The organism is Agrobacterium sp. DSM 25558 (assembly GCF_900100825.1).
In the GTDB taxonomy this organism is placed as follows: domain Bacteria; phylum Pseudomonadota; class Alphaproteobacteria; order Rhizobiales; family Rhizobiaceae; genus Agrobacterium.
Window position 1 is genome coordinate 1 of sequence record NZ_FMUD01000014.1, and the last position, 57,671, is coordinate 57,671.

53 protein-coding genes, 1 tRNA gene, 3 pseudogenes and 1 riboswitch (1 of these 58 running past the window's edge) are annotated in these 57,671 nt (G+C 54.6%); of the genes and pseudogenes, 28 read left to right on the plus strand and 29 right to left on the minus strand.

Translation table 11 applies throughout. The features are described from left to right. From DSM25558_RS13270 to DSM25558_RS13280, 3 genes are all read left to right on the plus strand, one after another. Positions 1-3,328, plus strand: a 3,328-nt coding sequence (locus tag DSM25558_RS13270) for a peptidoglycan-binding protein (protein WP_077105246.1), incomplete at its 5' end; no start/stop codon positions are given. Between the two features lie 215 nt (positions 3,329-3,543). Next, positions 3,544-4,470 (plus strand): sulfite exporter TauE/SafE family protein, encoded by a 927-nt coding sequence (locus DSM25558_RS13275; RefSeq protein WP_077105247.1) that lies wholly within the window; start codon positions 3,544-3,546, stop codon positions 4,468-4,470. Next, positions 4,467-5,288, plus strand: coding sequence for a TIGR02186 family protein (locus DSM25558_RS13280; RefSeq protein WP_077105248.1), 822 nt, complete (start codon positions 4,467-4,469; stop codon positions 5,286-5,288). Before DSM25558_RS13275 ends, DSM25558_RS13280 begins: the two co-directional genes overlap by 4 nt. 1,952 nt (positions 5,289-7,240) lie before the next feature. Here DSM25558_RS13280 and pdeM read toward each other — a convergent pair. The 5 genes from pdeM to DSM25558_RS13305 all read right to left on the minus strand — a co-directional run bounded on the left by pdeM (position 7,241) and on the right by DSM25558_RS13305 (position 13,180). Continuing rightward, on the minus strand, positions 7,241-7,969 hold the full coding sequence (gene pdeM / locus DSM25558_RS13285) for a ligase-associated DNA damage response endonuclease PdeM (RefSeq protein WP_077105355.1): 729 nt from the start codon (positions 7,967-7,969) through the stop codon (positions 7,241-7,243). 38 nt (positions 7,970-8,007) lie between these two features. Next, a complete protein-coding gene (locus DSM25558_RS13290; RefSeq protein ID WP_077105249.1) occupies positions 8,008-10,506 on the minus strand; it encodes a ligase-associated DNA damage response DEXH box helicase in 2,499 nt (832 codons plus the stop codon). A gap of 217 nt (positions 10,507-10,723) precedes the next feature. Beyond that, positions 10,724-11,299, minus strand: coding sequence for a YitT family protein (locus DSM25558_RS13295; RefSeq protein WP_077105250.1), 576 nt, complete (start codon positions 11,297-11,299; stop codon positions 10,724-10,726). A 124-nt stretch (positions 11,300-11,423) separates the two neighbouring features. After that, on the minus strand, positions 11,424-12,035 hold the full coding sequence (locus tag DSM25558_RS13300; RefSeq protein ID WP_077105251.1) for a YitT family protein: 612 nt from the start codon (positions 12,033-12,035) through the stop codon (positions 11,424-11,426). Positions 12,036-12,235: 200 nt separating this feature from the next. Further along, positions 12,236-13,180, minus strand: coding sequence for a methyltransferase domain-containing protein (locus tag DSM25558_RS13305; protein ID WP_077105252.1), 945 nt, complete (start codon positions 13,178-13,180; stop codon positions 12,236-12,238). Between the two features lie 157 nt (positions 13,181-13,337). On the opposite strand from DSM25558_RS13305, the gene DSM25558_RS13310 reads away from it, so the two are divergent. Both DSM25558_RS13310 and DSM25558_RS13315 read left to right on the plus strand, forming a co-directional pair. Beyond that, the gene (locus DSM25558_RS13310; RefSeq protein ID WP_077105253.1) at positions 13,338-13,604 is read left to right on the plus strand and encodes a DUF6460 domain-containing protein; all 267 of its coding nucleotides are present in this window, start codon (positions 13,338-13,340) and stop codon (positions 13,602-13,604) included. 1 nt (position 13,605) lies between these two features. After that, positions 13,606-14,103 (plus strand): CAP domain-containing protein, encoded by a 498-nt coding sequence (locus tag DSM25558_RS13315; protein WP_077105254.1) that lies wholly within the window; start codon positions 13,606-13,608, stop codon positions 14,101-14,103. A gap of 355 nt (positions 14,104-14,458) precedes the next feature. On the opposite strand, the gene DSM25558_RS13320 is transcribed toward DSM25558_RS13315, so the two are convergent. Together DSM25558_RS13320 and DSM25558_RS13325 are read right to left on the minus strand one after the other, a co-directional pair. Then, on the minus strand, positions 14,459-15,547 hold the full coding sequence (locus tag DSM25558_RS13320; protein WP_077105255.1) for a quinone-dependent dihydroorotate dehydrogenase: 1,089 nt from the start codon (positions 15,545-15,547) through the stop codon (positions 14,459-14,461). Continuing rightward, complete coding sequence (locus tag DSM25558_RS13325; RefSeq protein WP_077105256.1) at positions 15,547-15,915, minus strand: DUF952 domain-containing protein; 369 nt, start codon at positions 15,913-15,915, stop codon at positions 15,547-15,549. Before DSM25558_RS13325 ends, DSM25558_RS13320 begins: the two co-directional genes overlap by 1 nt. A 223-nt stretch (positions 15,916-16,138) precedes the next feature. Between DSM25558_RS13325 and DSM25558_RS13330 the strand changes: the two genes are divergently transcribed. Together DSM25558_RS13330 and DSM25558_RS13335 are read left to right on the plus strand one after the other, a co-directional pair. Then, entirely contained in the window at positions 16,139-16,789 is a 651-nt protein-coding gene (locus DSM25558_RS13330; protein WP_077105257.1) for a response regulator, read from the plus strand. A gap of 110 nt (positions 16,790-16,899) precedes the next feature. Next, entirely contained in the window at positions 16,900-17,565 is a 666-nt protein-coding gene (locus tag DSM25558_RS13335; RefSeq protein WP_077105258.1) for a S24 family peptidase, read from the plus strand. A 5-nt stretch (positions 17,566-17,570) separates the two neighbouring features. On the opposite strand, the gene DSM25558_RS13340 is transcribed toward DSM25558_RS13335, so the two are convergent. Next, entirely contained in the window at positions 17,571-18,332 is a 762-nt protein-coding gene (locus DSM25558_RS13340; protein ID WP_077105356.1) for a transporter substrate-binding domain-containing protein, read from the minus strand. Positions 18,333-18,508: 176 nt separating this feature from the next. On the opposite strand from DSM25558_RS13340, the gene DSM25558_RS13345 reads away from it, so the two are divergent. Then, positions 18,509-20,455, plus strand: a complete 1,947-nt coding sequence (locus tag DSM25558_RS13345; RefSeq protein WP_077105259.1) for a glycosyltransferase family 2 protein — start codon at positions 18,509-18,511, stop codon at positions 20,453-20,455. A 52-nt stretch (positions 20,456-20,507) separates the two neighbouring features. Here the strand turns inward: DSM25558_RS13345 and DSM25558_RS13350 are convergent, their stop codons facing one another. Both DSM25558_RS13350 and DSM25558_RS13355 read right to left on the minus strand, forming a co-directional pair. Continuing rightward, a complete protein-coding gene (locus DSM25558_RS13350) occupies positions 20,508-20,828 on the minus strand; it encodes a BA14K family protein (protein WP_077105260.1) in 321 nt (106 codons plus the stop codon). A 213-nt stretch (positions 20,829-21,041) separates the two neighbouring features. Continuing rightward, positions 21,042-23,297 carry an autotransporter domain-containing protein gene (locus tag DSM25558_RS13355; protein ID WP_077105261.1) on the minus strand — a complete coding sequence of 752 codons (2,256 nt, stop codon included), beginning with the start codon at positions 23,295-23,297 and terminating at the stop codon, positions 21,042-21,044. A gap of 263 nt (positions 23,298-23,560) precedes the next feature. On the opposite strand from DSM25558_RS13355, the gene DSM25558_RS13360 reads away from it, so the two are divergent. Continuing rightward, on the plus strand, positions 23,561-24,550 hold the full coding sequence (locus DSM25558_RS13360) for a helix-turn-helix domain-containing protein (protein ID WP_077105262.1): 990 nt from the start codon (positions 23,561-23,563) through the stop codon (positions 24,548-24,550). A 35-nt stretch (positions 24,551-24,585) separates the two neighbouring features. Here DSM25558_RS13360 and DSM25558_RS13365 read toward each other — a convergent pair whose 3' ends face one another. Then, on the minus strand, positions 24,586-25,758 hold the full coding sequence (locus tag DSM25558_RS13365) for an MFS transporter (RefSeq protein WP_143240102.1): 1,173 nt from the start codon (positions 25,756-25,758) through the stop codon (positions 24,586-24,588). Positions 25,759-26,254: 496 nt separating this feature from the next. Between DSM25558_RS13365 and DSM25558_RS13375 the strand changes: the two genes are divergently transcribed. From DSM25558_RS13375 to DSM25558_RS13390, 3 genes are all read left to right on the plus strand, one after another. Continuing rightward, the gene (locus DSM25558_RS13375) at positions 26,255-27,244 is read left to right on the plus strand and encodes a hypothetical protein (protein ID WP_077105265.1); all 990 of its coding nucleotides are present in this window, start codon (positions 26,255-26,257) and stop codon (positions 27,242-27,244) included. Positions 27,245-27,790: 546 nt separating this feature from the next. Further along, the gene (locus DSM25558_RS13385; protein ID WP_143240103.1) at positions 27,791-28,654 is read left to right on the plus strand and encodes a hypothetical protein; all 864 of its coding nucleotides are present in this window, start codon (positions 27,791-27,793) and stop codon (positions 28,652-28,654) included. A 97-nt stretch (positions 28,655-28,751) separates the two neighbouring features. Then, positions 28,752-29,714, plus strand: a complete 963-nt coding sequence (locus tag DSM25558_RS13390; protein ID WP_077105268.1) for a hypothetical protein — start codon at positions 28,752-28,754, stop codon at positions 29,712-29,714. 450 nt (positions 29,715-30,164) lie between these two features. Here the strand turns inward: DSM25558_RS13390 and DSM25558_RS28990 are convergent, their stop codons facing one another. Beyond that, positions 30,165-30,497, minus strand: a complete 333-nt coding sequence (locus DSM25558_RS28990) for a hypothetical protein (protein WP_200800754.1) — start codon at positions 30,495-30,497, stop codon at positions 30,165-30,167. A gap of 373 nt (positions 30,498-30,870) precedes the next feature. Between DSM25558_RS28990 and DSM25558_RS13405 the strand changes: the two genes are divergently transcribed. Then, positions 30,871-31,368, plus strand: a complete 498-nt coding sequence (locus DSM25558_RS13405) for a hypothetical protein (RefSeq protein WP_077105270.1) — start codon at positions 30,871-30,873, stop codon at positions 31,366-31,368. 59 nt (positions 31,369-31,427) lie between these two features. Here DSM25558_RS13405 and DSM25558_RS13410 read toward each other — a convergent pair. The 3 genes and pseudogenes from DSM25558_RS13410 to DSM25558_RS13415 form a co-directional block, all read right to left on the minus strand. Further along, positions 31,428-31,669, minus strand: a pseudogene (locus DSM25558_RS13410) (IS3 family transposase); the annotation flags it as partial. Positions 31,670-31,835: 166 nt separating this feature from the next. After that, positions 31,836-32,003 carry a hypothetical protein gene (locus DSM25558_RS28835; protein WP_159442493.1) on the minus strand — a complete coding sequence of 56 codons (168 nt, stop codon included), beginning with the start codon at positions 32,001-32,003 and terminating at the stop codon, positions 31,836-31,838. Positions 32,004-32,060: 57 nt separating this feature from the next. Next, on the minus strand, positions 32,061-32,534 hold the full coding sequence (locus DSM25558_RS13415; RefSeq protein WP_143240104.1) for a hypothetical protein: 474 nt from the start codon (positions 32,532-32,534) through the stop codon (positions 32,061-32,063). A 366-nt stretch (positions 32,535-32,900) separates the two neighbouring features. Here DSM25558_RS13415 and DSM25558_RS29785 point away from each other — a divergent pair. The 3 genes and pseudogenes from DSM25558_RS29785 to DSM25558_RS13425 all read left to right on the plus strand — a co-directional run. Then, positions 32,901-33,085, plus strand: a pseudogene (locus DSM25558_RS29785) (site-specific integrase); the annotation flags it as partial. A gap of 128 nt (positions 33,086-33,213) precedes the next feature. Continuing rightward, the gene (locus DSM25558_RS13420) at positions 33,214-33,798 is read left to right on the plus strand and encodes a hypothetical protein (RefSeq protein WP_077105272.1); all 585 of its coding nucleotides are present in this window, start codon (positions 33,214-33,216) and stop codon (positions 33,796-33,798) included. A 6-nt stretch (positions 33,799-33,804) separates the two neighbouring features. Then, positions 33,805-34,170 (plus strand): DUF3768 domain-containing protein, encoded by a 366-nt coding sequence (locus tag DSM25558_RS13425; RefSeq protein WP_077105357.1) that lies wholly within the window; start codon positions 33,805-33,807, stop codon positions 34,168-34,170. A gap of 34 nt (positions 34,171-34,204) precedes the next feature. Here the strand turns inward: DSM25558_RS13425 and DSM25558_RS13430 are convergent, their stop codons facing one another. Beyond that, positions 34,205-34,468: a helix-turn-helix domain-containing protein gene (locus DSM25558_RS13430; RefSeq protein ID WP_077105273.1), complete on the minus strand. Its 264-nt coding sequence runs from the start codon at positions 34,466-34,468 to the stop codon at positions 34,205-34,207. A 103-nt stretch (positions 34,469-34,571) separates the two neighbouring features. On the opposite strand from DSM25558_RS13430, the gene DSM25558_RS13435 reads away from it, so the two are divergent. Genes DSM25558_RS13435 through DSM25558_RS13445 form a run of 3 tightly spaced genes read left to right on the plus strand, consistent with a single transcriptional unit; the run spans position 34,572 to position 36,958 of the window. Beyond that, a complete protein-coding gene (locus DSM25558_RS13435) occupies positions 34,572-34,922 on the plus strand; it encodes a hypothetical protein (RefSeq protein ID WP_077105274.1) in 351 nt (116 codons plus the stop codon). 50 nt (positions 34,923-34,972) lie between these two features. Then, positions 34,973-35,494, plus strand: a complete 522-nt coding sequence (locus DSM25558_RS13440; protein WP_077105275.1) for a DUF805 domain-containing protein — start codon at positions 34,973-34,975, stop codon at positions 35,492-35,494. 39 nt (positions 35,495-35,533) lie between these two features. Next, the gene (locus DSM25558_RS13445) at positions 35,534-36,958 is read left to right on the plus strand and encodes a hypothetical protein (RefSeq protein WP_159442494.1); all 1,425 of its coding nucleotides are present in this window, start codon (positions 35,534-35,536) and stop codon (positions 36,956-36,958) included. A gap of 6 nt (positions 36,959-36,964) precedes the next feature. Here DSM25558_RS13445 and DSM25558_RS13450 read toward each other — a convergent pair whose 3' ends face one another. After that, positions 36,965-37,912, minus strand: coding sequence for a hypothetical protein (locus tag DSM25558_RS13450; protein ID WP_244554190.1), 948 nt, complete (start codon positions 37,910-37,912; stop codon positions 36,965-36,967). Positions 37,913-38,110: 198 nt separating this feature from the next. Here DSM25558_RS13450 and tssI point away from each other — a divergent pair, with 198 nt between their 5' ends. The 7 genes from tssI to DSM25558_RS13485 all read left to right on the plus strand — a co-directional run bounded on the left by tssI (position 38,111) and on the right by DSM25558_RS13485 (position 44,521). Further along, positions 38,111-40,558 carry a type VI secretion system tip protein TssI/VgrG gene (gene tssI / locus DSM25558_RS13455; protein ID WP_077105277.1) on the plus strand — a complete coding sequence of 816 codons (2,448 nt, stop codon included), beginning with the start codon at positions 38,111-38,113 and terminating at the stop codon, positions 40,556-40,558. Between the two features lie 2 nt (positions 40,559-40,560). Further along, positions 40,561-41,508: a DUF4123 domain-containing protein gene (locus tag DSM25558_RS13460; protein WP_143240105.1), complete on the plus strand. Its 948-nt coding sequence runs from the start codon at positions 40,561-40,563 to the stop codon at positions 41,506-41,508. Next, positions 41,508-42,032: a PIN domain-containing protein gene (locus tag DSM25558_RS13465; RefSeq protein WP_077105279.1), complete on the plus strand. Its 525-nt coding sequence runs from the start codon at positions 41,508-41,510 to the stop codon at positions 42,030-42,032. Before DSM25558_RS13460 ends, DSM25558_RS13465 begins: the two co-directional genes overlap by 1 nt. A gap of 7 nt (positions 42,033-42,039) precedes the next feature. Further along, positions 42,040-42,672 carry an ankyrin repeat domain-containing protein gene (locus DSM25558_RS13470; protein ID WP_077105280.1) on the plus strand — a complete coding sequence of 211 codons (633 nt, stop codon included), beginning with the start codon at positions 42,040-42,042 and terminating at the stop codon, positions 42,670-42,672. Between the two features lie 108 nt (positions 42,673-42,780). Continuing rightward, entirely contained in the window at positions 42,781-43,344 is a 564-nt protein-coding gene (locus DSM25558_RS13475; protein WP_077105281.1) for a GNAT family N-acetyltransferase, read from the plus strand. Between the two features lie 132 nt (positions 43,345-43,476). Beyond that, positions 43,477-43,779, plus strand: coding sequence for a PAAR domain-containing protein (locus tag DSM25558_RS13480; protein WP_077105282.1), 303 nt, complete (start codon positions 43,477-43,479; stop codon positions 43,777-43,779). Positions 43,780-43,948: 169 nt separating this feature from the next. Further along, positions 43,949-44,521, plus strand: coding sequence for a recombinase family protein (locus DSM25558_RS13485; RefSeq protein ID WP_077105283.1), 573 nt, complete (start codon positions 43,949-43,951; stop codon positions 44,519-44,521). Between the two features lie 509 nt (positions 44,522-45,030). Here DSM25558_RS13485 and DSM25558_RS13490 read toward each other — a convergent pair. From DSM25558_RS13490 to DSM25558_RS13545, 12 genes and pseudogenes are all read right to left on the minus strand, one after another. After that, positions 45,031-45,672 (minus strand): methyltransferase domain-containing protein, encoded by a 642-nt coding sequence (locus tag DSM25558_RS13490; RefSeq protein WP_077105284.1) that lies wholly within the window; start codon positions 45,670-45,672, stop codon positions 45,031-45,033. A 48-nt stretch (positions 45,673-45,720) separates the two neighbouring features. Further along, the gene (locus tag DSM25558_RS13495; protein WP_077105285.1) at positions 45,721-46,776 is read right to left on the minus strand and encodes a glycosyltransferase family 2 protein; all 1,056 of its coding nucleotides are present in this window, start codon (positions 46,774-46,776) and stop codon (positions 45,721-45,723) included. A gap of 12 nt (positions 46,777-46,788) precedes the next feature. Then, complete coding sequence (locus tag DSM25558_RS13500) at positions 46,789-47,562, minus strand: FkbM family methyltransferase (protein ID WP_083716449.1); 774 nt, start codon at positions 47,560-47,562, stop codon at positions 46,789-46,791. 175 nt (positions 47,563-47,737) lie between these two features. Continuing rightward, positions 47,738-48,955, minus strand: coding sequence for a glycosyltransferase family 4 protein (locus DSM25558_RS13505; RefSeq protein ID WP_244554193.1), 1,218 nt, complete (start codon positions 48,953-48,955; stop codon positions 47,738-47,740). Between the two features lie 5 nt (positions 48,956-48,960). Continuing rightward, positions 48,961-49,734, minus strand: coding sequence for a class I SAM-dependent DNA methyltransferase (locus tag DSM25558_RS13510; protein WP_077105288.1), 774 nt, complete (start codon positions 49,732-49,734; stop codon positions 48,961-48,963). Further along, positions 49,731-50,921, minus strand: a complete 1,191-nt coding sequence (locus tag DSM25558_RS13515) for a DegT/DnrJ/EryC1/StrS family aminotransferase (RefSeq protein WP_244554191.1) — start codon at positions 50,919-50,921, stop codon at positions 49,731-49,733. The genes DSM25558_RS13510 and DSM25558_RS13515 overlap by 4 nt, the downstream gene beginning before the upstream one ends. Further along, positions 50,848-51,312, minus strand: a complete 465-nt coding sequence (locus tag DSM25558_RS13520) for a cupin domain-containing protein (RefSeq protein ID WP_077105290.1) — start codon at positions 51,310-51,312, stop codon at positions 50,848-50,850. The genes DSM25558_RS13515 and DSM25558_RS13520 overlap by 74 nt, the downstream gene beginning before the upstream one ends. A gap of 171 nt (positions 51,313-51,483) precedes the next feature. Next, positions 51,484-52,701 (minus strand): glycosyltransferase family protein, encoded by a 1,218-nt coding sequence (locus tag DSM25558_RS13525; protein ID WP_077105291.1) that lies wholly within the window; start codon positions 52,699-52,701, stop codon positions 51,484-51,486. A gap of 107 nt (positions 52,702-52,808) precedes the next feature. Continuing rightward, a pseudogene (locus tag DSM25558_RS29335) lies at positions 52,809-53,243 on the minus strand (hypothetical protein); the annotation flags it as partial. Next, a complete protein-coding gene (locus DSM25558_RS13535; protein ID WP_077105292.1) occupies positions 53,242-54,432 on the minus strand; it encodes a tyrosine-type recombinase/integrase in 1,191 nt (396 codons plus the stop codon). The gene DSM25558_RS13535 and the pseudogene DSM25558_RS29335, both read right to left, overlap by 2 nt. Positions 54,433-54,595: 163 nt before the next feature. Continuing rightward, positions 54,596-54,669 (minus strand) — tRNA-Gly (locus DSM25558_RS13540). A 53-nt stretch (positions 54,670-54,722) separates the two neighbouring features. Continuing rightward, positions 54,723-55,820 carry a 2'-deoxycytidine 5'-triphosphate deaminase gene (locus DSM25558_RS13545; protein WP_077105293.1) on the minus strand — a complete coding sequence of 366 codons (1,098 nt, stop codon included), beginning with the start codon at positions 55,818-55,820 and terminating at the stop codon, positions 54,723-54,725. 75 nt (positions 55,821-55,895) lie between these two features. Further along, positions 55,896-55,974: riboswitch (SAM riboswitch) on the plus strand. Positions 55,975-56,019: 45 nt separating this feature from the next. Between DSM25558_RS13545 and DSM25558_RS13550 the strand changes: the two genes are divergently transcribed. Beyond that, positions 56,020-57,204 (plus strand): O-succinylhomoserine sulfhydrylase, encoded by a 1,185-nt coding sequence (locus DSM25558_RS13550; RefSeq protein ID WP_077105294.1) that lies wholly within the window; start codon positions 56,020-56,022, stop codon positions 57,202-57,204. Between the two features lie 208 nt (positions 57,205-57,412). Further along, positions 57,413-57,671 carry the 5' portion of a Co2+/Mg2+ efflux protein ApaG gene (gene apaG / locus DSM25558_RS13555; RefSeq protein WP_077105295.1) on the plus strand. The gene runs 134 nt beyond the window's last position, so only the first 259 of its 393 coding nucleotides appear in the window; the start codon lies at positions 57,413-57,415; its stop codon lies off the right edge, out of view.

A 57,671-nucleotide genomic window follows, 5' to 3' on the forward strand; every position in this document is an offset into this window, starting at 1 on the left:
CCCCGCCCCACAGCCAGCCCAGAGCGATGCGGCCTTGCGCGAAGTGGCAGAAGCACTCGTCAGCCTGCGACAGGAACTGAAGCATGAGATTTCCGAAGGTGTTGCCCGCGAAATGCAGGGCGTGCGCTCGGAACTGCGCAACATCCGCTCCTTTGCCGAAGATCAGGATTTTGCCGAGGATATTCGCGAGGACGTCGCACGTCTGGCCGCCAGCATAGAGCGCATGGGTGGATCACCCTCACCCGATGCTGAAGCGCTGCGCATCGAGTTCGAAGAATTGCGCAACCTCATGGACCAGGTTGCCCGCGAAGACAGCATGCACCGTATGGAGCAGCGCTTCGACACCATGGACAGCACCCTGCGCGGTTTCGACACGGCCCCGCTTCAGGAAGAAATCGTTGCCCTGGCCTACCGGCTGGACGACATAAAGAGCCAGCTTGGTTCGATGGGCGGAAGTGCGAACGCCGTGCGTGCGCTCGAAGAAAAGCTTCTGACTATTGCCAGCGCGGTCGAGCATCTGGGCAGGCACATGCAGCCCAACGACCAGGCTTACAGCGAGCATTTCTCTGGCCTCGACCAGCGTCTGGACGAAATCAGCCGCGCCATCGCTGCTGCCGGAAACCGCCCCGCATCCTTCGATCCAGCGCTGGGCGAACGGTTGGAAAACCGTCTGAACACGCTCTCTGCGCAAATCGACACATTGAAGGACGACGCCTCGGAAAAGCCAACGGATGCGCTGGGTGCGCGTCTCGATGCGCTGACGAGCCGTATCGAAGAGCTTTCTGCCGAGCGTGGCGTGTCGCAACTCGGTGAGCGGCTCGATCAGCTTTCCCTGTTACTGGAGCGCTCACAGCGCCCATCCAACCAGCCGGAGCTGACATCCTTCCTGACGGATATCTCTCGCAAGATCGATGGTCTTGGCGAGGGTGCCGTCAACGACAAGCTGGCCGAACGGCTGGAAAAAATCGCACGTCGGATCGAAGAGATCGAAACCAAGCCTGCCAAGGCTTTGTCCTACGACACTGCCTTCAAGCGTCTGGAAGACCGGTTGAGCGACATCGCCGCGAAACTGGATGAAACGAAAGCGCCTGTCGCTGCGGAAACCGCTGGCATGTCGCCCGAACTCGACCAGCGCATGGCCGCCATCGAAGAATATATGGCGTCCAGCGACGAATACATCATCGAAGCTGCACGTCAGGCGGCGGAAGCCGTGCTTGAAGCGCATGCGCGCAACAATCTGGCGCAGACCGCAAACAGCGCCGACATGGCGATCTTGACAGAGCTGGCCAATGATCTGCGCAAGCTGGAAGGTTTGAGCCGCAACACCGAAGAGCGTACGCACCGCACGTTTGAAGCACTGCATGAAACGCTGGTGCAGATTGCCGGACGCCTCGACAATCTCGACAGCCGCAACGGTTCGCGTGCTGTCGCGACCCCGGATGCCGACCGTGAATGGGCGGAGTATGATGGCGGGGCGCGGATGCCTGCCGCGACTTTTCCCGCAGAAGGTCTGATTTCCAAGGATGAGCGCAGCGCTTTCGAAAGCGACGCTGCCCGTCAACTCGACACCGATACGCTGGTGCCGCCACAAGCCGAAAGGCCTGCGGCACAAGAAAAGCGTGGCCTTTTGTCGGGTCTGACCCGTCGTTTCAAGTCCAGCGCAGCAAAGACCGAAGACGCGCCAAAGACTGAGGTTTCCGGACGCACGCAGGTCGATCCCGCGCCAGCGCTCGACCCTGTGGATGTGTTGCAGGCCGATATCGAAACCGAACTGCTGGAGCCGGGCTCCGGTGCGCCAGACATCAAGAAAATTCTGGAACGCGTGCGCGCCAGCCAGACAGCCGCCGCCCGGGCTGGCACAGGCGAGAGCGACAACCGCGCCGACTTCATTGCCGCAGCGCGCCGCGCCGCACAGGCTGCCGCACAGGAAAGCGTACCGGAGAGAAGCTCTGCATCGCGCCCACAGCGCAGCAAGGCCACTGTCGAAAAGGAAGGCTCCGCCCTTTCCCGCTACCGTCGCCCGCTTCTTTTGGGCATTGGTGCCATTCTTCTGGCGATGATGGCGATGCCCGCCATCAAATCCTTCGTGGGTGGAGAGACGACACCTCCAGCCGCCGCAATCGAGCCGAAAAGCGTGGAGCCCATGTCGGCACCGCCTGCCGCACCCGCAGAACCGGTCACCGCCAGCGCAGCACCAGCCGTGACCATTCCGTCCGAAAGCCCGATCGACCAGGGCGCGAAGGCAGCCGGTGAACGGATGCAGGCGGATGCGGACAAGAGTGAGCATCTGATCGATACGAGACCGATCGGCGGCGCGCGGCTTCCGCAGGAGACACCGACCATCGTTGCCCCGACTGCATCGCGCAGTTCAGGTGTCGTGGAGCGCTTGCAGCCTGTCGCAGCCACGCCTGAAGTTCAACTGCCGGAGTTCAAACAGGCCGATTTGCGGGTCGCCGAGCCCGAGACCATTGCCGTTCCGGCAGGCATCACCCCGCCATCCCTGGCCGACGCTGCCGCCAAGGGCGACCGGCAGGCACTGTTTGAAATCGGCGCACGCTATACCGATGGTCGCGGCGTCGTTGCCGATCGCGCTGAAGCTGCCAAGTGGTACAAGCTGGCCGCCGACCGGGGCTTGGCCCCTGCACAATACCGTCTTGGCAACATGTATGAGAAGGCGAACGGCGTAGAGCGCAATCTGCCGGAAGCCAAGCGCTACTATCAGCTGGCTGCCGATCAGGGCAATGCCGGTGCCATGCACAATCTGGCCGTTCTCCTGGCCTCCGACGCCGCTGGCGCACCGGATTTCAAGGCTGCGGGTGACTGGTTCATCAAGGCCTCCAATCTCGGCGTTCGCGACAGCCAGTTCAACCTTGCTATCCTCTACGCCCGTGGCAGCGGTGTGCCGCAGAGCCTGGAAGAATCCTACAAGTGGTTCGCGATTGCCGCCCGTGATGGCGATGCGGATGCAGGCCAGAAGCGTGACGACGTGGCCAAGGCCATGCGGCCGGAGCAACTGGCCAGCGCCAAGGCCGCTGTGGAAGCCTGGCAGGTTACGCCGCTGAACGACGAAGCAAACTCCATCAACACACCAGCGGAATGGGCTGGCGTTGAGGAAGAGATCAAAACCTCGTCCGTGGACATGCAGAAGGCGATCCGCAACATTCAGGCCATTCTCAACAACAATGGCTTCAAGGCGGGTGAACCGGACGGCAAGCTTGGTCGCACCACCGTGACTGCCATCAAGAACTTCCAGAAGTCCATTGGACAGGCTCCGGATGGCCGTATCACCGACGAACTGGTCACTGCGTTGCTGGCTCGCAACAAGTAATTCGGCTCTTTGTCGATCTTTTCAAATTATCAACGTATTTGCCGTTGAATAATTGACAGTCATGCCCACCAAGGGCATGACCGGTAAAGGTCGCAAGGTTTCCTGCCTTCGCCATTCAGACAGATACCACCCCTTCGTGGCAAAGCCCGCCTGACGGCGGTTTTTGCCGTTTTGGACGCAACCACGTCCGAGGTCCGCATGTCCGAGGTCCTATTGTGACTGTCTATCTGCCCATTGCAGAACTATCGGTGAATATTTTCATCATTCTCGGCATGGGCGCGGCTGTGGGTTTTCTGTCCGGCATGTTCGGCGTCGGCGGCGGATTTCTCATCACGCCGCTGTTGATCTTCTACAACATTCCCCCCGTCGTTGCCGTGGCAACCGGTGCAAACCAGGTGGTTGCCTCTTCCGTTTCCGGCTCCATCACCCACTTCCGGCGTGGTACGCTGGATGTGAAACTGGGCGGTATTCTGCTGATCGGCGGCTTATGCGGGGCCACACTGGGCGTATGGCTGTTCACGCTTCTGCGCAGCATCGGCCAGTTGGACCTGATCATTTCGCTGCTCTACGTCATTCTGCTGTCCACCGTCGGCGCGCTGATGCTGAAGGAAAGCATTTCGGCCATTCGCCGTTCCGCCCGCAATGAAACGGTAACGTTACGCCGTCCCGGCCACCACAATTGGGTGCATCGCCTGCCGCTGAAAATGCGCTTCAAAAAATCGAAGCTCTATCTTAGCGTCATTCCCATCATAGCGCTGGGTTTCGGCGTGGGCGTTCTGACATCCATCATGGGTGTAGGCGGCGGCTTCATCATGGTGCCAGCCATGATCTATCTGCTGCGCGTTCCCACAAATGTCGTCGTCGGCACCTCGCTGTTCCAGATCATTTTCGTCACCGCCTATACGACCATCGTGCAGGCCGCGACCAACTTTTCCGTCGACATCGTGCTCGCCTTCATCCTGATGCTGGCGGGTGTGGTGGGCGCGCAATATGGTGTGCGCGTGGGCCAGAAACTGCGCGGCGAACAGTTGCGTGCGCTGCTGGCGCTGCTTGTTCTGGCCGTTGGCGTGCGCCTGGCGATCACGCTGGTGATCAAGCCGGACGACCTGTTTTCCGTTGCCGTGGGAGGGCTGGGCTATTGATCCGCGCCGCCCTTCTTGCCGCCGCCCTTTGCGCCTTCTCGGGCATGGCCTTCGCGCAGACACCGCCGCTGGCGATCTCGCCGGATGCATCGGGCCAGCCGCGCCCCTTGCAGGAAAACATCGAGATCGGCGCATCGACCACGGAAATCTCCATCGCGTCCGATTTTCGCGGTGCCGACTTCACCATGTTCGGGGCGCTGAACAATGCCGACCAGTTGCTGCTGGCCATCGGCCAATACGACATCGTGGTGACGCTGGAAGGCCCGAACGACTATTCCACCGTGCGCAAGAAAAGCCGGGTGGCAGGCATCTGGATCAACACCAGCGCCATCACCTTCGCGCCGCTGCCGGAATCCTATTCCATGGCCAGCACCCGCAATATCGACAATATCGCAACGCCGGGAACGCTGAAGGCCATGGGCCTCGGCGTGGAACATCTGCCGCTGCGCAGCGCCGTGTTTTCCGGCGTGCCTGACAATGTCTACGACTTCCAGGATGCCTATCGCCGCCTGAAACTGTCCAGCGGTATTTATCGCAACGACACGACCGGCGTGCGGCTGGAACGCACCGGCCTGTTCTGGGCCACCCTACGCCTTCCCGCCAACGTCCCAAACGGTGTGCACACCGCCCGCGCCTATCTCTTCAAGAGCGGTATGCCGGTGGCGCAGAAGGAACTGCGATTGCGCGTGGTGAAGACCGGCATGGAGCAGGCGATTACCGATGCCGCGCACCAGACGCCGGTGGTCTATGGCATGCTGTGCGTGCTGCTGGCTGTGGTGACGGGCTGGGGCGCGAGTATTTTGTTTCGGCGGGATTAGGGCCTTACCGGGGTGGGTTGAAGCGTTCTGCCGGAGCAGATTTTCGTCAGGCTTAGCAGGGATTGTCTCGACCGTATTTTTGGGTATGCCGTTCGATATTCGCCGGCGCTGGAGCAAGCTCGCCCCCCTCTGCCTGCCGGCATCTCCCCCACAGGTGGGGAGATTGGCTGGGGTGATGTCTTGGCCATCTTGGGCGGTGCTGATGGGCAATAAGTGGCTCTTCGACCTGTCTTTCCCGCAGCGTTATGATTGGACGGAGAGCGTGCGCCTCGCTAATCTCCCCACCTGTGGGGGAGATGCCGGCAGGCAGAGGGGGGCAAGCGGCATACTCTGCCCTCTCAATGGGTGCGGGCAACCACATCCTCCGTCCTCATGCTGAGGTGCGTTGGCCGAAGGACAAAGCCTCGAAGCATCCGCCGCGCACTCTGCCCCAAATCCGCAACCCCCGTCCTTCGAGGCCCCTATGGGGCACCTCAGGATGAGGGTTGCTGCCGTTGCAGCCGGTAGCTATTGCTGCATGAGGTCAAACAATTGCCATCACTAATCCCATTGCTATCAAAACCCCGGCCACCGCTTACGCAAGCTTCGCCGTTCACGCGGCAGTACCTGCCCGTGGCTTGCTTTATTCTCTAGTCCCATAACCATTCGCGGCCATGGATATTCGGACGGGGCGCTGCAAGCTGCCTCGTTGGGTAGTATAATAATGGCACCTCACAGCGCCCCGTTCAGCTCTTTTGGCCAAACAGCAATCCACTTGCCACGGCTGGCAGAGCCCGGACGGCGAAGGGGAAACCTTGCCGGAAAACCGATCGGACATAGTCAAGGTCCGACCCTTCCCATCCGGGTGGCGAACTCCATTGCTGGATACTCGCCCTGCCAGTTCGGCTGCACCTGCCTTCGATTTGCTCCCGCGCCGATAATCTAGGGGCGGGAGGATCGATCCGTTTTTCGCAAGGGCCGCCGCAACACGAATGGCTGCGGCAAACACTCACGATCCGTCCGCGCTGTTTCGCCACAGTGCGGGGCAGATGCAGCGTGTTCCTGTGTACCGCCTGACTTTCGCTTCAATCCCCATGGTCGCGTTCGACCAGAGGACGATGAGCTGTCGGTACACCCGGCGACCAAGCTCCTGGCGGATGCATCGCAGTGGCCAAGACGGTTCGGTCTCGACACGACGATGCCGCCAGGTCGGGCATCGGGAGAATGACGCCGGTCGGTCCGAAACCGGTGTCACGCTCCTCCCGTTGCCGCCGGGGAGATTGCTGCTTAACCCCGGGATCGAAAGGTTTGCGTCACCCTCTCAACCCCAGCGCCGGTCCCGCCTCGCCGCAACGCCTTGCGGTGTATCCGAGGGCGGAACGGGGAGATTGTGCGGGTGATTCGCGCGCCGTGGAGAAAAGTGCGGGGGATTTTTGCGGGTTTTTGTGATTTTTTGGGTAAGGTGTTGATTTGGTTTGGAATTATTTAGTAGAGAGGTTAGTGGGTGGGGCTCACCCCCCTCTGCCCTGCCGGGCATCTCCCCCTCAGGTGGGGAGATTGGCTGGGGGCGGGCTTGCCGGTCATCTTGAGCGTTGTGGCTGTAGAGACGGCAATTTTTAGTGATCTTTCCTTCTCCTGAAGGTCACGATTGGGCAGTGAGCGTGCCTTTTACCGATCTCCCCCCTTGAGGGGGAGATGCCCGGCAGGGCAGAGGGGGGTGAGCGGCATATTCCGCCCTCTCATGGGTGCGGGCAACCACACCCTCCGCCCTCATGCATCATCCTGAGCCTGTCGAAGGAGAGGTGGCGCGCAGCGCCGTCGAAGCATCCAGCCACACACTCTGCCTCAAGCCCGCAACCCTCGTCCTTCGAGGCCCCTGCGGGGCGCCTCTCCTTCGACAGGCTCAGGATGATGGATGAGGGTTGCTGCCGTTGCGGTCGCATCGAACGAGCATCCGAGCATCCGAAAAAATTTTACCCCAGCAAATTCCCGAACCGCACAGAATAAATCCGGTCCCGGCCCAGCAGATGCGCAACCAGTGCCGAATGGTCGAACAGGCCGTGCATCGCCTTGTGGCGCAAATCAAGACCACCGCTGAGCACGCCGAAGGCTGGCATCAACATGCGCGTTCCATCTGTCGCGAAACAGGGGCGGCGGACAGATTTGTCGCGGCGGCGGACGGTGGCGGCGGGGTGGAGATGGCCGGCGATTTCGCCTGGCGATGAACCAGCTTTCGGCTCATGGCGGAAAACGAGGTTGCCGTAGAACATTTCATCGCTGGAAGAGCCCGGCAAGTCCACCGTGCCATCGGGATCGTGGTTGCCGTTGATCCAGATCCATTCGCGTCCTCTCGCCATTTCCTTGATGAGATCGCGCAAGGGCAGCGGCAGGTGCTGCGAGCCGATGCGATCGTGGAAATTATCGCCGAGGCTGACGACGATCTTCGGGTCGTAGCGGGTGATCAGAGAGGACAGGATTTTGAGGGTTGCGATGGTGTCGTAGGGTGGCAGCATGCGACCGCGGCGGGCGAATGCGGCACCCTTTTCCAGGTGCAAATCCGAGACGACCAGCAGGGAGAGATCGGGCAAGTACAGCCCGCCCAGCGGATCGCACCAGCCGGCGACGCCGTTGATGGCGGTTTCCGAGCCAAGGCATTCGAAGCCGGTGGCAAATTTGTCGCTCAGGGCAAGTCGGCTCAGCACGTTTCGGTTTTGTCCTTCATATCCTCTAGGCGGATGCATCATGACATCGCATCCGCAATCAGCTCATCGGCGGCTTCGGCCAGCACGTCATCCATGGCCTGACCCGGAACCGTCTCGCGCCCGATTTCCATCATGACCGGAACGGCCAGCGGCGAAACATGCTCTAGAGCACAATGGGTGGTGTGGCCCTTGATTCGCCTTAGCATATCGCCAAGACGGCCAATGTCCAAAAGTCCGGCTGCGGCATCGCGACGCGTGGCTTCCAAGAGGATGTGATCGGGCTCATGGCTGCGAAGAACATCATAAATAAGATCGGCAGACACCGTGACCTGCCGCCCGGTTTTTTCCTTGCCGGGATGGCGGCGTTCGATGAGGCCGGAAATGATCGCGCAATTGCGGAAGGTGCGCTTGAGCATGAAGGATTCGTCCAGCCATGCCTCAAGATCATCGCCCAGCATATCCTCGTCCAGCAGGTCGGGCAGCGACAGGCGGTCTGATTGCAGGCGCATGCCGATATCTTCCAGCGCCCAGATGGCCAGCGAATAATCGGTGGCGACGAAGCCCATGGGCTTGGCCCCTGCCCGCTCCAGCCGCCGGGTCAACAGCATGCCGAGGGTCTGGTGCGCCAGCCGCCCCTCGAAGGGATACATGACCATGAAGAAGCGCTTGCGGAAGGGGAAGGTCTCGACCAGCAGCTCATCCCGTTTGGGGATGATGGATTTCTCCTTCTGGATGGCGAGCCAGTCGCGCACCTGATCCGGCAAAGCGTGCCAGCGGGCGGGATCGGCCAGCATGGAGCGCACCTGGTCTGCCAAATAGGTGGAGAGCGGAAACCTCCCGCCCGCATAGGACGGGATTTTCGGGTCCATGGAAAAGGCCTGGCTGACGAGGCATTCACTTTCGCGGATGCCTTCGAAGCGCAGTACTTTGCCGGCGAAGAGGAAGGTATCGCCCTGTACCAATTGCTCGAGGAAATATTCCTCGACCTTGCCGAGCGTCATGCCGCCGCGGCCGATGGTGCCCTTGGCGTTGCGCTTGACCATACGGACATTGAGCTCCGCCGCCTCGACGATGGTGCCGAGATTGAGGCGGTATTGCATGGCGACCTGCGGGTTGGAGACGCGCCATAGACCATCCTTCGTCTGGCGGATGCGGGCGTAACGTTCATAGGTGCGCAGGGCATAACCGCCAGTGGCGGTGAAATCGACGATGCGATCAAAGGTTTCGCGCGGCAGGTCGGCGTAGGGCGAGGCGGTGGTGACTTCGCAGTAGAGGTCATCGGCGTCAAAGGGTTCGGCGCAGGCCATGCCGAGCACATGCTGGGCGAGCACATCCAGCGCGCCCTCGGCAATGGGTGGCGTATCCTGCGCGCCGATGTAGTTGGCATCGAGTGCCGCGCGGCATTCCATGACCTCGAAGCGATTGGCGGGCACGAGAATGGCTTTGGAGGGCTCGTCCATGCGGTGATTGGCGCGGCCGATGCGCTGGGCAAGGCGGCTGGCACCCTTGGGCGCGCCGACATGCACGACGAGATCGACATCGCCCCAGTCGATACCGAGATCAAGCGTGGAGGTGGCGACGACCGCGCGCAACTTGTTATCCGCCATCGCCGCTTCCACCTTGCGGCGCTGGCCTGCATCCAGCGAGCCGTGATGCAGCGCAATCGGCAGATTGTCGTCGTTGATGGTCCACAGTTCCTGAAAGATGCGCTCCGCCTGCGAGCGGGTGTTGACGAAGATCAGCGTCGTCTTGTGGGCCTTCAAGGCCGGATAGAGATCTTGCATGGCGTAACGCGCCGAGTGGCCGGACCAGGGAATGCGCTCTTCCGTGCCGAGAATGGCGATGTCGGGCTTTGCGCCGCCATCGACGGTGATGAGGCCGGCGGTGGGTTCACCTTCCGCCTGCGGGCTGAGATAGCGTTGCAAATCCATCGGGTCGGCGACCGTGGCCGAGAGGCCGATGGTGCGCATGGCGGGGGCGTGTTTGCGAATGCGGGCAATGGCCAGCGACAGCAGATGGCCACGCTTGGAGGTGACGAGCGAATGCAGCTCGTCCAGCACCACATATTTCAGGTCCTTGAAGAAGCGTTCGGCTTCCTTGTTGGCGAGCAGCAGGGAGACCTGTTCCGGGGTCGTCAGCAGGATGTCCGGGGGTTTAAGCTTCTGGCGCTGGCGCTTGGACTGCGGCGTATCGCCGGTGCGGGTTTCGACCGAAATGGGCAGGCCCATTTCCGACACCGGCTTCATCAGGTTGCGCTCGATATCGACAGCCAGCGCCTTGAGCGGCGAAATATAAAGCGTGTGAACGCCCACGAAGGCCGAGCCTGGCGGAACCTTGCCGCGTTCTGCCAGATCGGTGAGCGAGGCCATGAAGCCGCCCAGCGTCTTGCCGGCACCGGTGGGTGCAATCAGCAGCATGTTTTCGCCGGACCGCGCGCGGGCGGATAATTCCAGTTGGTGGGCGCGCGGGCTCCAGCCTTTTTCGCCGAACCATTTCTGGAAGGATAAAGGCAAGGTGCCGACGTTTGCGCCGGACATGGGGGGCTCTGTGTGTTTCACAGCTCTAAAGTAGTGAAAATCTTTCGAAAAAGAAGGGCTTCATCCTTGTATATGCGCCTTCGTTTTCCCGTCATTCCGGCCTTGAGCCGGAATCCAGCGCGATCAAGTCCTTGATCGCAAAAGAGTCTATTCGTCTTGCAGACGCAAGACGGCTGGATCCCGCATCAAGTGCGGGATGACGGGACATTGAGACTTCTTACATCGCGATATAACGGTCGTTTCGGTGATTGACGGCGATGACGAGGTTCATGACGAGGGCACCAAGGATGGAGCAGAGAATGATGAAGGGCGTGGCGACGAAGAAGGCGCAGATGAGGACCGTACAATCGAACGCCAGTTGCGCAAGGCCTGCGCGGATGCCGAAACGGTCTTGCAAATAAAGCGCCAGAATGCCGAAGCCGCCAAGGCTTGCGCGGTGGCGAAACAGCGCCAGCATGCCAGCGGCGACCGTCAGCCCGCCGAAAAGGGCGGCAATGATGGGGTTGACGTTTTGCAGCACGATGAGGTGCGGCAGATATTCCGACAGGACCGATGTCAGTGCGACGGCGCAGAAGGTCTTGACCGTGAAGGCCAGGCCGAGGCGGCGCAGGGCGATGTAGTAAAATGGCAGGTTGGCGAGGAAGAACAGAAGGCCGAAGCTGAGACCAGTCGCGTAATGCAGCAGAAACGCGACGCCGACGACACCGCCGGTCAGCAGGCCACCGCCAGACAGAAGTACGACGCCGAGCGAGACGAGCATGCTGCCCGCGATAACAGCCTGTGCATCTTCCACGAGCGAATGCTTATCTGATGTCGATGCCTAAAACCTGATGCGCTTGCGCTCTGCTATGTCGCTCATGATCGTCCCCACGTTGCGTTTTCACTCTTTGCGCCGCGATGGACAATAATTCAAGCGTTCAGCGCACGACGATGTAGCGATCCGAGCGGTGGTTGATGGCAAGGAACAGGTTGAGCACGAAGGCGCCGACGATGGAATACAGCACCGTTTCGGGGTTGATGACGGCGAAGGCGGCGATCATGACGCAGCTATCGAAAGCAAGCTGGATGAGACCGGCGCGGATGCCGAAACGATCCTGAATATAGATGGCGAGAATGCCGATGCCACCAAGGCTGGCACGGTGGCGATAGAGCGCCAGAAGGCCGTAGCCCAAGAGAAGACCGCCGAGCAGTGCCGCCCAGAGCGGATTGATACTTTCCACCACCATCCAGCGGCTTTCCAGTTCCGTCAGCACCGAAACGAAGCCGATGGCGATGAAGGTTTTGAACGAAAAGGCAAGGCCGAGACGACGGAAGGACAGGTAATAGAAGGGCAGATTGACGAGGAAGAACAGCAGGCCGAAGCTGATGCCGAAGGCGTAATGCAGGAGAAAGGCGACGCCCGCCGTGCCGCCGGTGAGCAGGCCGACCTTGGTAAGAAGGTAGAAGCCGAGTGCTGATACGATGCTGCCGGTGACGATGCCCTGAATGTCTTCCAAGGGCGCGTGCTTGGCCGGATCGACACTCCACATGCCATAAACGCTTCTCGTGAATGCCATGCGCGCTACCCCGAAATGGAACTGTCAATGCTGTGTGAAAGTGCATCGTCGCATCACACATCCGCCAGGATGGATCGCTCGATTGGGATGATTTTGCACTGCAACAGGCCGGGTTTCAATATCGATATGTAAGCAAGGCTGACCTATCGATAAAAAGGCAATAAACGAAAAGATCAGCCCGGTTTTCTGGCAAGAAACAGAATGCCAGCGAGGGGTTTTCCGGCATCCTTGCGAATGGTGGTTTTGCGTATTTCCAGCGTTTGCAGGCCGGATACGTCCAACAGGGCGCGGACATAGGCTTCCGAATGGGCGTAACGCAGGGATGGCAGGAGGATAAAGCCTTCCTCGTTCCCTGCATCCTCCACCGAAAAGGCGAAGGTTCCGCCCGGTGCCAGCAGCGCCAGGACCAGCGGCATGACGGTTTCCAGACTGCCGAGATACATCATGACATCTGCGGCTGCAACCAGATCGGCACGGTGGTGGGCAAGGTCATCGGCAAAGAGGCCGGATGTTTCTGCGGCCAGCGAAAGATCGGCTTGGGCCAGATGGTGGTAGATGGCCTTCTCTTCCGCCTTGGCCAGCATGTTGGTGGAAATGTCGAAGCCTTCGAGGCGCTGCGTCCAATCGCGGATTTCGAGACCGAGCAGGCCGGTTCCGCAGCCGATATCGACAGTACAGGTGAATTGGCCGCTGGCCGGTCTTGCTGTTTCGATCAGCGCTGCCAGCTTTTGCGGGACGCTGTATTCCAGCTTTTCGACCAGCGAGGTTTCGAAACGGTCGGCGTAATCATCGAACAGGCCTTCGATATAGGCGCTTGGCGGTTGCTCCGGTGTTGCGGCGGCGCCCAGCACCGCGAGTTTGAGAGGGGCTGCGAAAATTCCTTCGGGGTCTAGACGATCAACCGTCTCGTAGGCGCTGATGGCCTTTTCCTTATCCCCCGCCTTATCGCAATAATCTCCCAGCTGTACCCAGCCTGCGGCCCATGATGGTGTGAGCTCCAGCGCCTGCTCCATCAGTTCGGCAGCGGCGGCATGATCTGCGCTTTCCGCCAGCATACGGGCGTAATCGGCGCGCCGGTCTGCGATGGCATCGCCGGACGAAAACTGGTGTGGGGCCATGCACGCTTTCCTGAAAGAGGTGGGCTGTCTTTCATCAGGCCATAAAAAAACTCAAGTCCTATTTCATGGCAGCGGCAAATATGGCGCGTAGAATGTGCCGACGCTTGCATAGAGGCACCATGCTTTCTATGTCTTGGCTGAATTAGGAGATTTGCTGATGGCCGGTGAGGTCGATAAGGTGCTGGGTGATAGTGTCGCGCGGACAATCGTCAAATTGCTTGTCGTGTCCCTGATCGTGGGTTTCGTCATGGCGGTCTTCGGCCTGACGCCGTGGAACATCATCTATGGCTTCAGAGATTTCGTGCTCGATATCTGGCACAGCGGTTTCCGCGCTCTTGGCAGCATTGGCGATTATCTGCTGGCGGGTGCTGTCATCGTCATCCCCGTCTTTATTATCCTCCGCCTGTTGAGCTTCCGCCGCTGATATGACCCAAGATTCCCTGATGACACTTTCACGGCGCGGCTTCGTGCTGGTTTCCGCCAGTGCTGCACTGTCCGCCTGCGTCTCAAGACCCACGAACAAGGGTATTGCAGCCGGCACGCGCGATGAAACGGCGTCGGCGCTTCCCATGGTCAACGAGCTTCGTCGTTCCAAGGGGCTACCGACGCTGTCCGCAAATAGCGCTGCACAACAGGCTGCCGCTTTTCAGGCCAACCGCATGGTGAAGGCGCAGAAGATGGCGCATCTCATTGGCCTGACGGACAGTTTCCTAATCCGCATGAAGGACGGCGACGTGCCGTTGCCTGCGGCTGAAAACGTGGCGGCCGGGCAGGATACGGTCGAGCGCGTGGTGAAGGCGTGGATTGGCTCTCCGCACCATCTGGAGAATATGCTGGGCAATTATGGCGGACTGGGTGTCGCGGTTGCTTATGATGCGGCGGCGAAGAATAGGCCTTATTGGGCGATGGTGCTGTGTCGGTGATGGGGTTGGGTTAGAGGCCTTTCGACCTGTAATTCTCCGTCACCCCGCACTTGAAGGCATGGCTTTGCGGCTTGGTTTCTTCTCCCCGGTGGGGAGAAGGTGGCCTGAAAGGCCGGATGAGGGGGCTAGTTCTCCTGATACATTGACCCTTGCCCCTTCATCCCGCTGCCGCGACCTTCTCCCCGGTGGGGAGAAGGCGGAAAAACTCGACCGTTACACGCTTTCTCAAACGTTTCCGTCGTCATGCTCGGGCTTGTCCCAGGCATCTGCTACGTTGCGATTTTGGAGACGTGATTAGATCCTAGGGACAAGCCCTAGGATGACGGAGGAAAGGTGGGAGACTTGAATTAACCGCTTAAATCGTCCGCTCGGCCCAGCGATCCACCGTGCTATCGCGCAACTCCCTGACATTCCCAACCCGCTCACGCTCCACCAATGTGGAAAGCCCGCGCACGATGCGGCCCGGCAGCGCTGGACCTTCATAGACCATGCAGGAATAGAGCTGCACGAGATCGGCACCGGCGCGGATTTTTTCCAGTGCGGTTTCGGCCGATGACACACCGCCGACACCGATGATGGGCAAAGCCGGGCCGACGCGTTTGCGCATTTTGGCGAGAACGGTGGTGGAGAGATCGAAGAGCGGTTTGCCGGACAGGCCACCGGTTTCGTGATTGTTCGGGCCGGGGCGAAGTCCATCGCGGGACAGCGTGGTGTTGGAGACGATGAGACCATCGAGATTATGGGCCAGCACTTCGGCGGCGATATCGTCCAGTCCCTCCTCCGTCAGATCAGGCGCGATCTTCAGGAAGACTGGAATGGGGCGGTTCAGCTTCTGTGCTTCGGCATCGCGCTTTTCCAGCACGGCTTTCAACAGGGCGGACAGGCTATCGCGCGCCTGCAAATCACGCAGGCCCGGCGTGTTGGGCGAGGAGATGTTGGCGGTAAAATAAGAGGCGACGGAGGCGAAGGTTTCGATGCCCTTCACATAGTCTGAAATGCGGTCTTCGCTATCCTTGTTCGCACCGATATTGACGCCGACGAGGCCGCGCAGGCCAGCGGCAATGAGGCGCGCGAGGGCTGCAGCATGGCCTTCATTGTTGAAACCGAGGCGGTTGATGACGGCGTCGTTTTCAACAAGGCGGAAGATGCGGGGCTTTGGATTGCCCGATTGCGGGAGCGGCGTGACCGTGCCGATTTCGGTGAAGCCGAAGCCCATCTTCAGCAGCGGACCGGGTACTTCCGCATTCTTGTCGTAACCCGCTGCCATGCCGAGCGGATTGGGGAAAACGAGGCCAGCGACGGTCTGTTGCAGGCGCGGATCATGCGGCACCATGCAGGTGGGGATGAAGCCGGAGCGTAGCGCGGCGATCGACATGCCGTGGGCCACTTCCGGGTCCATCAAGAACAGGCCGCGCCGACCGATCGAGGAAAAAATTCCGCTCATCATGCAATCTCCGGAAACTGGTGGGCACCATCATCATCAAGCGTCAGCGGCGTTTCCCACAGCACCGCGCTTAGGGATAACGGCGCGTAGAGATGCGGAAACTGATCACCGCCGCGCGAGGTTTCGAACACCAGCTTTTCACCCAGCGCGCCACCATCGACGGCGACCAGTAGAAGATCGCTCTGACCGGCAAAATGCTTCTGCGCAGTTTCCTTGACTTGGGCTGCGGTGGAAAAATGGATGTAACCATCCTGGAGGTCGATGGCCGCGCCTTTGAAAACGCCTGCTTCCTTGGCGTCCCGCCACAGGTCAGTCGGCACAATCTTATAAATAACGGGATTGTTGATGATCGGGGGCGTTTCACTCATACGGCGTCTCCTTCACTGCGGGCGGTTTGCCGCAAATGCCGGCGCTTGTCCATCGCTTCACGCAGATTTTTGCGCCTTGACGACGCCTCGGGGACCTCCATCGCAATCTAAAGCTTGTATTGCAGCGATATTCACGCAATCCTTGGCATGGCGGTGCTTGACGGGAGATGAAACTCCGCCAAAAATAAGGCGCACATGAAATGCTCTTGGGAGGGGGCGCGGCATGTCACAACTCACGATCATCATTGCAGACGACCATCCTTTGTTCCGTGGCGCATTGCGTCAGGCGGTGACGGGGCTAGAGGGCGACAACAGCATTATCGAAGCGGGAGATTTCGAGGCCGCGAAAGCCGCCGCCGAGAACCAGCCGGATGCCGACCTGATGCTGCTCGACCTTGCCATGCCGGGTGTCAGCGGTTTTTCCGGGCTGATGTCACTGAGGGCAGAGTTTGCCAGCTTGCCCATCGTCATCGTTTCGGCCAGTGATGACCCCGCCACCATGCGCCGTGCCATCGAACTCGGTGCCTCGGGCTTCATCTCCAAATCCTCCGGTATCGAGGATATGCGCGCGGGCATTCGTGCCGTGCTGGAGGGTGATGTCTGGATACCGGCGTCCTGTCAGTCCGGGCAGGATCATGACCCTGATATGGCCGACCTGATCAACCGGTTGCGCACGTTGACCCCGCAACAAAACCGCGTCCTCGGTATGCTGGGCGAAGGCTTGCTCAATAAGCAGATCGCCTATGAGTTGAGCGTATCGGAAGCCACCATCAAAGCGCATGTCTCGGCGATATTGTTGAAACTGAAAGTGGATAGCCGGACGCAGGCGGTCATTCAGCTTTCCAAGATCAATATGTCAACGCTGGTCGCATAGATACAAGGATTTTATTCCTTTTAATACTTTACTCTTTGGGCATATTTGGCTAGGTTTCTCACGATACTGAAGAGCCGCGTGACGACGCCGCTCCACCCGGACCGTTCATCATGCTGTCACACGATAATATCTGGAGTGCGATCGATACGCTTGCCGACCGGAACCAGCTTTCGCCTTCCGGTCTGGCGCGCAAAGCGGGACTTGACCCGACCTCGTTCAACAAATCCAAGCGGCTGGGGCCGGATGGCCGCCAGCGCTGGCCTTCGACAGAATCCATTTCCAAGGTGCTGGAGGCGACAGGGGCAACAATCGACCAGTTTTTTGGTTATGCCATGGGCCATGCCAACAAAAATGCCATGCCGGATGGCAACTTCCCGCCACAGACGGGTGCCATTCCTCTGATCGGCTTTGCTCAGGCGGGCTCGGGCGGCTTTTTCGATGATGGTGGTTTTCCTGCGGGTCAGGGCTGGGATGTGGTGGACTTTCCCGCCTCGCCCGCCAACAAGGCCGGTGCCTATGCGCTGGAAGTTCAAGGCGACAGCATGATGCCGCTTTACCGTGATGGCGATGTGCTGATCGTGGAGCCTGGCGCACAGGTGCGGCGGGGCGACCGTGTGGTCGTGAAAAGTCGGGATGGCGAGGTCATGGCGAAGGTTCTGGCACGCCAGACCTCCAAGACCATCGAGCTTTTCTCGCTCAACCCTGAGCATCCCAACCGCAGCTTCGATCTGGCAGACGTGGAATGGGTGGCCCGCATCATCTGGGCAAGCCAATAACCACGCTAAAACAACCCGTAAGGGAAATAGCGACGGTAGATTTCCTCCAACCTGCCATTACGCGACAGAGCGGCAAGCGCCTGATCGAAGGCGGGGACCAGTTTGTCTTCCGGATCAACAGTCATGATGGACAGGCCTTCGCCCAAAAAACGGTCCGACATATAGGGCCCATCGAACATGGCGCAACAGCCATCGGACGCGGTTCCCGAGACCCAGAAGGGCAATCGCAAGCCATCAGCGAAGACGGCATCGATCTTGCCTGACTTCAGTGCCTCATACATCGGCTCGTAACCGTCGAAACCGTTGACGGCGACACTGGGGAAAAATGCCTTCAGCATGGCCTGATGACGCGAATTGCTGATGACGCCGACTTTCTTGCCGGACAGCGCGCTGGCTGATTGCCCCTCCAGCCTGGTCGATTTGTTGATGGCGAAGCGGGCGGGCAACAGAATATAGGGCCTTGTAAAGCTGAAGCTTTTTCGCAGATCGGCGCTGGAGGCGATGCCCGACATCACAGCTTCGCCCTCGCCCATTTCCACGGCGGCTTCCAGCTCGTCAAAGGGCAGCGCCTGCACCTGACATTTGCTTTCGATCTTCAGCTGCGCGCAGATTTCGCGAGCAAGATCGACATGGAAGCCCACCAGCCGCCCATCCTGATCCGTAAAATTGAAGGGCGGAAAATCCACCGACATCAAAAACCGCACACGCGACACGGTCGATAGGTCGGCTCCGGGCAACCGCTCCTGCGTATCGAACAGCACAGGCAGGCGACCACCATCCGTCAGGCTGTCCGCACGTATGGAATGTGACGCAAAAATAATGCTCGCACAAAAGAAAGAGGCAAAAATACCCGTCAGTTTTGATGGTGCAACTAAGAAGCGCATATATATGATCCGCTACGGGGAATTATTGGGCACCACCGGCACGGTGGCAGGGTATGTGTATGTCGCGTTTTGACGAGTATACACAAGAATCGCAGAATGCGATGCTTGTGCAGGGCGAAATTGTGTTCGACCCGATCGAAGACGATCCATTTTCATTCCTCGACAGCGCTTCGGCAGAGAGTGACGAAGCTGCCTTTCTCAAGACGCTGGGATTGGGGAAGCCCTATATCGAGGCGTTCACGGAACGTGCGCTTCGCAACGGATCGACATTTGAAGCGGAGCTTCTGGCGGACGGAACTGTCACGGAAGACGCGTATTTTGGGGCGTTTGCCCGCTTTCTGCGACTGCCATTCGTGTCCGAGCTGGATGGGGATATCGTGGTCGATACGGCGTCGCTCGATGTCCAGCTGTTGGAAACGCGGATGGTCCGCCTATCTCCGAAGGACGCCAAACCCTATATCGCCATCGTTCCTGATGTGGGCAGTATCGAAAGACTGAAACACGCGCTGGAGGCGACGCCCGGCATTGCGGCAGATCTCGTCGTCACGACGCCTTCGGCGCTTCTTGCTGCCGTCTGGCAGGCGGGCGCGCAACGGCGAACACGACAGACGGTAAACGCGCTTTTCGATGCGACACCGCTTTATTCAGCGCGCATTACCCTGCACGGAAAGCAGGGGTTCCTGCTGGGCGTCGGCGCGACCATCATAATAGGGTCGATGCTTCTTTCGCCCTCGCTGACCTTTTACCTTCTGCATATCATCACCGCTGCGCTCTACATGGCTGCCATCCTGTTTCGCCTCGTACCGCTGCGCTCCAAACCGGACAGGCGAACACTGGCACTGGTGGACCAATCAGCAGACGAGCAGCTACCCGTCTATACCATTCTCATTGCCCTCTACCGCGAAGACGCAATCGTGGAGCAACTCGTCACCGCGCTGAACCGGCTCGACTGGCCGAAATCCAGACTGGATATCAAGCTGGTCTGCGAGGCGGATGATGCTTCGACAATCGCTGCGATCGAGCGCCTCCGCCCCGGCGCGCATTTCGAAATCGTCCACGTACCGCCGTCCCTGCCGCGTACGAAACCGAAGGCTTTGACCTATGCGCTCTACGGCGCGCGTGGAGAGTTCATCGCGGTCTATGATGCCGAGGACAGACCGCATCCCAAACAGTTGCGCGAGGCCTATGCCCGGTTTCGCAACGGCTGTGACAAACTGGCCTGCCTGCAGGCACCGCTCATCATCAGCAATGCCGATGTCTCCTGGATCACCTCATCCTTTTCGCTGGAATATTCCGCGCTGTTCAGGCGCATGTTGCCGATGCTGGCACGCATGCAAATGCCTCTTCCGCTGGGCGGCACATCCAACCACTTTCGCACATCGGTTCTGCGCCATGTCGGTGCGTGGGACCCCTACAATGTCACTGAGGATGCCGATCTCGGCATGCGCCTGTATCGGCTCGGCTATTACTCCGATGTCATCAGCTATCAGACGCTGGAAGATGCGCCCAACGACATATTCGTCTGGCTTGCCCAGCGCAGCCGCTGGTTCAAGGGCTGGCTGCAAAGCTGGCTGGTGATGATGCGATCGCCGGTCAATGTTGCAACGGAAATGGGCTGGAAAGCCTATCTGGTCTTTCACCTGCTGATCGGCGGCATGTTGTTGTCCTCGCTGACGCACCCACTGTTCATCATCTATTTGATGGTCGTCGGTAGGACGTTGTGGGTGGAGGGCCTAGATGCGTTTTCCGCAGCGCAACTTGCACTGGTCGGGATCGACACGCTCAACATCATCGCGAGCTACGCCATTTTTCTGTTGATGGGGACACGCGCCATGATCGACCATGAGCGCGGTATGATCGGGAAACGATGGCTGGCGACGCCACTTTATTGGCTGATGCTGTCTGCTGCGGCGTGGCGCGCGGTCTACGAGCTTCGCTATAAACCATTCGTCTGGAACAAGACGCCGCACAAACCGGTTTCGAAGACTAATTCGGTAAAATTTTAATTAAAATTGATATTGTCCAAAGTAAACGGCGGCAAGGTGAATCCTGCCTAATTCAGTAAGGCGAACGGCATTCCGTGCGCGCGCCCTGCTTGGTTTGATAGGTATTGTCAGTGGCGTGATAGGACGTATAGGTCTGCGCGCACCACTTTACATGCTGGATTTCCTGCGAAGACAGCGACAAACCACTTGAGTTGGCGGTGTCAGAAGGGCCGCCGGTAAAGGCGACTGGTGGGTGATTGTAAGTCCCCTGCGTTTCTGCCTGCCCCTCATATGCAGGAGCGATAACGCTGAATGCATGGGCAGGGATTGTAGTAGTCGCAGAAAAACCGAGACCTATAGCTACGACAGAAATGAGTTTTACCATCTTGGACATTGGTAATTCCTTTTTTTCTATTTGGAAAACCAACGTGACTTGGGCAGCTTTTGTTCCGGAAAAGATGAAATTGTTAAAATTTGGTGTTGACACCACCAAATTCGGCTTTGCAGAGCGACAAATCGAAGGGGTGCCGAAACACTGCGCGCGGGCCAAAAAAAATCCACCGAATCTCTTCGGTGGATTTGTATCAAGCCATCTGGATTGGCTGTGTCAGAAATTTACCTTCCAGCCAGAGCGGAGCCACACACGCGGGTCGCCGCCCTCGGTGGACGCGTTGACCATGAGGGATGCCGTACCACCGCCGACGCCGAACTCTGCGCCGAGGCCGCCACGGACCCACCATTGCTTCAAATCCTGGCCCGGCAGATCGACGGACGACAGGCCCAGGATTTCTGCGCTTGTGGCAGAAGACTGGCTTTCAAACCGGTGCGCGACTTCCGTACGTGCCAGAAGGTTGACGTTTTCAGTCAGCGGATGAACGTAATCAGCACCCAGACGTGCAATCGTCGCATGATCGCTCATATCGTCATAGGCGACAGGAAACGATCCGCCGCTTTCCGTGTAGGCATCGACATTGCTGTTTGCACGCGACAGACCGATGTAGGGTGAGATTGCCGTGTCGGCGATCGTGACGGCATCCAGCCAGTCGAAGCGCAACTTGCCGCCCCATGTCCGGGTGTCCGTATTACCGTTGGAGAAATCAAGCGCTCCGCCATTCTCGTATCCGCGATGGATGTCGATCTTGCCGCCAGCGTAATAGCCGCCGAGCGTGACGTAGAGATTGTTGACGACGTTGGCCGTGACTTCCGGCGAAACGTAGAAGCCCTTGAAGTTGAAATCGCCGCCGCCTTCGAGGTCCTGATTGGTGTAGGTGCCGCCGAGTGCAAGGCGACCCGTAACGCCGTCCGCTATGCCGTAACCCATACCAATTTCGCCAAGCGCAAAGCCGCCATCGGATGCATTGCTCTTGTCATAACCACTGTCCACCGTTCCCCAGGCAGAACGCTGACCGGCATTGAGAAGGTTGCGCATTGGGCTGCCTTCGGCACCGAACATGGCAGTGTTGGCGTAGCTCAGCTGCATGTTGCTGGGGGTGACGGCCGCGCTTTGAACTGTTGGAAGGAACTGTTCAGGAGTTATGATACCGCTGCCGAGTGCACCGACGCGGGCGTAGTAGAATTGATTATCCTGCGTGTAACCAGCAACCACATTGCCATTGTCGGATACGGCCTCTGCAGTCCGCGTGACGTCCTCAGAAAGGTTTACACCTGCAGATCTCAACCAGTCATCAACGCTTTTCATGCCGGTCGCATCCGTCCAACGGAAGCCATGGGTCGTACTGCTGCTATCCTGCGAATCTCCGACGACGACACTGCCATCTGCATTCACGGCCCGGGCTAAGGAGTAACGACCGCCCAAATTTCCAAGATCCTGCATGGTACCAGTAACGCCATCACTGCCGACATGCCAGCGATAAGCAAGCTGGTAATAAGCGTCATCTTGAGGCTGAACGTAGACATAACCAACTATGGTGCTCCCATCCTTGCTCATGGCATTGAATCGCGTACTTTTATAGTTGATGGGTTCGTCTGTCGCCAGCGTCCCGATGTCTGTCATGCCGCCAACCTGCGTCCAGCGAAAGACGCGTGAAGTTTCTTCACCGCTATAAGAGTAACCAGCCACGACATTGCCGTTTTTGCTCACAGCTCGGGCTTCTGAGTAATCATCCCCGTCGAGCGCTCCCAAGTCTGTTATTTGACCGCCCACCTGCCAGCGGAACGCGTGGTTTGTTCCAGACGACGTATTTGAATACCCCACGACTGTTGTACCATCACCGCTGATGGCAGTGGCACTGGAATTTCTGCCAGCACCCAGCGCTCCGACATCGATCATGCCATCTGTGGAGGTTGACCAATAAAATGCATGTGTAGCAGTATTATCTGATATATAGGAATTACCCGTTACAGCGTTCCCATCGTCGCTGACGCCGATGGCGCTCGAATATGTTCCTCCGAGCGTTCCCAGATCTTCAACGCCAGATTCCGTAACGCGTACTGCGCGGCTTTCACTGAACCAATTAAATTCGGCACTAAGGTTGCCGACATAAACAGAACCGTCTGCGTTGATTGCAGTGCTGGTCAGAAACCCTGATGTTTCAGGCGTTGAACCTTCAGAATTCCGCCATACGTATGGCACATAGCCTCCCCACAAGCCTACAGAGCGTACATACTTGTTAAAAAGTAGAGTCGAACCATCTCCGCTCAAACCAACGAAGGATAGGTCGCCATCTGCGGTATCAATCTGCTCGAACTTCAGATTTTCGTTGCTAGATACGGGGCTAGGAGGTGCCGCCTGCGACGCGGCGGGGAATGCGCCCGAAAGGGCCAGCGCCATAGCAATCAGAGACGTACCAGTAGAAAAATTTCGTGTTTTGATTGTATCTTTGTAGTAAAACGTCTTGGCCATGCCGTTTAATCCCCTGCTCGCCCCGTCGCGTCTTGTTTTGAAACAACGCGGATATTGAAATCTGGCGAATGGGTAGCAGCGGGCTTAATTCTCGAACATGCCTGAGCGTCCGTATTAATTGTCTGGACGTCTAACCAACTGATTGATACCATATTCCATAAGTATAAAAATCTGGTGTGGCTTTTATGACATATTTTATACTTTTGAAATAAGTGTCATCTCTCCAAGCTCTTTCCCGCCCTAGATTTGTCATATGGTTAATAATGGCTTCCTTCACGTTCGACAGTTCAGCGTTTCATCAAGACCAACGTTTCGATGCCTATCGCGACCTCTACGCTGGGGGCTCTGACGTTGACATCAACGGCAAAGATTTTCATGCGCGGGTCGAGGCTTGGCGGCTGGGGAAGCTCGTCATGTTTGATCGCAAGCTGAACGACGTCACACATGAACGTTCCATTCGTCGTGCCAATGTCGATGGGTTCGAGCATTTTACGCTACAGCTCAATCTTTCAGGCCAGTTACTGGTTGAAACGCCGGGCTCCACCCTTTCTGTTGGCCCGGGAGAGATCGTTTTGTTCGACATGGCAAAGCCACAGCGTACGAAACTGACGGACTGCCATTATCTCACCTTCGCCGTGGCTCCTGACATGATCGGCGAGATAGACCGTGACATGGGAGATCTGCATGGCACCGTTCTCAAGAGCGCCCATTCCTTCATTCTTGCGGACCTGATGTCTTCTCTGGTGCGACACCCGGTGCAAGACGGCAAAGCAATCTCCGGACGCGTAACCCAGATGTTCCGCCAGGCGCTGGCCCTTGCGCTTGATTCCGACAACCGCTCACGGCCCAGAGACGCCAGCGAAGCAATGGAGCGCGTCAAACTCCTGATCGATGCGCATCTTGCAGAACGCGAACTTTCGCCAGAATGGATCGCAAAAAACGCCAATCTGTCGCGGACGCGTCTGTACGATCTGTTCAAGCCTGCGGGCGGCATTTCAAGATATGTGCAAAAAACCAGAGCGGCGAAGTTACGTCAGCTGCTTGCCATGTCGGAAATGGCAAGGTTCAGCATCGGCACGCTCTGTCATCAGGTTGGCTTCGCCAGCGAAAGTCACGCCATACGAACGTTTTCCGAGTTCTTCGCCATGTCGCCCGGCCAATACCGGCGTCAACTGAGCGCCACATATTCGGATAATGACAGCAAATCCTATGCGGATTTCGACGGCTGGATCAGGGCTCTCAACGCGGCGTGAAGCTGGATCGTCGCGGTGCCCCGAGGTGCTCGATCTCAACGCGTATCCGTATTCCATCTGTTCAGATGCTTGGTTGCCATGTCGTAAACTGCGTAAGCGCAAAAAAGCCCGTGCACGACCAACATGTACCAGAAGAAACTGGCCTCGCCTTCGCTCTGCATCAAGGCAGAGACGATGAGGGGGCCGAGCGTGCCTCCCACCGACGTATAAAACAGCAGCGATGCGGCCAGAAGGACGTAGTCGCCGCCTCTGGCCGCACGATCGTTTCCGTGCGCGGAGCTGAGGGCATATAAAGGAAAACTGAACGCCCCGAAGATGATGATGCCAACGATATTGGAAAGCGCGTCCGTACCCGCAAAAGCAACGAGGAACGCCTCCGTTGCCAAAGCACCGACCATGGTGAAAAGAATGACGGCAACGCGGCTCAGTTTGTCGGAAAAGAACCCCAGCGGATACTGCAATATCAAACCGCCAACCATGCCCGCACTCATGAAGTTGGCGATACCCGCCGGTGTCAAGCCGATGAAATGGGCATAGACCGGCCCGGTCGAGCGGAACGTCGTCACAGTCAGACCCGCGACAATGGCACCCAACACCGCAAGCGGGCTGATGCGCCACGCCCCGGCAGGGTCGAACCGCAAATTGGTCGTTGCCGCCGCGTGAGCCGTTTTCACAAACGCAAACGGCACCAACGAAATAATGAGCGCGACGGATATCATCAGGAACAGCGCTGGACTGTCTATGCCAACCGAGGGAATAGCGTGCTGTGCGGCCGCCACCGAACCCAGGTTGACGAGGCGGTAAATCGACAGCGCCTGCGCTCTATAGGAATTACCGACATTGGCATTGATGCAGCTTTCTATCACCGCCAGCAAACCCGCATAGGCAAAGCCGGAGATGAACCGCAAGCAGATCCAGATGTTCGGATCGATCGTCGATGCCGTCAATCCCGTAACCACCGCCCCCACCGTTGCCAGGATCATGAATGTCTGGCGGTGCGACAGCCGTGAAAAGAGTTTGGAGACAGAAAGACAGCCCAACGCAAAGCCGAGGCTGTAGAGCGCGCTCATAATCCCGATAACAGTAACAGCAAATCCCTCATGCGCGCCGCGCACGGCAACAAGCGTCAACTGCAACCCATGCGCACCTATCACGATGCCTGCGGTGATGAGCAGCGGAAGGAGATACCTGATCTGTTGGAAAGACATGCTTGCCTGATGCAGTCGACGCGTCGATCAACCAGCACCGATAAGCGCGCTGAATGCCGTTTTGTCGAGGAGGATGAAACGAAAAGACGTGAATAGGAATTCTTCTGCCGGAGACTTGTATCGAAGACGCCAAATATAAATCTCAGCAATGCTCCATAGGACCTAAATTAACCCAGGCGCAAGCAACCAGCCGATGAACTTCTGCATGAACCTTCGCGGCATCGCTTTGAAGAGGCACTGCTTTATGGGTGATAAAGTCGGACTTATTGATCCGGCTGGAGCGGGTGAAGGGAACCAAACTCCTAAAATAACCAACTGTAAAATATGAATTAATTTTCTATTATTTCAAATATACCGTATTTTTTACCGTGCTAGAGATTGCATTCCGTTGGTCAAACTGGGATTGCCTAACGTAGTTTTTCACCATTTTTTTGCGGCACGTCAGATTATTTTATGCTCATTGTCTAGCACATGATTATTACGCTGGGAGAGCATTTTGAACGTAGACGAAATCATGACCTCAGAAGAACTTGTTGCCGTGGAGACTGCGGTAAACGTCCTTTTAAAAAAGTACAATCTACCGAGAAAAAATCCCATACATAAATCGTTCAAAGAAATCGCGCTGGGTAAGACTTTCAAAGCTCGAGATGCCCTGGAAATAATCTTAAACGATGATCCTACCTATCCAGGATTTAGAGAGGTTCTAGCAAGTGGCTTCGTAGGTTGGGCAACATTTCCCCAATACCAGCCTATCAGTCTTGGCTTGATGACTCATGCTATCCTCGCACACATGGATAGCTGCGAGAGGGCCGTCGGGTTAGGAAATCATGATCTCGACCTGTCAAGAGACATCGTTTCACGATACGTTTTAACCGGAATCGATTTCCTTGCGGATATATATGACCAGCTTGGTGGTTATGACGCATTTACGCGAGCGTACAGTCCAGACAGCATTACCATCGCTGCAAATACTGAAGACAAGTCAATCAAAACGGTCATTCAGGCAATGACTTATCTTCATCATGGTGCAGATCGATTCAGAGATGTTGAGTACGACTTCGCCCCAAGCCTGAATCGAGCCGCCGGTATATTTCATGAACTGAAAAGGTCTTTAGGGCCCCAAGAGTACGGGAAGAAATATGTTGCTCGATCGCTTCTTCATCGTCAGTGGACTGGCAATAAACCAGCGCTCGCACTTCAATATGCGGCCTCTTCAATGAGAGTTAAGCGCAAATCGTTCCTCGTCATTATGCTTGAGGGTAACTTTAGCTACACTGAGCATCATGGTTATATCGATGAGTGGCTAGGTCGCGCACGTTTTGTGTCAGATCATATCTTCGGCAAAATGGAGAGTGACGATCTTGATCGAACGACGATGCGGTTGCTGGGCGACATAAAGCCTCGCCCATTTAAAGCACCGAAAATTACCTCCCTCGAAATCGAAATTATGAATTCTCAGTTCAACAAAAGATTTCGTAGGAACTGATATAACTATCTGTTCTCATTCGTTTTTGGTTGTTTACATCGTGTGGTACTATGTATGTACTGGTGGATTATGGTAAACAACTAAAATTTTTGTCATCTTCCATCTGTGTCCAACGCAAGCCACGGAGAAAGAAATGACGCAACCTCAGAAAAGCGAAACGCGCTTTGACCCAGCGCCCCCTTTGATTAACGATTTTCCATCCAGCGGGTATGTACGTCTACAACAGATACTGCGACCACAAGGTCCTCTTCCAATAAGCAAGTCGGGTTTTTGGGCAGGCGTGAAAAGTGGAAAGTATCCGCCTGCGCGTAAAATATCAGAAAGGGTAACGGTTTGGCGGGCTGAAGACATTCGCGCCCTCATTGCCAAAATCGAAAAGACCGCTCGTTAACACGTTGCATCTTGAGGAGGTTGGCGTAGCGAAGCCACGGTGTTTGACTGTGGCTTCCTCCCCACCTCCCTGACATCTAATCTCAACCCTTTGCCGCCGACTTTGCCAGAGCGCTTGCGCTCTGACCGAAAACGCGCGCCTATGGAGATACTTTAGTGAAGCCTATCGATAAATCAGGAAAAATGAGTGGTGGGGGTAACAAGGATCGAACTTGTTACTCGTTCGATGTCAACTTAATTGATCAGACTCCATCAAGGCAACAATCAGCAGCCCAAGCCCCAAAAACATTCCATCCTTACAGAACCTCAAATAGTAAATTGGGCTCATGGAGTGATGGGCTTGAGGTAAGGATGCGTGGGCCGAACAGGGATCAGCCATCCTATGTAATAAAGACAAGTCCGCGCTTACTCAGAGCAAGAGAGCAGGCGTTTGAATCCTCACTAGTTGGTCGCCTGACTGCTGTAATCGAAGCCCAGAACCTCTGCTCTGTACTCGATCCCCTCCGCCAGAAAATTCGCATGCCGACCGTAGCAGCTGATGCGGCGATCATTGAAAATCTCGTTGTTATTTACGCCATCTCGCAGGTCCTGAAATTGGACCGAGACCAGTGGAATCAGTTTTGCCTCTCTGAACACTGGCTCAAGCATCGAAACAGACCTCGGACTAATTCTAACGATAGTGATCACGCGTTGGTTTTTGTGCTGCGTTACGCGGTTGCGGACAAAAGTGCGTCCTCGCTCACCAAAAGGCTTAACGGTTTGCTTCAACCGTTTTGGGCCAGCGAAGAGAAAGCTGAGCAGGTGTCCGGTCTTATAATAGAGAAGCTCAAGAAGAAGCAGCCATCAAGGTCGTCAAGCTGGAAAATCGCTGACCAGCCAGCAGCAAATGAATTGGAATTGATAACCCATCGGACATCGGTGACGGTTAAGGCCATTGTTCATAAGGATGCCAAGGGCAAGACAGTTTTCGAGGTGAAAGAGATAGTAGCCAGCGAAGTGCTTGAGCCGCCCCTATTGTAATACACATTATACACCCCAAACCCACTCATCACCCCCACCCGGTAAATAAGCGTTGTAACCACGCATACCGGTGCCGTCACCCCATAGGACTTGAACAATGAAACGTGAACCGTTGATATCATTCGAGCAATTCGTTGAGAGGCATGAAGCCTTAGACAAGGCGATTTGGCGCTACCATGTCTCGGCAGCAGGCAAATATAAATTGCCACCGGAAATGCTGTCGAAATTGATGAAGCAAAATGCGACAGAAATGTTGGCCATCAACCCGCATACCAGAATCGCCTATGCGAAAAGCGCGGAGCACTTCATTCGCCAGCGCCTTAGAATGGGTGAGATCGGAGAAGTATTTTTCGTAGACATAGCATGCAAGAAACACATCGCGCCAATTTCTGAAATCCAAGACTTTAACCTTCAGAGTTTGAGCGAATGGATGCGACGTCGCCTGAAAGGAATGAACTTTTTCGGCGCGTTGGATGCCGCGTATTATTATAATGGAACCCCACTTACAGACAAAAAGGAACCTGCCGTCTGCTGGCATGGTCACTTCATGGTGTGGGGCGTAACGAGGGAAGCTCTTCTTAAACGTCAGAAGAAAACCAATGAGCGCTTCGACGCTGGCTGGGCTGGAGGAAAGTGCTTTTATTTTAAAGCGTGGTCCGAAAATGTTGAAGGACGCACGATGTATATGATGAAGGCCCCTCAGAGCGAATATTCGGTATTCCTGTATGAACAGAGCGCCGAGGTATTTGATCCTGAAACCGGCGAAATTAGTCAGGACAAAATCGATAAGGCCAAACAATACAAGCGTGAACTTCGTACGGGTTCTTTCAAGAATGTGGCTGAGCTCTACTCGGATGTAAAAATGAGCGATATCTTGTTGGCGAGTGGCGGCGGAAATTATCTACTCAAAGATATCGTCAAGCGCGCTGAGGAGCTGCTGTCGCTTGACAGGGAAAGCCAGCAGGCAGCAAAGGCAGAGATAATAGGTCTACCCCGCCAACACTGGCCAGCCTCAGCGCGTAGCGCGGTAATTTCGCCAAGCCCAGTCTCCATCAAATAGGGATTATCTGAGGCGCGTCTGATGCTCAAAAAGGTATTTCGGGCATACGAGTTCTCTGAATGTGAGAATCTATGTCTAGCCCTGCGGCTAGCCTTGGGTTGATGCGAATGATCGAGGCGGTGCCCGATCGCCTTGACGGGCCGTCATTTCGCAGCTTGGCTTGATAGAGCGGGGATCTCGATGGACGTCATCGATGGTGATGTCGTTCGTCGCTTTGCCGAACAGCGCTGTCGATGTGCCGGTGGGCGGCAGTGGCTGCGGGTGTCGCCAAAATACTCACGCCGTGCCGGGAGGTTCGTTGTTTTCCTGCAACGGGCAGGTGTCGTATGTCCACCCCCGAAGCTCGCGTCGCCATATCCCCTGCTTGACGGCTATCAGAGCTTGTTGCGCGTCCACCGAGGACTGTCGGAACGAACGATCACCCGTCACCTTGCCGCTTACGACCGTTCATCAACATGGGGAGAAGCCAATCGCGCAGAGGCTCACAAGTTCTTGGTTTTGTCCAATTGTTTCAGGAATTTGTTTCGCTGTGAAATCGTCATCGAGGAGCGGCCAGAACGACGAGGATGACGCTCCGGTTAGAGCATCAGCATCATCTCTAATTTGGCGGGCAGGTAAATCCCCTGTGGATTGCTGTGAGTAATGCCATGAAAGACAAATGAAGATTGCCAAATCGAAGCGTGTATGTTCCGATACTAATGCAACTAAAAACGGAGCATCAGCATGGTCCTTTATAACAATCCTCAGTATTTTCAGCAGACCGAGCACGACAACTTTCACCAAGAACGAACGCCTGGATGGATCTCACCAGATTCAGCTATCTATCGATGCGTTAACTGTGGTGACGAGATAGCTGCGAACAAGGGCAATCCCCTGCCTCCGCAAAACCACCACCAGCACAATCCACCGTCTCCAATTCGGTGGAAACTAGTCGCTGTAGCGGTGCAAAAATGATTTAAGGGAGACGCCGCTTAACCCGGCTTTCCTTTTTCACCGCCTTCTAGGATCCAGAAGCCGCCGATTTCGTACCGACGGCATGGGTGTCGGCGATGGATTTAACGGTTTCACTCCGTCAAAAGACGAAAGTCGTCACAGGCTTCCGGCGTCTCTATCCCGGCACAGCCTCGACAAAACGTTAGATACCGAGGATAAAAAAATGACTGATAATCCAGCAGAGTTCGATTGGCCCGACCAGAAAGAGTTTATGGTTGAGTTTAATAAAGAGCTTCAAGCGGGAAGCGATCGCGCGCTAGTGCTTGTTACTGGCGCTATGATCGATGAGTTGTTGAGGCGGCTATTAGTGGCTGTCCTTCCCTACACGAGAGATGATCTTTTCGAAGGTGGCAACGCAACTTTGGGGTCGTTGTCGGCCAGATCCAACCTCGTCAGAGCGCTCGGCCTTGTCTCCGAAGATGATTACAGACGCCTCAACTTACTGCGCAAAATGCGCAATGAAATGGCTCACAAGCTATCGCTAACCCTGTCTGATGGGGAATTCGTCAACAGGGTACGAGAACTGTGGATCGGAATAGAAGTGAGCGAAATGCCTGATGACAGGATCAACTTCGGCGCTGCAGGCCTCTATCTGATTATGTTGTTATCAGTACGGATCGCAGACGTTAGAAAGCAGCCAGCAGTGCGACCACTATTCTAGCTGATGGAAATTGCGACCGACGATGGTCCAAGAGCGGACGGCGTGACATGGAGCGATTCTCACAGCCCCGGAAAAACTGCCGTTTCATCGCCTTCACTGAGCGATCTCAGAGATATCTTAATATGCTTCTCATTGTACCATGTGATGTAGGCATCCACTTCTCTGACGAACTGTTCGATTGTGATGGCCCTCCAATCTCGTGGATAAACGAGTTCCGTTTTCAATCGACCGAAGAAGCCCTCACACGCGGCTTTATCTTGTGAACAGCCTTGCGCGACATCGAACGTACCAACTGCGCATCGTTTGTGCGGCTCAACAGCAAGCATGGCCCGATATCGTTGCCGTGGATCTCAATGCTCACCGACATGAAGAAGTACGCATGAATGGCTATCGTTATGTCGTGTAGTACGGCGACTTGATGGAACTCCGAGCTGGTCGCGCATCTTATGCGGAGAAAGGTGATTTTCTCACCAAAGGCCGAAGCAGCAACTCGTATCGTAGCCGAGATCGACGCGGTAATCGCTCTCGCGAAGCGCAGTCGTAATCGTGCTTACCGCATTTTGCGCGCATAGCGAAAAGCGGCGAGCCACGACCCACTGCCAGTCCATCTTTTCAAGCGGTGCGAGTGATCTCATGTACGTCTCGAAGATACGCTTCAGCTTGCTCAGCCAAGTCGGTGAAGAACGATCGCGTCAAGTTTGCAGCAGAAGTAACTTGAGGTTCATTTCCTGCCCTCGCGGCCTCAATAGTAATCGCAACAGCCCAAGCTCCGAACATTCTAGGATTTCGATCTCCCGCTCAAAGGTTTGAATAGTCGTATCTCGCAAATGATGCACTATCTCGTCGAGCGTAGTCGCGTCCCACGTTCGGATGTCGGGCGGTGCATCGTCAGGAGAATTCAGGAAGTGGGGTTCGATCATAAACAGGACCATTCCGGCAATTGTGCGCACTCTTTCCGCCAAAACTCGGTGCTTTCTAAGTTGAATGGCAAAGCCAATTCTTTGGTGCCGGTCGGCGTCGTACACTTGTCTGGACAAGAAAATAATGGTCGGCACCGCAACAATAACAGCGGCCCAGCCGCTTGTGGCGGAAAGCCATTCCCGCACGCAGTTTTCATCTGGCGAGCAGACATCGACCTTCCAGAGAGATTGAAAATAGACCGCCACGATGGAACAACAGCTGCGATCAAAGAAACAGGAATAAAAAATCTCATGCTGCCCACTCTGTGAATTTGCCCGCCAGACTTATTTGCGCAATCGTGAGCTGGCAACGCACGAATGTGAACACACCATATAAAATCCTACATAACAGGCGCGGCCATGAGTAACGTTGCACAAGATACTAAGAGAACACACCGCCCGACACTTCGCGTCCGGGATTTGAACGCCACGCTGGAGGCTCTGAAAAAGGCGGAATGAAACCGACTGCATTAGACACATTGCCAGACGGAACGTTTCGGTGGCATTTTACATCAGCGCCGCAGAGCGACGACACCGATCTAGACCGCGAACTGGCAGAGTTTGACAAAAAGCATGGTTACAGTTGCGCTTAAAGGCATCCACGCCTTAAAAGCAATGGACAGTACGTATTACTACGCTTGGCGAGGTGGCCCAAGGCTTACAGGCGAACCCGGATCACCAGCTTTCATGGCGTCATATAACGAGGCCGTTGCAGCCGTACCGAACTAGAAAGCGGGAAATTCCGCTCAATCATTACCCACTAAAAGGCGTATTTTTCGTAAACTTGACAACTCCTAAGTGTAATGATATAACGTAACACGCTGACGCTTTTGTCAGCATTGAGGGGGCCCGTTGCGGCCCCTCTTCTATTTGGAGAGCTACAAATATGAACACGGCAACCACGAACCCCACCTCGCCCATTACCCTGCCTTGCCCAATCATCATTTTGGGTCGTGATGACAAGCGAAAGCCTCATGCATCGTTCTTTCCCGCCACCGATACACGCCCAGCCGAGAAGGCTGCTGAACTGATGGGTATGGCTGCCTTGAAAGTTGAGAGCGATGACGTCAGGTCGTTTTTGACCCGACTCCCGCAGGGCAAGTTGTTCGACAGCGGCAAGGCCTTCGTGCCGTTCGTGAAGCAAGACCTCTATAACGAGATCGCAGCCCACCTTACCGACGAAGAACGCGAGCGGCTTGAGCAACCACGCGCCGCGCCTGAAACGCCCCCTGCTGACGTTACCCATCCTGTGCGCCCAAAAAACATGCCCGACGGTTTTGACAAGATCGTCGTCGGTAGCTTGGTGCTGGCGACAGAAGGCCCGCTTGAAGGCTGGTATGAGGCGAAGGTTTTGGAAGTGAAAGCTGAAGGCAGCCTGCGGCTACAGTGGCGCGATTACCTCGACAACCCGCCATTCACGCGCCGTCTCGATCAGGTCGCCCTCATTCACCCCTCTTACGTCGAGGCCTGATTGGTGATGGCCAGCGTACTCATGAGACCAACCAACGAGGGTGCGGCTCAGAAAACCGCATCAATACGCACTCAGAACGACGCCTTTCGAACCGGTTTCGTGGGTGGGCGGATCATGCTCACCAACGGGGTTAATGGCCTTGCCGAAAACGACCGTCAAGCTGTCGTTGGGGCTGTTCAGGCCTTTGCTGATTTCACACTAGGGAACGACCCGTATGGCGAGCATGACTTCGGCGCTGTCACGGTCAATGACGCCGTGTTCTTCTGGAAGATCGATTATTACGGCCGCGATTTGCAGAACGGCTCTCCCGACCCTGCCGATGATGCAGTGACGTGCCGGGTGCTCACTATTATGCGGGCGGAGGAGTATTAAGCGATGCGTTCAGGAAAGACGCGCTACTGCATTTTTACTCATGGGGTGGACGCCCGCCCTTCAAAGCGCGCAAGGGTATTGCACCCGGGTCTACGGGGGCAAATAACTCAGAGACATGTACGTTCAGGACACGCGATACAGCTTCAAGCGTTGCAACGGTCACGTTCTCCGAGCCGCGTTCGATGCGACCAATATATGAACGGTCAATATCGGCCTCCAGCCCAAGTCGTTCTTGCGAGATCGCACGCTCAACACGCAAGCGTCGTAGATTCCAGCCGATTATCTTTCGAACATCCATTGCCGCAACAAGCCATAAATGTGGCTTGACAAGCGACGGACTGCTAGTCCCATATTAACCTGATAACGAGTATTGACTCACGAACTTCACTTAAGGAGGTGCTATGAAAATCGCAGTTGGAATTATCGGCCTGCTTCTCGGCATTTTGGTGCTGATGCAATCATGTGCCGTGACCGCAGGTAGCGGATTGATGAACGACAGCGCCACCGGGGCGGCGGCATCGATTGGAATGCTTGTCGGCCTCGTGTTCGCCATTGCGGGCGCTTTTTCGTTCGCACTGCCGTTGGTGGGGGCCATCATGTTCTTCGTTGCCGGACTGCTTGCGTTCATGGCGTCGACCCAAGGCAACTTCGGCGACATCACCATCTGGGGCTACATCGCCATGGTGCTGGCGATCATGGGCTTTTTCACGTGGCGCTCTGCAAAGCGTAAGAAAAACCAGCCAACGGTATAAAGCCGGCTCACCCGGCTTGACGGTAATTCATACAGGACATTGGACATCTTATGAGCGCTTACATTGACGCCATGCGCCGTTACGCGACGTTTTCAGGGCGATCCACCCGGACGGAATTTTGGTACTACCACCTTGTATTTCTCGCCCTTGCGTTTGGCGGATTGATTATCGACGTCATTATTGCTGGGCCTCGTGAACCCCAGCCGCTCGTTTCGGCGCTGATCGTGATTGGCCATTACCTTCCCTCGCTCGCGATCATCGTCAGGCGTTTGCATGACCTGGATAAAAGTGGCTGGCTGGTGCTGACCTGCCTCATACCCTTGGTCGGCATTATCGCTTTCATCGTGATCGGAAGCAGCGCGTCAAGGGCTCACGTTCAGGACATTGCGGCGCGCACTGGTGGGGCTGGTCACCCGGCGCGTCAGCCTGACGCTTCCAGTTCGGCTGATCAGATTGGACGCATCGAAAAACTGGCCGCTTTGCGCTCGTCCGGCGCAATTACGGATACCGAGTTCGAAACGATGAAAGCGAGCATCATTCAAAACCCTCAGCCGTCACAGAAACCCGCCTGAAGCGCACGTGTTGCAAACAGCAGAGCGAAAGAAAGCATGATGAGCATGAAAGTCAGCACGATCCTTACAGCGCTGGGTATCAGCGTTGCAGTTTCCGTCGCTACGCAAGCGAGCGCCGAAGAGCAGTCCTACTACAAGGGAAACAGCTTGGAGATTTTCCTGCATACCCCAACGGATGGAAAACAGGCATTTTGTGCCTTTCGCAGTACGGCATGGTCGGGGAAGTCGGTTGCGATTGAGTACACATTGATTGGCACAGATAAAATTGTTCCGCGGCTACGGGTGACGAAGCAAAACTGGAATCTGCCGGTTGGCCAAACGACGAACGTCGCCATCGGTACCGCTTGGGCAGGTGGTATTCAGTTCACTTCCAAGGTCGTCAGCACTGATGAAATGTACGGAGAAATTCCGGGCGCTAACGCAGAAGACGGCGGCGGTTTTATGGTCACCACCATTTTGGGCACGGCAATCTCGACCAACAAGCCAGCTACGCTGGCCGTGACCTTTCAAGGCAACGAACCAGTATGGCACGTGCCGGTGGTGAGCTACGCGGACGCCATTGGGTTGGGTACGGGTTTTGACAACTGTATCACGGCCTTGACCCAACTCGGTCCGTCACTATTCAAGTCGCCTGAGGTTTCGAGCACATCGCCCTTTGCCGAACCACCGAGCCAGAATAGCGCCACGTTTAAACCACCAGCACCAAATCGAAGCGTCATGTTTGGAGAAATCCCGCCTACGCCAGCCGTGAGCCCGGCTGCCTCGGCCTCAATGTGGACCTTTGAAAAACGCGAAGAGGATTGGGGTGACACCTGTTTCGTGGAAACGAAACAAGGTGACATGACGGTTGGCTTCATGGGGGCACCCGGTAAAGACTTTGTCGGTTTTGTTGAGGGCGCACCATTCAAAGATTCCGTTCGTGCCACTTGGAAAATCGATGACGAAGGCGGTTACATCTCCAATGGCCACTTAGATGATTATTTCGGCTGGTACGGCTTTTACGAGCTTTCGAGCGAAATTCTCAATGATGGCAAGAATGGCAAAAAATTAGAGATCGAGGATTTGGATGGCGGTTTGATCACACTCAGCTTGGCAACCGCCGCCGTACCGTTCTCTCAATTTCAACTTTGCTTCAGCAAGCCTGCAATGAAAGCCGAAGTTTCAGACAAGTATCCGGGTGCACCGCAAACGCCGCCCAATCGGAAAAACTGCTTGCTTGTGGTCGATGGAAAGAAAGCCATTGACGGTGCCTGCTACTGGAAACAGGACGACAACGATAAGGGCAGCTTCTACATGGAGGGAAATCGATATTTTGCTTACATCGGAATCGATGGTTCGACCGCGTCAGGAGCGTGGAATGAAACGCCCGGCAGCACTCATGCGCACACAAACCTTGGAGACATGAGACGCGACGGGAAGTGCTGGAAGAGTAAAACTGTTCGCCTTTGCCCCGGCACCGAATGATAAGGGTTAGTGTCGAGCCAGTTGGGTTGGCAGAAATACCAGTACGTTGAACCCCTGCCTCACATGGAAATGCCTATCGGTAAGCAGATTGTCGCCATGCGCGTCCATGAACCACCGTGCTACGTCAGCATCGTAGAACTCAGTAATCGTCGCCCCGACCACCGACCTTGCCGCAGCTAGCATTTCGGCCTTATCCAGCTTTCGCGTATTGATCTGCACAAGCTTGCGTTTGGCTGGCTTGCCTGCATCGGAAACGAACACCGAGAGTCTGCTACCGTGATAATATTTAACCCGGATGCGCAGCCGCTTCGGGCGCATTTTGTCGAACTCATCGTTGATCGACTGGATGCGGGCTTCAATCTCGTCATCTGTGAGATGGGTTTCCGGCATGACGTCGCTGACAGGGATTAGATCGTCGGCGAAGTGCTCATGTGCCACGTCCGCTGCGTGTTGAGCATAGGCCAGATGCGTGACGGGCAGAGCGCAAAGCCATTTGCGGCGCTGCTCGATTGCCATTGATTTAGCCTTCGCTTCACCAAACTTCGGAACGGAGAAATTTTCGCGCTTACTACCGTCATTTGTTGTCAGCGTTGCCTGCCAGACGTCACCCTCGCGGGTCTCTAGTCGACGTACGCCAGAAATGCCACTCTTGTTAGTCTTGCGCAGAAGAACCGCCTGCTCATGATTGGTCGCAGGTGGTATGGCTTCGATGATCGCATCGCGGTAGGCGCGGGCTGCCGAGTAAGTGGCTTCATCGGAACCATAAATACTGTCCTTGAACAGGCGCACAACTTTGTGGCCACGTCGTCTGAGGCTGACCCACCAACCAGCGCCGCGACGCTCATTGGCCTCTTCACGGTTCAGGCCATAGCCCTCGGCATCATGCTTCGTCTGCGGACTGTGAGCCTTCATGCGTCTTTTGGGCAATGTGCTGTCCATATCAACAAGCGCCATGAATGCATCCCATCCAAACTGTTTCGCTTAAAATTAGATTGTAGATTACGGCGGGTTTAGGACTGCGGAACAATTTTATGTCGAACTAGTTGTACAAAAAGTGAAAGCACCTTGCTTTTGCCACAATGATTGATTGCATTCTTACTAGATTTTGACAGCTGATTGATATTTTATCCAATCCGATCACCGGGGTTCCCCATGACCGACCAGCCATCGTCGTCCGAGTTCATTCAGGCCAGCCGTGTTCTCAAGGTCAAGTCGCCACTGGGCGAAGACCAGTTGCTGCCGGAGCGGATGGTGATCAACGAAGGCGTTTCGCAACTGTTCGAGATACAGCTGAATGTCCGCGCCAAGAAGGAATCGGTGAAGCCGGAAGAACTGATCGGCCGTCTGATCGATGTCTCCGTCGAGGTGCAACAGGGCGAAGATGGTGGTGGCGTGCGCCGCCCGTTCAACGGTCTCGTGACCGACCTGCACGAGGGACCGCCGATTACTCGCGGTCTACGCTCCTACGCCATGACCATTCGCCCACAGATGTGGTTGCTGTCGCGCCGTTCAGACTGCCGTATCTGGATGGACAAAACCTCGGTGGAGGTCGTCGAAACGCTGTTTTCCGAACACGGCATCCCAGCACCGGATACGTCAGGCGTGATCAAAACTCCGCCTGCACAAGAGTACAGCGTTCAATATAACGAAGACGATTTATCCTATCTTCTCACACGCTTAGAGGAAGATGGGCTGTTTTACTGGTTCAGCCATGAAGACGGGTCTCACAAGCTGCATGTGGCAGATACCGCCAATGGATGGCTTGGACCGTCGCCCTCAGCACAAGGCGAAGGCAGGGTGAGATTGGCACAGGGTTCCTCAGATCGCAACCACATCAATGACTGGGCCCGACGCTTTTCTTACGTGCCCGGTCAGCGCGCAGGTGCAGACTGGAATTTCGAAACACCCGGCATGGTGCCGAGCAATATGACACCGTCACTGGTGCAGATGCCGGATGCGACCAAACGCGAGCTTTACGAATACCCGGCCCGCATCAAGACCGTGGAAGAGGCAGAGCGGGCCCAGAAACTCCGGGCGCAATCCATCGAAGCCGACCATGATCGCGTCTTCGGCGGATCGACGTCCCGCATTCTGGAAGCAGGCCGTCGCTTCACACCATACGAAGTTGCCCATCCCGAGCACGAATATGAAGAGCATGTGATCATCAAAGCGAGCCACACCATCGTGGACCGCTCCTACGAGACCAACAGCAACGAGCCGGAATACCGCAACGCTTTTGAGGCCATCCCAGCTCGCGTGCCGCTGACGCCGCACCGCAGGACCAAGCGCCCGAAGATCGAAGGTACGCAGGTGGCAATCGTCGCCGGACCGGAAGGCGAAGAAATCCATCCGGATCAATATGGCCGCATCAAGCTGTGGTTCCCATGGGACCGCAAGGCGAAGAAGGATGGGACAGATACCTGCTGGGTGCGGGTCAGTCAGGCATGGGGTGGAGGTACATGGGGTGCGCAGGTCATCCCGCGCATTGGCATGGAGGTGATGGTTGCCTTTGTGGACGGCGATCCAGACCGTCCCTTGGTGACAGGTGTCGTCAACAACCCGAAAAATTCGGTGCCCTACGATCTGCCGGCCAACAAGACCCGCATGGTGTTGCGCTCCAATACGCACAAGGGCGATGGCTTCAACGAAATCACCTTCGAGGACGAAGCAGGCAAGGAAAACCAGTTCTTCCACGCCCAGAAAGACCAGACCACCCGTGTGCTGAACGACCGTACAAAGCGCATAGACCGCCACGAGGTGGCCTCTGTCGGTGGCAACCGCGCTGTAGAGGTCTCGGGCAACCAGAAGCACGAGATCGGTGGATCGGTGAACACCGTCGTTGGTGGCACTGGACCCATGGCGATGATGGCGATGGCGGGCGTCCAAGCACTTTCTGGCCAGACGGCAGGTCTTCTCAGTCAGGCGGCGCAATTCGCTGGCGGTGGTGGACCGGGCATTGCAGCGTTCGCCACGACACTCGCCTCTTCCGCCCTCGGCTTCCTCGGCGCTGGTGGCATGTCGTCTCGCGAGGGTGTGGTCTCAGGCCCCAGCCCTCGGTCTGACGCAGGCACGGCGCTTGCAGGCTCAGGTACTGGTGTTGGATCAGATGCATCAGGCCTCTTCCCACTCCCCGGCATCATGAACACCATCATCGGTGCGTTTCAGTCCACGTCAGTGGGTGTTGCAAAGGCCGAACAGATCGGCGTCAGCAAAGTAACCAACATCGGCCAAACGGAAGTGCGGCAGGTTGGAAAGCAACAGAACCTGACAATTGGTAGCGAGCAATACGTCGAGGTCGGAAAGGGCCAGTACACTCGCGTTGGGGAAAAGATCACCGTCAATGTCGGCAAGCTCTACAATCTCGTGTCGGAGGAAAAATATCACGGTGAAGCGAAGGTCTGGGAGATATTCGCAGATGACGAAATCAGGCTTTCGACGCCGGGTGGCTACATCTCCCTTACGAAAAGCGGCATCAAGCTGTTCGCACTGAAGATCGATATCGAGGGCAACCAAATTAATTTCAAAAAAGGCGGCCCCGGCGAAGGAACGTCGTGTGCGCGAAAAATGGCTGAGTCATCAACCCCTTTTGTAAGAATGTGAACATGGCTCCAAATGTGTCGAATACTGCCGTGAAAGACCCGGTTTTGAACCGCTTCCGAAAAGAAGTGAGCGATATGATCGCTGATGGGAATACATACGCTGTACTTGATGGAGCGCATTTTGACGACCTACAGGACGAACTCCTGAAAGTTAATATTTCGTCGCGCTCCTTGTTTCTGTCAGGAGGCGATAACCAGTGGCGACGCGATGGGCCTTGGTTGGTTGCGCTGAGTGATAGGCGCGTCAATGCGCATATTATGGATCTGACACTGGAAAAGCCATGTGCAGTATTTTGGTCGTGCCCTTCTGGCGAAACCGCGCTCTATAAGCATTTGAGAAGCATAAATCGGATTTTGGTCCCGGACGACCGTATTGAACAAAATTTGGCCACGCCGTTAACTCGTGTGATTTACGAGCGTGTACTTTTTCGCCATTGGGATCCTAACGTGATGGGAGCATTGCTCCCCTCTTTTACAGAGGCTCAATTTTCTCGTGTGCTCGGACCGGCCAAGGCGATTACAATGAACGCCACCAAATACGGTGGAATCAAACGTCTCAGCAATCCTGGTAGTTTTCCCCCCGCGCCCAAAGGTCCACTCAAAATAACGACCACCGAGATTGGCAAAACAAATGATTTGATGGGTGAAGCGACTGTAACTCGAATCTCGAATTATTTACGAAAAGTTGCTCCGTACCAAACAGCTAAAATGGATAATTTTGAGCTCTCAAAAGCAACACAACAATACATCAAAGACGGTAGGGAATATGGGGTGAAAAGTGAAGCAGCACTGGCTCGCTGGAGTTACATGCAGGTCGTAACCTCAGGAAAGTTGACCCAGAATCCCGATGTCTACAAGGTTATGACCGCTAAAGATCCAACCGTTTCGCCCGACCGTCGGGTCCAAATTCTCCTTCAAGCTAGTATTAAATATGCAGAGGAGAAACGTTAATGCCTCCCGCAATAGCAATAGGTTACGGTATTGCAGAAACTTCACCTATTTGGGGGCCAGCCCTAGTCAATGCTGCGACATGGATTGGTGGTGGCATTCTTCTGGCGGTGGGCTTAAGTGGCGATACACCCAATGCTGACTCTGAAGCCACAGCTCAGACGCAAAGTAATACTGCAACTTGCCAGACCGGAAACTGCGATCCCCCGCCTGAATGCTTAGACGCTATAGCAAAAATGAGGAAAAACCTCGAGCTTCTGAAAAAAGAGTTGAGGAAATATGACCCTATCGCTGATGCAAGGGGCGGTTTCCCGATGGCCGGAGGAAAGTTAACCTCTCCGGGCGGCCACTACAAAGAAATACGAGACCTCCAACGAGGACTTAAGAACGCAGGCGAAACGTACCAAAAGAACAAATGCTACGAAAAGGTTTCCAAAACCGATAAAGTAGCACGAGACCACGCCGATGAAATGGCAAACCAAACAATAGAAATTCCTCCCGGACAGAATTTTATACCACTTAGATGAGATGCAAATGACCCTGACCCCGAAAGACCAACACATCTTGCAGAATTGGGAAGAAATGTTCTTGTCGGGTAACCACTCGAACGACGAGTTCTGCCTAAATATTTTTCGCAATGAAATACTAGAGGATGAAACCCCCGTGTTATTCAGCTGCGTCTCGAATATAGCGGCTCTTAAATTTCTGGATTTGAATGGTGTAAACCTGCTTCAGCGATCAGTTAATGGAAGCACCTTATTGATGGAAAAGACACCTGAGTTTGAAGACGATGCATATCGCTGGCTCGTGGAAAAATTCAAAAACCACAAAGCGTTAGACCTTGCCGACGATGAGGGCATAACGCCGCTATCAACGATGATAAAGTTTGGCCAATTGGACAAAGCTCGTATTCTTCTTGAGAACGGTGCTTCGGTTGATTCTTATGCGGAGATTAGTCGCTACGGCGGCTCAAGACTTGATATTCCCACCCAAGCCGTAAACTGTGTCGTATTAGGGAAGTCTGACAATCAGGACACAGCGATATTAGCTTTAAAACTTCTGAGAGACTTCGGTTATACCGCAAATGCCGAGCAGAAGCAGGCTTTGTTAGAGCGAACAAAAACACAAAAGCCGAAAGTGCATGAGTGGATCAGTTTGAATTTATAGTCTCTAAAATCCAGAGACCCATCACTAAGCCCAATGAACCGACCTAAAGACTTTCGGCTTTGACCGATTTATCTAGCAGCCCTTTTGCAAATTTTTTTGGAGAGCAAAGTGGTGATCAGATCCCAAGTTCATGTCAACATAGCAGATGATGCGGATATCGACTTCATTGCCAGAGGTTTTTCGACAATCAAGCCTCTTGCCTCCTCAGCAGAGGGAGCTTCTGCGTTATCTCCAGAGTTGCTTTACTCTATAATAAAGTCGCAATCTAATCCGATATACCAGCTCTGGCAGTTTGCGGTTGCAACGATAGATTTCCGAAGAGTCGGATTTATCCAAACCATGGATTTCGAATTGATCCGCCAGCCGTTAATGTATCAGGCCTCCCTCGGCTTTTACAGCCTAGCGCCCGGCCTACCTAGATTCTCCGGGCATTTGCGGCTCATAAACGCAATATATGTTGATCAAAGCCAGAGAAATAACGGAGTAGGTAAAGCCTTGGTTCAGTCGCAGCAGGCGCGTTTTAGAGAAACAATGGGCTTATTATATTCTGAATACAATAACGATTACATTGGGTTTTACCGTTCGCTGGGGTTTGTAGAAGAAGTACCTGGATTATCCAATACGTTGCAAGAAAAAGACGTGTATTTGCTTGTCAAAAAATTTCAAGCATAGCCTCTAAAACGTTGGGAGTTGAATTCGGTTTGAAACGGCAGTTTAGATTACAATAAGCCAAGGTGTTTCCAGTCTTTAGGCTGAAATATCTCCCTGTAGAAAATTTTACGACTTGTAATTGAAGGTAATCACATGGGACAACCTGTTGCCCTCAAAGGCCATATGCACATCTGCCCAATGGTCGAACCTGGCCCAAAACCACATATTGGTGGACCTATCATATCTACGCAACAAAAGTTCGTCACGGTCGAAGGAGTGCCCATAGCGACCGTGGGAGATAGCCTGCTCTGCACGGGTGTGCCAACAACCTCGGATAAAATTACGACTGGTTCATCAGTCGCCTCCATAGCGGGAAAAAAAATCGCTCGGTTTGGTGATGGCTGCGCGCACGGAGGTAAACTTGTTCAAGGTTTGCCGTGGATTACTTTCGACTAGCGAGGGTGATTTTCACTACCGCGACAGTGTTTTGAGTTGTCAATGCGTGCGTAGCATCAGGGTATACCCTGACGTGATAAGCAATGAGTTACGGCCATCAATGTAACATCCGGGTTGACAGGGGCTATTTGTGACAGGGTAGCGTCAAGCCTAAAGCTTGAGGTTACATATGGCTCGCATCGGGTATGCACGCGTCAGCACTATTGATCAGGATTTGCAGGGTCAGCTTGATCGCCTTCAAAGCGAGGGTTGCGAAATCATCCGCTCAGAAAAAGTGTCCGGCGGCACCCGAAAAGGCCGAACAGAACTTGCGACCGTCATCGAATTTTTACGCGAAGGCGACGAACTTTTGGTAACGCGACTTGATCGCCTCGGGCGAGACACTCGCGATGTGCTAAATATTGTCCACGAGTGCCAACAGCGAGGTGCGTACGTGACGATCATAGATCCTCATGTCTCGACACGCGGGGAAATGGGGCATGTCATCGTGACGGTTTTGGGCATGGTCGCCCAAATGGAGCGTCGCTTCTTAAAGGAGCGCCAACGAGAGGGTATAGAACGAGCGAAATCGGCTGGGCGCTATACTGGAGGTAGAGCCCGAATTGACCACGCTAAAATTCGACAAATGGCGGCAGTTGGCGTGGGCGTAACGGCGATCGCCAAAGATGTCGGTTGCTCGAGAATGCAGGTTTACAGAGTGCTTGCCGCGGAGGATATTTCGACTCTGAACGTACAGAGGTAGAGGTAAGGACGTTGCCTCATTGAAGTAATCGATTTTGGATCAAGATCTGAACGCCATTTCTCCTCGTCGAAGCCGTTTGCATAGGCCTCGTTTTGCTTTCGTTCATAATCGAAGGTGTAGGGTCGTAAAACAAAATCGGGAGTTTGGTTATGGCGATCAGAACAAATTTGTTTCGCATGGCAATTGTTGTTCCTGCAGTGTTGTATCAGCCTTTAGTTGGGTTCGCGCAGGAATTTGGGTTTAGTCGTGAGCCTGACAGGGAGCGATCATCAGGATATGATCGAGGATGTAGTCCAAGACAGGCGCTAAGGGTGGCACGTCGTATCGGCGTGAAGGATGCCGAAATATCATCGATTGACGGCCGTAGGGTCGTAATTGATGGGTATGGCTGGGAGAACGAGTATGTTCAGCTCGTTCTTGGAAACCGGACAGGTTGTCCGCGGATACGGTAGGATTGATATTGCTTAGGGTGAAGCAAAGCGCCCAATTTAGGCGCTTCGCTATGCCCATTAAGCTGTGTCCTGAGCTTGGACAATCACATATGTTGGTTTCGTCTCAAGGCCTTCAATGCCTACGATAGCTGGGCTGTTTGTAAGCACTTCCCTAACCCTAAACCGTCCATTTCCAATTTTATTGGCCAAATCAACTAATTCGTCTAATTCTAATCCCAGAGGATCCATTTCAGTTACAGCATCTGCTGTGTGAAATTGGGTATGCTCCAGAATGCACAAACCTTCAGGGCGAAGGCACGAGAACCAAGCAGAGAATAACTTGTTCGGATCGTAGCTGTGATCCCAGGAGTTGGAATAGATGAAGTCAACTTTTTGAAGCCATTCCGGTTTGACTTCGTGAAAGTCCCACTGGATAGTCAAAGGAAAGTCGGCCGCAGTCGGCGAAATTTCAGTCCCAAGCACGTCACATCCAAGCGTCTCTGCAAATACTTTTTGCTCCAGACCGCGCCGAGTCCCGTGGCAGAGGCCGAACTGCGGCTCGCCTAGAATACTTTTGATGTAAGACGCAATGTACCGAATTGTGTCTTCATTGACCCATTGAAGGTGTGTATTTTCAGTATTGCCCTTGATTTGAACCGCTTTGTAGCGTTCGTAATCGAATCTACCAAGCAAGCCCTTCTTATACCTATGAAGTTTCATGCCGCATGCCTCTCAAAATTAGCGCGAGTTGTCGGTATCAAACAACCATCAACTATCATTGCTTTTACCAAGCGGGTTTTCTTTGCCAATATAATTTTTTTGCAGGACCCAATTTCTAACAGTTACATCACTTTGGTAAAGGTCTTTATGAAACCGTCTGCCCTCAGATTCGTGGTATTCGATCAAATCCCTAACCTCGGCGTCACCAAAATAAGGTGCCGTTGAAGAGTGTGAAAAAGGGTGCCGTTGAAAACTGATCATTTTCCGTGCAGTCCAACTAACAGGTTCCGTGATCGTACGAAAAGCTTGATCTATTAGGCCTCGTTTTTTCAGGTGTTTAGCTCTAATTCTGGTAAAAGATGACGAAATGCCGTTCGCGAAAGCGCGTGTTTTGATGTAATCTAACGTCATCCTAGCTTCAGGCACCAAGTGCTGCACTGAAGCTCCAGGGTGAAAAATTGTCGAATAACCATTGTTTTGCACAAACGCCGCGATATGGGTTTCGCCGTCACCGCGGAACCTTATAAGCGACGGAGGAAAACCATCTGGGTGAAAGCCACCAGCTGCTTCCAAAACTGAACGTCTTACTGCAAAGTTGCAGCCCCACACATAGTATGGATCATGCTCAATAGGCTCGACGGAAGGCAATGAGATAATGCTTAATTCCGGAACACTGTGACGGCCATTTTCATCAGCTGCCCAAAGTTTCAGCAACCATTCCGGTGGTGAACATTCAAAAAGTGGATGATTGTTTCCGCCAGCGAGACCCACACTTTTTACTTGAAAAGTCTCAATGTATGATTCCACGATAGTTGCACTAATAAAAACATCATCGTCTAGAAAAACCAAAAGCTCACCAGACGCCGCTTTCCAACCTGCATGCCTACCTGCCAAGAGGCCAGGAGCATTTTCGAGAATATACCGAACTTTCGGTACTAGCCCCGTATACTTTTCGACAACCTGTTTTGTATCGTCAGTCGATCCGTTGTCTACGACCAAAAATTCAATTCTATCGTCCCCTTTTAAAACTGATAACGTATGTTTCAAGGTCTTTTCTAGAATTTTTGATCTGTTCCTTGTCGGAATGATAAATGAGATCTTCATTAAGTGCTCCGATCACAGCCTGATTGACAGGTACTTCTCTCCAGAAAATCTAATAACTTGCCGACTCAAGGAAAAATTGAAAAATGCCTCGCTACAGCCACTAATAATATGATCGTGTAATTCGACAAATATGAAAGGGATAGCAGATAGCGCAGTGGAGCCACTTTCGAAAAGTTCTTTCTCTCCACCCTCTATATCCAGCTTCAGAAACCCGACTTTCTGGTCAAGGCCGCTAAGAAGTTTGTCAATCGATATGCTTGGGACGCTCTCAATCTCTTTCGCTTGACTATGGTCTTCGGGTTCGGCGACAATCGTGAAACCCCATTGTCCTGTTTTGCGATTTCTGAGCGATACGTGATTTTTCGTCCTCCCCGTCAGAGCAGCGCGCCGGACTTCAATATTTTCAAAAGAGGAAACATTTTTGAGAAGGATATCCAAGTTTTCGGACGCAGGCTCGATGGTGATGATCCTAGAACGTGGTAATTTCCTAGACAGAGCTATCGCAGCGGTACCTATGTACCCCCCTGCGTCTATGGTGATCATGTCATACTTGTCGTCTAAGTAATCTGATAAAAAGTTATATTCATTGTGCAGACACTCTATTGCGACCTGCAAATCGGGTGAACGAGCTCGAAGCGTGAGTTTAACATCATCAACACTCGCGCTGTAATAGCGATTTTTAGGTAGTACAGCTTGTAATATCGCGGCCCGCCACCCCACGTGACTAGCCACATGTTTCATAGTACTGAGCGATCGACGCAGTTTCCGAGGTAAAATCCTGACCATTCAGCCTAATTCCGCTTCGTTGGAGTGGAGTTTGGACTTGCATATTCTCACTTAGAAAGCAATCGCCGAAAGGCGCTTGAAATCTGCAAAGAAACGCAAAAAGGCTGACACGCTTCCATCAGTATAAGAGTATGGGCAGTCCGTTGATGAACGATCAGGCGTTGTTTCTACATCGCTAAGCTCGGCGGGGCAGCCTTGAAGCCAAGCGAGCAAGCAACAATTTTAGACTCTTCTCTGCCAGATTTCTTTCGCTGGAAAAATACTCCAGACGAGCTTGGCCAAGTTGCTTCCACGGGTCTTCGTTGACTTCGCATTTAAGCCGTTCGATGCAGTTCACAAGTGATTGCACGTCATCGGGATCGAAAAGGAGCGCGGCGTCGCCCACGAAGTCAGCAAATTGCTGAGGATAAAGCACCGGTTTCCCAAGCGCCCATGCCTCCATTGGAGGAAGATTGGACGGGCCGAAATAACTTGGCATCACCAGCGCTTTTGCACCCTGATAAAGAAGGCTCATATCTTCAGTTGGAACAAAGCCAAGGAAATGCGTGGTGTGCGAAACCCCAAGCCGCTCCGCAATTCGCTTTACCTCGCCCGCGTAACCCTGATCACCACCAGCCAGCACGACGGTCGGTGCCACGCCATCACGTTCTGCCAGAAGCGCGCATGCTTCCAACAGCCGGATATGATTTTTGTGTGCCCAGAACTGGGCAGGATAAAACAGGTAGCCAGCGGAAAGACGATATCGCTCCAAAATTTGCGCGACTTCATCTGATCCAGACTTGTCGTTTTGCAGGAACGGCGCTGGAGAAAAGGGCATCTCGATGAAACGATTACTCTCGACGCCGTAGCGCCGTGACGCCAATTCGGTGGTGTGGTGACCATCAGTCAATGTAACGACTGCTTTGACGATCGCGCGTGAATAGAGTGCCTCACGCTTCTCAAACTCACGCTTCTCCGTTACCTCGGGAAACTCAGGGTGTTCAAGATGACACAAATCCCAGATGGTGAAGATGTAGGGTGTCGTCTGGAGATCAAGTGCGTATCCACTCGGTGCAGTGAAATAGACGAGATCAATTCCCTGCCGCCTGATCTCAGCTTCGAATTCCGTAACCTCTTCGCTTCGCTTACGGGCGGATTTCAGGGATTGTGCGATCTTCTTGAGAAGCTTGCGCTTCTGCTTGACGAAGAGCTTTACTTCCAGACCGTATGCAGCAAGTGTCGGGATATTACTCTCTATAGTTGTATATATTTCAACCGCAAAGCTGTCCTGTCCGATCTGCAACATCTGCATTGCAGCATTGATCGACTGGTTGAATCCGCCGCCGACAGATATCTTTTTTTCCAGAATAACCGCCAGTTTGAGCTGAGGCTTAGCCGCTGCATTCTCCGTCACAATGGTCAAGGCTCTGTCTTCTCAAGGAGATAGTAAACACCCCATGTGTTTTCCGAAGGCGGATTGCGTGTCAGCCATTCCCCGGTGTCTTTCAGCGTTAGACCTGCGTTTTGGATGTGTGCCTCAATCTCGCCGGGAAAGAAATAGCGCATGGGATGCCGTTCTTCGAAGCTTGAGATGGTACCTGTCTTCTTGTCTTCGATGAAGAAGGTGAAGTTGACAATGACGACATGCGCTCCGTGGCCATGTTGGGGTTCGGCAACTCGGAGAATCTTGAAATTGCTGTTCTCGGCCCGGCGGACCCGCGTTTCTGGGCGGACGTGGTCTACCGCTGGCCCATGCCAGAGATCGAAAAGAGCGACAGATCCCTTCGTCATATGCTTGCTCATTGTCGCAAAAGCCGATGCGACATCGGCATCGCTGATTTGATAGCTCATGACGTGAAATAGTGAAACGACCGCATTGAACGATTGTCCGGCATCGAAAGTACGGAAATCACCCTGCTTAAAACGTGTTTTCCCCGCCAGCATACCGGTTTGGGGAATTCTGGCCTGTGCCTGGCCGAGCATGTGCTCACTCAGCTCCACTCCGAGAGTTTCGAAACCGAGTTCGGCCAGGGCCAGATCATGTTGACCAGTGCCGCATCCGAAATTGATCAAAGTGCGTGCTTCCGGAGCGATTTCACGCAATAACCGATTGATAAACCTGGCTTCTTCTCCGTAGTCTTTTGTCGCGTTGAGCGTATCGTAAATCTCGGCGTAATTCGCGAATACGCTCATAAAACGATATCTCTCACTGCGCCGGAAACCTCATCGATATTCGCATCAGAAAGGCCAAGCCCACTTGGAAGATAGAAGCCGTTTGTGCCAATATACTCCGACACGGGATGACTTTCGCCAAGAAACAGTCCCATTTTTTCAAACACAGGCTGGCGATGCATCGGCCAAAAAAACGGACGCGTTCCAATCTTGCGGCTGGAAAGTGCCGCGACAATATCGGCCCTGCTCTTTTTTGCCGATGGACGGATCACCAGTCCGAAGACCCAGTAAATATTTTCGGCATAGTTGGTGGAGCGGGGAGCCCGTTCAAAGCACTCAAGGTCACCGAGCCGCTGTTCATACGCAGCGCCGATTGATCTCTTGCGAGACACAACGTCATCTAACTGTTCGAGCTGAGCCAACCCAACGGCTGCTTGCAGGTTGGACATGCGATAATTCCACCCCAGTTCATAGTGAACGAACCGCTCGGTTTCGATGAAGCAGAGATTTCGAAGCGAGCGCGAACGCTCAAGCAATTCGGGGTCGTCCGCGAGAACCATACCCCCTTCGCCCGTTGTGACGTGTTTGTTGGGATAGAAGCTGAATATGCTGATGTCCCCGAAGCTACCGCATGGCCGACCCTTATAAGTCTGTCCATGCATTTCGGCGGCGTCTTCAATGATCTTCAGCCCATGTCGTTTGGCAAGCTCGAGGATAGGATCCATATCCACCGGCAGACCATAAATATGGACAACCATGATTGCCTTCGTTTTTGGCGTAATCCGTCGCTCGACAGCCTCTGCTGTCATGTTCCAGGTGATCGGATCACAATCAACGACGACAGGAGTTGCACCAGCACGAACGACAGCCGAAGCGCATGAAATAATGGTAAATGTTGGAATGATGACTTCGTCGCCTTCACCAAGGCGGAGGGCCTTGACCGCAATGTCCAGCGCACATGTGCCGTTAGCAACGGCCACACCGTCCGCGCGTGACACCCTCTCTGCAAATGCTTTCTCAAATCTGCGGACGAACGGTCCTTCTGAGGAAACCCAGCCGCTTTCGATGCATTCGGCAAGATATTCGGCTTCCCGGCCCTTGAACGACGGTGTGTTAACTGGAATCATTGCGGCTTCACTTGTTGGTCTGATCGATGGAAAAATGATCGGGCGAAAGAGGAACGATCTGATCTTCGGAAGCGCCCTCAAATATGGTCTTGTCTTCGGCCCTGGCATAAGGACCCTGCTTGACCTCCAGCATTTCTACGGGCTCCAGCATCTTAAAGGCGTGTCCTCCCGACGTAAGCATGAGCACATCGCCTGCACCGAGCTCCTCCGAGCCAATATATTCTTTTTCAGATGTGTAGAAATCCGCACGCATGCGACCGCTTTTTATGACGAGCACTTCCTGAGTAAAACGAACCGCTCGTTCATTTAAGTTGTGGTAATGAGGGCGGATGTATTCGTCCTGAGGACGGTTCATATATGCTAGCTGCTGGGAATAACTGTCATCCGTAACGAACGTCACACCTGGCGATGTAAACTTGCTCGATATGATGATGGCAATTTCTGCCCCGTTAAAACTTATCCGCTTTATCATTTTTATTCCAAGCTTAGATGGGCCACCGAAACCATATACCTCCACATCAGCGGCGTATCTAGCATCTATCGCCGAGATCCATAAGATTTCGCGCGTCTAAATTTCAAGACTCTGATTAACAAATAATCAAGGTCCGCGTTGTGGTCGCTTGTTGATCATTAGATGTAAAGCTCATACGTTCAGTGAACGTAGGACGGGGTTGGTGGCAAGCACGTTTTGGAAATACTCGGCAGCTCGCAAAGTACCTTCCTGAAAGCTAGACGTGTTCGTTGCCACGCGTATGATTGCATCAGCAAATTCCTCGTCCGTAGTAGCGGGCAAGCCGTTGCCATGGGAGAGAAAAGATAGCATCGACATCCCCTGCGTATAGATGACAGGTTTATAAGCTAGGACAGCATCTTGAATGACGCCTGATCCTTGAAGGCCGTATACGGATTTATCGTAAGGCAAAAGGATGGCGTCGACCGAACGAAACAACTGATCGAATTCAGGAGGCGAAATACGGCTATCTTGCCGTGATACAATGACGTCAGCGTCACTTGTTTCGAATTTTTGCAAGCCTTCATAAATGCCACCCTTATCAAAATTCGATGCCGAACCCTGAATAACAAAATCCAGCAGGGGGATATGCGTCGTTTCCGCTCGTGCCGCGAGAGCTGTGACAATCCCTGCGATCCGCGCGCTTCCCTTTTCAGAACGGGGTTCTCCAAAAAAACCAATTCGAAATCTGCTGCTGCGTTCAACGTTATGATTTTGCGGCAGTTCAGGCTGCACGCTGCAGGGAAAATAAACCCCGGATTCGACAGGCATTTTAAACTCTCTGCGAAAATAAGCAGCTAGCTCTTCAGTCTCAGTAAAGAGGAAAACATTCTTAGGAAAATCTGCGAGGATTGAGTTCAGCCAGCGGGAGCGAATTTTATCGTTTCGATCTCCCAATTCCGAACTAAGAAAGCGGAGATAAACTTTTGGCGCTCTGTTTTCTAATATTGACGTCAACTCGACCGACGACTCGAGCGTATACAGATCTGCTGTAGGCACGATTAAAATATCATGCGGCCCCAGTTTCTGAGCCTGGCATATTTCAGCCAACTTGCCGCCAAAAGCTGACTGAGGCAATTTGAGTATGCGCCTCTTTTTCGCGGCACTGAATGCCGCCCCCAGTCTTTCAAATGCATTGCCAAAGTGCAAACGGGATCTTAACTTGGCAAGCTCAACAGACTTCGAAGAAAGATTTCCCGATGCTACTCCCAAAAAGCCATCATAGTCTTCTCCAGCGACGAAACTCATTTGATAATCAGGCAGACACCTGCGCAACGCGGCGATCTGGGTATGATGGTGCCCGCGATTGGAGACAAGTTTTCGCTCGACGACAAGAAGTTTCTGACACATCGCCTTAAATCATCATTCTTGCTGAATTTCCTTTCTTCACAGATAGATCAAACAAAGCACATATACAACCGATTTAATAAATTTGCGCAATTATGAAGCGCAAAACGTCACTCCCATGTTGGGGATCTTTGAATTTTTTTGAACGACTTTGCTAGCACTACTCTGGCAGAGCTGGTTCTGCGGTGGAATTTGTCCTTGCAGCGGGGGATATCGGATTGTTGATGGGTCTGGTGAGTGCGCTGATGACGGCCCGACGGATAGCAGGCAAGGTGGGCTAAAGCGGCCCCCTTGCGTACTTGTCGCTTCTTTTTTTCCCAGCTTTGCAGTCTGCAATCTCTGATGCTGGAGGAAAGCATAGGCGATCATCGTCATCAGAGCATGCCGATCTAGCCCTTGCCATGATCGGCCTTGGAAGTGGTAGAGGCCGAGCTCCTCTTTCATCTGCTGATGTGCCTGCTCGCAGACCCATCGCGCCTTGATGGCGGCCGCCAGCACTTTAACGTGGCGTTAGTCGGCAAGTTGGACAGGTAGTATTTGCGCTCATCGTTTATCTCGCGCCTCATCTAGCTTATCAGCCCACCACTGCATCATGCGCACTCGCTCATCCCAATAGGTAGCACGATTATAGATACGCCTGACCGCTCGCGTATCGACGTGCGCAAGCTGAGCCTCAATTGCGTCCGCGCTGAACTCACCAGACTCATTCAGAATGCTGCTTGCGGATGATCGAAAGCCATGAGCGGTATGCTGGCTTTCAGTAACCCCCATACGCCGTAGCGCCGAATTCATTGAGTTTTCAGACAAAATTTTCTTGCCGGACATCATCGAGGGGAAAGCATGAGGCTTGTCGCCGAAAAGCCCCTTCATAACCTTGATGATTTCGAGCGCCTGTCGGGAAAGAGGCACATGATGCTCTTTGCGCATTTTTGTCTTCTCAGCCGGGATCGTCCATACCGAGTTATCAAAATCGAGTTCGGTCCATTCCATCGACCGTGTTTCGCCGGGACGGGCAAAACATAACGCTTGGATTTTCAGTGCTGCAACCAACGACGGCCACCCCTCATAGCCATATATCGCACGCATCAGTCCGCCCATCTCAGCCTTCGTCGTCAATGCGGCATGGCTGACCGGCACATGGCGCTGAAGAGCGCCGCGTAACGCCGACGTCGGATCATTCTCTGCCCTCGCTGTCGCGATGGCGTATCGAAACACGCGACCGATGGCAGCGCGAGTAGCCAGCGCACTCTCCACTCGCCCGCTCTTTTCGATAGTGGTCAGCACCGCAAGAACGTCACGCGCCGTGATCTGGGTGACCGGGTAAGGCGCCAGCTTTTCGGCGAGGTCCTTCAACATCCACTTGTTTTTGGTGATTGTAGGCTCTGCACGCTTGTCGCGTTTCAGCTTTTCAATAAACTCATCCGCAATGACGCCAAAGGTGTCTCCAGCAGCTGCCTTGGCTGCAAGTTGATCGCGCTTTTTGGCGAGTGACGGGTCCATTCCCTCAGATAGTTTCTTCTTTGCCTCGTCACGCAACCGGCGAGCATCCGCCAAACCTACTGTCGGGTAGCCACCGATTGTGAGCGTTTTTCGCTTACCGAAGAAGTCGTAATCGAAGCGCCAAGACTTGCCGCCGGCAACCGATATGTAGAGGTAAAGCCCTTTTTCATCAGATAGCTTGCGCGGTTTGCTGTCAGCTTTAGCGTTTTTAACCTGAATGTCTGTCAGTGCCATTTTACGGTATCGGCTTTCCACCACGATGACGAATACCGTAATTTTTACCGACAAAATTGCCGGATGTCACTACATGCCGTTGCACGTTGTTACGCGCGCGCGAGGCGAAAATGCTGAAAAATCAACGATTGTTGGACGTCTTTGTTCTTGTTGGAAAAGTAGCTGGAGCGGGTGAAGGGAATCGAACCCTCGTATTCAGCTTGGGAAGCTGCTGCTCTGCCATTGAGCTACACCCGCGCAGGGTTGAAGGTCTGATAGTTCCGGTAGGCTGTCAAGCTTGGTGGGCGGGATTATTCGCTGCGGAAGTGTTTGGAGAGTTTCAGGCCCTGCGCTTGATAGTTGGAGCCCAGTCCGCTTCCGTAGAGACCTTCGGGCTTGGTCAGCATGTGCTCATAGACCAGGCGGCCGACGATCTGGCCGTGTTCCAAGATGAAGGGGACTTCGTGGCTTCTGACTTCCAGGACGGCGCGGCTGCCTGTGCCGCCAGCGCTGGCGTGGCCGAAGCCGGGGTCGAAGAAGCCGGCATAGTGGACGCGGAATTCGCCGACGAGTGGATCGTAAGGTGTCATTTCGGCCGCGTAAAGCGGGGGAACGTGGACCGCTTCCTGCGAGACGAGGATGTAGAACTCATCCGGGTCGAGAATGAGCTCGGCGCGACCACGGGCGTAGATCGGTTCCCAGAAATCCAGCACATCGTGGGCGGCTTTCTGGTCGACATCGACCACTGCCGTGTGATGCTTGCCACGATAGCCGATCAGGCCCTTCTCGCCGAAACCCTGAAGGTCGATCGATAGCGCGATACCGCCCCCGGAGACGTTGGGCGTTTCGCTGGCGACCAGCGTTTCGGCTTCGTGCAAAGCTAGCAACTCCGCATCGGCAAGCACGGAATGGCCGATACGAAAGCGGATTTGCGACAGGCGCGAACCCTGACGCACGACGATGGGGAAGGTGCGCGGGCTGATTTCGAGATAGAGCGGGCCGTTATAGCCTGCCGGTATCTTGTCGAATTCCTGCGCATTGTCGGTGATGACGCGGGTGAAGATGTCGAGGCGGCCCGTCGAGCTTTTCGGGTTGGCGGAGGCCGACATATCAGCTGGGAGGGCGAGTGCTTCCATCAAGGGTACGATGTAGACACAGCCGGTTTCGAGAACCGCACCTTCGCTGAGATCGATTTCATGCAAGCTGAGGCGCGTGAGTTTTTCGATGACTTTGGTGGACGGGCCGGGCATGAAGCTGGCGCGCACGCGGTAAGCCTTGACACCCAGACGCAGATCGAGGCTGGCGGGCTGGACCTGGTCGGCATCTAGCGCACGCTCGCTCTTCAGCTGTCCAGAGCGAAACAGTTCCCGGATAGCGCCATCCGCCAATATGCCTGTCGTTCTCGTCATCTTTTCATCATCCCTTTTCACGGCGACAAAACCAAAAGCAGGGCATTGACGCAAGTCGTTAACGGAGTTAAGGCACTCTTATCCCGTGGTGATTTGGCCGGTCGGCTTGCAGCCACGTTAAATAAGTGGCTAAAAAGACCGGGTGCGCTTGTAACCGGTCTGCTTTTGCGACCGGTTTTTTTGTTTGTAAGGTGATGACATGAGCAAGAAATGGCGCCCGGCAACACAGCTGGTACACGGCGGCACACTGCGTTCCGCTTATGGCGAGACGTCTGAGGCGATCTATCTCACACAGGGCTTCGTCTATGACACGTCTGAGGCCGCCGAGGCGCGCTTCAAGGGTGAGACGGAAGGCTTTATCTACGCCCGTTATGCAAGCCCGACCAACGACATGTTTGAAAAGCGCATGTGTCTGCTGGAAGGTGCAGAAGACGCCCGCGCCACGGCCTCCGGCATGGCTGCTGTCAGCGCCGCTATTCTTTGCCAGTTGAAGGCAGGCGACCACATCGTTGCCGCCCGCGCCCTGTTCGGCTCCTGCCGCTGGGTTGTCGAGACGCTGGCCCCGAAATACGGCATCGAATGCACGCTGGTCGATGGTCGTGATCTGGCCAACTGGGAAAAAGCCATTCAGCCCAACACCAAGCTGTTCTTCCTTGAAAGCCCGACCAACCCGACGCTGGAAGTGGTCGATATTGCTGGCGTTGCGAAGCTTGCCAACCAGATCGGTGCCAAGGTCGTCGTGGATAACGTGTTTGCCACGCCGCTTTTCCAGAAACCGCTGGAGCTGGGCGCGCATATCGTCGTCTACTCCGCAACCAAGCATATCGATGGCCAGGGACGCTGCCTGGGCGGCGTCGTTCTCTCGGACAAAAAGTGGATCGAGGAAGAACTTCAGGACTATTTCCGCCACACAGGCCCGGCCATGTCGCCGTTCAACGCATGGACCTTGCTGAAAGGCATCGAGACGTTGCCGCTGCGCGTGCGCCAGCAGACGGCCAATGCCGCCAAGATCGCCGATTTCCTGGCGGACCAGAGCAAGATTGCCAAGGTGATCTATCCAGGCCGCGCCGACCATCCGCAGGCCGATATCATCGCCAAGCAGATGACCGGCGGCTCCACGCTGGTGTGCTTTGAACTGAAGGGCGGCAAGGAAGCGGCATTCAAGCTGCAAAACGCGCTGGAGATCGTCAAGATTTCCAACAATCTCGGTGACGCGAAGAGCCTGATCACGCATCCGGGCACGACGACGCACAAGAACCTGACAGATGAGGCGCGCGCGGAGCTGGGCATTTCCGGCGGTACGCTTCGGCTGTCCTGCGGCATCGAAGATACCGACGACCTGCTGGAAGATTTTGCTGCGGCACTGGCAAAGGTCTCAGCCTGATGAACGTAATGTGGCCCGGTCAATCGCGGGCCACATTCAACGTCCCCGCCGCAATGTTAATTCCGGGTTCATGAAACCAGAGTTACCGTCCCCTTTGCGAAATGCGCAAAGTTCTGTGAACGGCCTCTAATATGCCCGCATTTTATTGACGATATACCGCGCCTTTGGTGTAGAGTGCCAAGAGAAGCAATTACTTAGGGTCCCGTGAATGTACCGTGCACTGACAAGAGATATCGAGGTCACAGTCGACCCCTATTATCTTGACGAGCAGTCCGACCCGGACGATAGCCGGTACGTCTGGGGCTATACGGTTGTGATCTCCAACAATTCCGATCTGGCCGTAACGCTGGTCAATCGCTACTGGCATATCACCGATGAAAACGGCCAGGTGGACGAAGTCTCCGGCCCCGGCGTGATTGGCGAACAGCCGCATCTCAAGCCCGGTGACACCTACGAATATTCCTCCG

Bases quoted from the DNA above. Each gene is read 5' to 3' on its own strand.
- DSM25558_RS13310 (WP_077105253.1), top strand. From the start codon at position 13,338: ATGGCCGGTGAGGTCGATAAGGTGCTGGGTGATAGTGTCGCGCGGACA.
- DSM25558_RS13430 (WP_077105273.1), bottom strand. From the start codon at position 34,468: ATGGATGTTCGAAAGATAATCGGCTGGAATCTACGACGCTTGCGTGTT.
- DSM25558_RS13320 (WP_077105255.1), bottom strand. From the start codon at position 15,547: ATGAGCGGAATTTTTTCCTCGATCGGTCGGCGCGGCCTGTTCTTGATG.
- DSM25558_RS13335 (WP_077105258.1), top strand. From the start codon at position 16,900: ATGCTGTCACACGATAATATCTGGAGTGCGATCGATACGCTTGCCGAC.
- DSM25558_RS13300 (WP_077105251.1), bottom strand. From the start codon at position 12,035: ATGTGGAGTGTCGATCCGGCCAAGCACGCGCCCTTGGAAGACATTCAG.
- DSM25558_RS13480 (WP_077105282.1), top strand. From the start codon at position 43,477: ATGGGACAACCTGTTGCCCTCAAAGGCCATATGCACATCTGCCCAATG.
- DSM25558_RS13420 (WP_077105272.1), top strand. From the start codon at position 33,214: ATGAACACGGCAACCACGAACCCCACCTCGCCCATTACCCTGCCTTGC.
- DSM25558_RS13345 (WP_077105259.1), top strand. From the start codon at position 18,509: ATGTCGCGTTTTGACGAGTATACACAAGAATCGCAGAATGCGATGCTT.
- DSM25558_RS13390 (WP_077105268.1), top strand. From the start codon at position 28,752: ATGAAACGTGAACCGTTGATATCATTCGAGCAATTCGTTGAGAGGCAT.
- DSM25558_RS13525 (WP_077105291.1), bottom strand. From the start codon at position 52,701: ATGTGTCAGAAACTTCTTGTCGTCGAGCGAAAACTTGTCTCCAATCGC.
- DSM25558_RS13350 (WP_077105260.1), bottom strand. From the start codon at position 20,828: ATGTCCAAGATGGTAAAACTCATTTCTGTCGTAGCTATAGGTCTCGGT.
- DSM25558_RS13500 (WP_083716449.1), bottom strand. From the start codon at position 47,562: ATGGTCAGGATTTTACCTCGGAAACTGCGTCGATCGCTCAGTACTATG.
- DSM25558_RS13305 (WP_077105252.1), bottom strand. From the start codon at position 13,180: ATGGCCCCACACCAGTTTTCGTCCGGCGATGCCATCGCAGACCGGCGC.
- DSM25558_RS13365 (WP_143240102.1), bottom strand. From the start codon at position 25,758: ATGTCTTTCCAACAGATCAGGTATCTCCTTCCGCTGCTCATCACCGCA.
- DSM25558_RS13510 (WP_077105288.1), bottom strand. From the start codon at position 49,734: ATGAGCGTATTCGCGAATTACGCCGAGATTTACGATACGCTCAACGCG.
- tssI (WP_077105277.1), top strand. From the start codon at position 38,111: ATGACCGACCAGCCATCGTCGTCCGAGTTCATTCAGGCCAGCCGTGTT.
- DSM25558_RS13440 (WP_077105275.1), top strand. From the start codon at position 34,973: ATGAGCGCTTACATTGACGCCATGCGCCGTTACGCGACGTTTTCAGGG.
- DSM25558_RS13325 (WP_077105256.1), bottom strand. From the start codon at position 15,915: ATGAGTGAAACGCCCCCGATCATCAACAATCCCGTTATTTATAAGATT.
- DSM25558_RS13435 (WP_077105274.1), top strand. From the start codon at position 34,572: ATGAAAATCGCAGTTGGAATTATCGGCCTGCTTCTCGGCATTTTGGTG.
- DSM25558_RS13315 (WP_077105254.1), top strand. From the start codon at position 13,606: ATGACCCAAGATTCCCTGATGACACTTTCACGGCGCGGCTTCGTGCTG.
- DSM25558_RS13460 (WP_143240105.1), top strand. From the start codon at position 40,561: ATGGCTCCAAATGTGTCGAATACTGCCGTGAAAGACCCGGTTTTGAAC.
- DSM25558_RS13485 (WP_077105283.1), top strand. From the start codon at position 43,949: ATGGCTCGCATCGGGTATGCACGCGTCAGCACTATTGATCAGGATTTG.
- DSM25558_RS13445 (WP_159442494.1), top strand. From the start codon at position 35,534: ATGAGCATGAAAGTCAGCACGATCCTTACAGCGCTGGGTATCAGCGTT.
- DSM25558_RS13545 (WP_077105293.1), bottom strand. From the start codon at position 55,820: ATGACGAGAACGACAGGCATATTGGCGGATGGCGCTATCCGGGAACTG.
- DSM25558_RS13535 (WP_077105292.1), bottom strand. From the start codon at position 54,432: ATGGCACTGACAGACATTCAGGTTAAAAACGCTAAAGCTGACAGCAAA.
- DSM25558_RS13425 (WP_077105357.1), top strand. From the start codon at position 33,805: ATGGCCAGCGTACTCATGAGACCAACCAACGAGGGTGCGGCTCAGAAA.
- DSM25558_RS13360 (WP_077105262.1), top strand. From the start codon at position 23,561: ATGGCTTCCTTCACGTTCGACAGTTCAGCGTTTCATCAAGACCAACGT.
- DSM25558_RS13470 (WP_077105280.1), top strand. From the start codon at position 42,040: ATGACCCTGACCCCGAAAGACCAACACATCTTGCAGAATTGGGAAGAA.
- DSM25558_RS13550 (WP_077105294.1), top strand. From the start codon at position 56,020: ATGAGCAAGAAATGGCGCCCGGCAACACAGCTGGTACACGGCGGCACA.
- DSM25558_RS13330 (WP_077105257.1), top strand. From the start codon at position 16,139: ATGTCACAACTCACGATCATCATTGCAGACGACCATCCTTTGTTCCGT.
- DSM25558_RS13465 (WP_077105279.1), top strand. From the start codon at position 41,508: ATGCCTCCCGCAATAGCAATAGGTTACGGTATTGCAGAAACTTCACCT.
- DSM25558_RS13355 (WP_077105261.1), bottom strand. From the start codon at position 23,297: ATGGCCAAGACGTTTTACTACAAAGATACAATCAAAACACGAAATTTT.
- DSM25558_RS13405 (WP_077105270.1), top strand. From the start codon at position 30,871: ATGACTGATAATCCAGCAGAGTTCGATTGGCCCGACCAGAAAGAGTTT.
- DSM25558_RS13490 (WP_077105284.1), bottom strand. From the start codon at position 45,672: ATGAAACTTCATAGGTATAAGAAGGGCTTGCTTGGTAGATTCGATTAC.
- DSM25558_RS13450 (WP_244554190.1), bottom strand. From the start codon at position 37,912: ATGGCGCTTGTTGATATGGACAGCACATTGCCCAAAAGACGCATGAAG.
- DSM25558_RS13495 (WP_077105285.1), bottom strand. From the start codon at position 46,776: ATGAAGATCTCATTTATCATTCCGACAAGGAACAGATCAAAAATTCTA.
- DSM25558_RS28835 (WP_159442493.1), bottom strand. From the start codon at position 32,003: ATGAGATCACTCGCACCGCTTGAAAAGATGGACTGGCAGTGGGTCGTG.
- DSM25558_RS13520 (WP_077105290.1), bottom strand. From the start codon at position 51,312: ATGATAAAGCGGATAAGTTTTAACGGGGCAGAAATTGCCATCATCATA.
- DSM25558_RS13290 (WP_077105249.1), bottom strand. From the start codon at position 10,506: ATGTCCGGCGCAAACGTCGGCACCTTGCCTTTATCCTTCCAGAAATGG.